General features: G+C 48.5%; 50 protein-coding genes. 19 read left to right on the top strand and 31 right to left on the bottom strand.

The window, feature by feature from the left end; all coding sequences use genetic code 11:
- From M4D81_RS28100 to M4D81_RS28080, 5 genes are all read right to left on the bottom strand, one after another.
- Window positions 1–633: hypothetical protein (locus tag M4D81_RS28100; protein ID WP_260068829.1), on the bottom strand; the 633-nt coding region annotated here is incomplete at its 3' end.
- A gap of 40 nt (window positions 634–673) precedes the next feature.
- On the bottom strand, window positions 674–2,599 hold the full coding sequence (locus M4D81_RS28095; RefSeq protein ID WP_260068828.1) for a hypothetical protein: 1,926 nt from the start codon (window positions 2,597–2,599) through the stop codon (window positions 674–676).
- Complete coding sequence (locus tag M4D81_RS28090; RefSeq protein WP_260068827.1) at window positions 2,592–3,473, bottom strand: ABC transporter ATP-binding protein; 882 nt, start codon at window positions 3,471–3,473, stop codon at window positions 2,592–2,594. Before M4D81_RS28090 ends, M4D81_RS28095 begins: the two co-directional genes overlap by 8 nt.
- A 939-nt stretch (window positions 3,474–4,412) precedes the next feature.
- Entirely contained in the window at window positions 4,413–4,595 is a 183-nt protein-coding gene (locus tag M4D81_RS28085; RefSeq protein WP_260068826.1) for a hypothetical protein, read from the bottom strand.
- Between the two features lie 76 nt (window positions 4,596–4,671).
- The gene (locus M4D81_RS28080) at window positions 4,672–5,058 is read right to left on the bottom strand and encodes a DUF4367 domain-containing protein (RefSeq protein WP_260068825.1); all 387 of its coding nucleotides are present in this window, start codon (window positions 5,056–5,058) and stop codon (window positions 4,672–4,674) included.
- A gap of 62 nt (window positions 5,059–5,120) precedes the next feature.
- On the opposite strand from M4D81_RS28080, the gene M4D81_RS28075 reads away from it, so the two are divergent.
- Both M4D81_RS28075 and M4D81_RS28070 read left to right on the top strand, forming a co-directional pair.
- The gene (locus M4D81_RS28075; RefSeq protein ID WP_260068824.1) at window positions 5,121–5,306 is read left to right on the top strand and encodes a transposase; all 186 of its coding nucleotides are present in this window, start codon (window positions 5,121–5,123) and stop codon (window positions 5,304–5,306) included.
- 24 nt (window positions 5,307–5,330) lie between these two features.
- Window positions 5,331–5,504, top strand: coding sequence for a hypothetical protein (locus tag M4D81_RS28070; protein WP_260068823.1), 174 nt, complete (start codon window positions 5,331–5,333; stop codon window positions 5,502–5,504).
- 18 nt (window positions 5,505–5,522) lie between these two features.
- Here the strand turns inward: M4D81_RS28070 and M4D81_RS28065 are convergent, their stop codons facing one another.
- Together M4D81_RS28065 and M4D81_RS28060 are read right to left on the bottom strand one after the other, a co-directional pair.
- Entirely contained in the window at window positions 5,523–5,945 is a 423-nt protein-coding gene (locus M4D81_RS28065; protein ID WP_260068822.1) for a hypothetical protein, read from the bottom strand.
- Window positions 5,929–6,510, bottom strand: coding sequence for an RNA polymerase sigma factor (locus M4D81_RS28060; protein ID WP_260068821.1), 582 nt, complete (start codon window positions 6,508–6,510; stop codon window positions 5,929–5,931). Before M4D81_RS28060 ends, M4D81_RS28065 begins: the two co-directional genes overlap by 17 nt.
- 522 nt (window positions 6,511–7,032) lie before the next feature.
- Between M4D81_RS28060 and M4D81_RS28055 the strand changes: the two genes are divergently transcribed.
- The 5 genes from M4D81_RS28055 (at window position 7,033) to M4D81_RS28035 (ending at window position 11,699) form a co-directional block, all read left to right on the top strand.
- Window positions 7,033–8,304, top strand: a complete 1,272-nt coding sequence (locus tag M4D81_RS28055) for an IS66 family transposase (RefSeq protein WP_260068820.1) — start codon at window positions 7,033–7,035, stop codon at window positions 8,302–8,304.
- 126 nt (window positions 8,305–8,430) lie between these two features.
- Window positions 8,431–9,669: a tyrosine-type recombinase/integrase gene (locus M4D81_RS28050; protein ID WP_260068819.1), complete on the top strand. Its 1,239-nt coding sequence runs from the start codon at window positions 8,431–8,433 to the stop codon at window positions 9,667–9,669.
- Between the two features lie 173 nt (window positions 9,670–9,842).
- Window positions 9,843–10,655 (top strand): tyrosine-type recombinase/integrase, encoded by an 813-nt coding sequence (locus tag M4D81_RS28045; protein ID WP_260068818.1) that lies wholly within the window; start codon window positions 9,843–9,845, stop codon window positions 10,653–10,655.
- Window positions 10,652–11,191 carry a tyrosine-type recombinase/integrase gene (locus tag M4D81_RS28040; protein WP_260068817.1) on the top strand — a complete coding sequence of 180 codons (540 nt, stop codon included), beginning with the start codon at window positions 10,652–10,654 and terminating at the stop codon, window positions 11,189–11,191. The genes M4D81_RS28045 and M4D81_RS28040 overlap by 4 nt, the downstream gene beginning before the upstream one ends.
- Entirely contained in the window at window positions 11,157–11,699 is a 543-nt protein-coding gene (locus M4D81_RS28035) for a tyrosine-type recombinase/integrase (RefSeq protein ID WP_260068816.1), read from the top strand. The genes M4D81_RS28040 and M4D81_RS28035 overlap by 35 nt, the downstream gene beginning before the upstream one ends.
- A 9-nt stretch (window positions 11,700–11,708) precedes the next feature.
- On the opposite strand, the gene M4D81_RS28030 is transcribed toward M4D81_RS28035, so the two are convergent.
- Complete coding sequence (locus tag M4D81_RS28030) at window positions 11,709–12,086, bottom strand: hypothetical protein (protein ID WP_260068815.1); 378 nt, start codon at window positions 12,084–12,086, stop codon at window positions 11,709–11,711.
- A gap of 250 nt (window positions 12,087–12,336) precedes the next feature.
- Here M4D81_RS28030 and M4D81_RS28025 point away from each other — a divergent pair, with 250 nt between their 5' ends.
- The 4 genes from M4D81_RS28025 to M4D81_RS28010 all read left to right on the top strand — a co-directional run bounded on the left by M4D81_RS28025 (window position 12,337) and on the right by M4D81_RS28010 (window position 15,587).
- Window positions 12,337–13,656 (top strand): IS1380 family transposase, encoded by a 1,320-nt coding sequence (locus tag M4D81_RS28025; RefSeq protein WP_260068814.1) that lies wholly within the window; start codon window positions 12,337–12,339, stop codon window positions 13,654–13,656.
- A gap of 86 nt (window positions 13,657–13,742) precedes the next feature.
- Window positions 13,743–14,159 carry a hypothetical protein gene (locus M4D81_RS28020; RefSeq protein ID WP_260068813.1) on the top strand — a complete coding sequence of 139 codons (417 nt, stop codon included), beginning with the start codon at window positions 13,743–13,745 and terminating at the stop codon, window positions 14,157–14,159.
- A 48-nt stretch (window positions 14,160–14,207) separates the two neighbouring features.
- On the top strand, window positions 14,208–14,960 hold the full coding sequence (locus tag M4D81_RS28015) for a transposase (RefSeq protein WP_260068812.1): 753 nt from the start codon (window positions 14,208–14,210) through the stop codon (window positions 14,958–14,960).
- A 471-nt stretch (window positions 14,961–15,431) separates the two neighbouring features.
- The gene (locus M4D81_RS28010) at window positions 15,432–15,587 is read left to right on the top strand and encodes an aspartyl-phosphate phosphatase Spo0E family protein (protein ID WP_260068811.1); all 156 of its coding nucleotides are present in this window, start codon (window positions 15,432–15,434) and stop codon (window positions 15,585–15,587) included.
- A gap of 133 nt (window positions 15,588–15,720) precedes the next feature.
- Here the strand turns inward: M4D81_RS28010 and glnA are convergent, their stop codons facing one another.
- From glnA to M4D81_RS27910, 20 genes are all read right to left on the bottom strand, one after another.
- Window positions 15,721–17,049, bottom strand: a complete 1,329-nt coding sequence (glnA, locus tag M4D81_RS28005; protein ID WP_194542052.1) for a type I glutamate--ammonia ligase — start codon at window positions 17,047–17,049, stop codon at window positions 15,721–15,723.
- A gap of 60 nt (window positions 17,050–17,109) precedes the next feature.
- Window positions 17,110–17,520: a MerR family transcriptional regulator gene (locus M4D81_RS28000; protein WP_006209652.1), complete on the bottom strand. Its 411-nt coding sequence runs from the start codon at window positions 17,518–17,520 to the stop codon at window positions 17,110–17,112.
- A gap of 82 nt (window positions 17,521–17,602) precedes the next feature.
- Window positions 17,603–18,856, bottom strand: a complete 1,254-nt coding sequence (locus M4D81_RS27995) for a methionine gamma-lyase family protein (RefSeq protein ID WP_260068810.1) — start codon at window positions 18,854–18,856, stop codon at window positions 17,603–17,605.
- 145 nt (window positions 18,857–19,001) lie between these two features.
- Window positions 19,002–20,294, bottom strand: coding sequence for a GTPase HflX (hflX, locus tag M4D81_RS27990; RefSeq protein ID WP_194542050.1), 1,293 nt, complete (start codon window positions 20,292–20,294; stop codon window positions 19,002–19,004).
- Window positions 20,295–20,415: 121 nt separating this feature from the next.
- Window positions 20,416–21,399, bottom strand: coding sequence for an AAA family ATPase (locus M4D81_RS27985; RefSeq protein ID WP_194542049.1), 984 nt, complete (start codon window positions 21,397–21,399; stop codon window positions 20,416–20,418).
- Window positions 21,400–21,481: 82 nt separating this feature from the next.
- Window positions 21,482–22,135: a YdcF family protein gene (locus tag M4D81_RS27980; protein ID WP_194542048.1), complete on the bottom strand. Its 654-nt coding sequence runs from the start codon at window positions 22,133–22,135 to the stop codon at window positions 21,482–21,484.
- Complete coding sequence (locus M4D81_RS27975; RefSeq protein ID WP_071218240.1) at window positions 22,135–22,692, bottom strand: ribonuclease FAU-1 family protein; 558 nt, start codon at window positions 22,690–22,692, stop codon at window positions 22,135–22,137. The genes M4D81_RS27980 and M4D81_RS27975 overlap by 1 nt, the downstream gene beginning before the upstream one ends.
- 99 nt (window positions 22,693–22,791) lie before the next feature.
- On the bottom strand, window positions 22,792–25,473 hold the full coding sequence (locus M4D81_RS27970; protein WP_260068809.1) for a PBP1A family penicillin-binding protein: 2,682 nt from the start codon (window positions 25,471–25,473) through the stop codon (window positions 22,792–22,794).
- Between the two features lie 186 nt (window positions 25,474–25,659).
- Window positions 25,660–25,899, bottom strand: coding sequence for an RNA chaperone Hfq (hfq, locus tag M4D81_RS27965; protein WP_071218242.1), 240 nt, complete (start codon window positions 25,897–25,899; stop codon window positions 25,660–25,662).
- Window positions 25,900–25,952: 53 nt separating this feature from the next.
- On the bottom strand, window positions 25,953–26,900 hold the full coding sequence (gene miaA, locus M4D81_RS27960; RefSeq protein ID WP_260068808.1) for a tRNA (adenosine(37)-N6)-dimethylallyltransferase MiaA: 948 nt from the start codon (window positions 26,898–26,900) through the stop codon (window positions 25,953–25,955).
- Window positions 26,890–27,669 carry a class I SAM-dependent methyltransferase gene (locus M4D81_RS27955; protein ID WP_260068807.1) on the bottom strand — a complete coding sequence of 260 codons (780 nt, stop codon included), beginning with the start codon at window positions 27,667–27,669 and terminating at the stop codon, window positions 26,890–26,892. Before M4D81_RS27955 ends, miaA begins: the two co-directional genes overlap by 11 nt.
- Window positions 27,670–27,686: 17 nt before the next feature.
- Window positions 27,687–29,672, bottom strand: coding sequence for a DNA mismatch repair endonuclease MutL (gene mutL, locus M4D81_RS27950; RefSeq protein WP_260068806.1), 1,986 nt, complete (start codon window positions 29,670–29,672; stop codon window positions 27,687–27,689).
- Between the two features lie 38 nt (window positions 29,673–29,710).
- Window positions 29,711–32,479 (bottom strand): DNA mismatch repair protein MutS, encoded by a 2,769-nt coding sequence (gene mutS, locus M4D81_RS27945; protein ID WP_260068805.1) that lies wholly within the window; start codon window positions 32,477–32,479, stop codon window positions 29,711–29,713.
- Between the two features lie 251 nt (window positions 32,480–32,730).
- Window positions 32,731–33,981: a putative amidoligase domain-containing protein gene (locus M4D81_RS27940; RefSeq protein ID WP_260068804.1), complete on the bottom strand. Its 1,251-nt coding sequence runs from the start codon at window positions 33,979–33,981 to the stop codon at window positions 32,731–32,733.
- 106 nt (window positions 33,982–34,087) lie between these two features.
- Window positions 34,088–34,654 carry an outer spore coat protein CotE gene (locus tag M4D81_RS27935; protein ID WP_071218248.1) on the bottom strand — a complete coding sequence of 189 codons (567 nt, stop codon included), beginning with the start codon at window positions 34,652–34,654 and terminating at the stop codon, window positions 34,088–34,090.
- Window positions 34,655–34,782: 128 nt separating this feature from the next.
- Window positions 34,783–35,763 carry an aromatic acid exporter family protein gene (locus M4D81_RS27930; protein ID WP_194542041.1) on the bottom strand — a complete coding sequence of 327 codons (981 nt, stop codon included), beginning with the start codon at window positions 35,761–35,763 and terminating at the stop codon, window positions 34,783–34,785.
- A gap of 136 nt (window positions 35,764–35,899) precedes the next feature.
- The gene (locus M4D81_RS27925) at window positions 35,900–36,733 is read right to left on the bottom strand and encodes an ABC transporter permease (RefSeq protein ID WP_260068803.1); all 834 of its coding nucleotides are present in this window, start codon (window positions 36,731–36,733) and stop codon (window positions 35,900–35,902) included.
- Window positions 36,734–36,738: 5 nt separating this feature from the next.
- Window positions 36,739–37,512 carry an ABC transporter ATP-binding protein gene (locus M4D81_RS27920; RefSeq protein ID WP_260068802.1) on the bottom strand — a complete coding sequence of 258 codons (774 nt, stop codon included), beginning with the start codon at window positions 37,510–37,512 and terminating at the stop codon, window positions 36,739–36,741.
- Between the two features lie 40 nt (window positions 37,513–37,552).
- Window positions 37,553–38,557 (bottom strand): ABC transporter substrate-binding protein, encoded by a 1,005-nt coding sequence (locus M4D81_RS27915; RefSeq protein WP_260068801.1) that lies wholly within the window; start codon window positions 38,555–38,557, stop codon window positions 37,553–37,555.
- 319 nt (window positions 38,558–38,876) lie between these two features.
- Window positions 38,877–40,394, bottom strand: coding sequence for a carboxypeptidase M32 (locus M4D81_RS27910; protein WP_260068800.1), 1,518 nt, complete (start codon window positions 40,392–40,394; stop codon window positions 38,877–38,879).
- A gap of 128 nt (window positions 40,395–40,522) precedes the next feature.
- Here M4D81_RS27910 and M4D81_RS27905 point away from each other — a divergent pair, with 128 nt between their 5' ends.
- From M4D81_RS27905 to M4D81_RS27885, 5 genes are all read left to right on the top strand, one after another.
- On the top strand, window positions 40,523–40,852 hold the full coding sequence (locus M4D81_RS27905) for an iron-sulfur cluster biosynthesis family protein (RefSeq protein WP_071218254.1): 330 nt from the start codon (window positions 40,523–40,525) through the stop codon (window positions 40,850–40,852).
- Between the two features lie 44 nt (window positions 40,853–40,896).
- Window positions 40,897–41,466 carry a beta-class carbonic anhydrase gene (locus M4D81_RS27900; RefSeq protein ID WP_071218255.1) on the top strand — a complete coding sequence of 190 codons (570 nt, stop codon included), beginning with the start codon at window positions 40,897–40,899 and terminating at the stop codon, window positions 41,464–41,466.
- Between the two features lie 204 nt (window positions 41,467–41,670).
- On the top strand, window positions 41,671–42,249 hold the full coding sequence (locus M4D81_RS27895; RefSeq protein ID WP_260068799.1) for a PadR family transcriptional regulator: 579 nt from the start codon (window positions 41,671–41,673) through the stop codon (window positions 42,247–42,249).
- 56 nt (window positions 42,250–42,305) lie between these two features.
- Window positions 42,306–42,746: a hypothetical protein gene (locus M4D81_RS27890; RefSeq protein WP_071218257.1), complete on the top strand. Its 441-nt coding sequence runs from the start codon at window positions 42,306–42,308 to the stop codon at window positions 42,744–42,746.
- Window positions 42,747–42,749: 3 nt separating this feature from the next.
- Window positions 42,750–43,028, top strand: coding sequence for a YxcD family protein (locus M4D81_RS27885; protein ID WP_071218258.1), 279 nt, complete (start codon window positions 42,750–42,752; stop codon window positions 43,026–43,028).
- Window positions 43,029–43,162: 134 nt separating this feature from the next.
- Here M4D81_RS27885 and M4D81_RS27880 read toward each other — a convergent pair whose 3' ends face one another.
- On the bottom strand, window positions 43,163–43,375 hold the full coding sequence (locus tag M4D81_RS27880) for a bacteriocin immunity protein (RefSeq protein WP_260068798.1): 213 nt from the start codon (window positions 43,373–43,375) through the stop codon (window positions 43,163–43,165).
- Window positions 43,376–43,452: 77 nt separating this feature from the next.
- Window positions 43,453–44,055 carry a TetR/AcrR family transcriptional regulator gene (locus M4D81_RS27875; RefSeq protein WP_260068797.1) on the bottom strand — a complete coding sequence of 201 codons (603 nt, stop codon included), beginning with the start codon at window positions 44,053–44,055 and terminating at the stop codon, window positions 43,453–43,455.
- A gap of 168 nt (window positions 44,056–44,223) precedes the next feature.
- Between M4D81_RS27875 and M4D81_RS27870 the strand changes: the two genes are divergently transcribed.
- From M4D81_RS27870 to M4D81_RS27860, 3 genes are all read left to right on the top strand, one after another.
- Window positions 44,224–44,781, top strand: a complete 558-nt coding sequence (locus tag M4D81_RS27870; RefSeq protein WP_260068796.1) for a hypothetical protein — start codon at window positions 44,224–44,226, stop codon at window positions 44,779–44,781.
- Window positions 44,782–44,918: 137 nt separating this feature from the next.
- Complete coding sequence (locus tag M4D81_RS27865) at window positions 44,919–46,757, top strand: UbiD family decarboxylase (protein WP_260068795.1); 1,839 nt, start codon at window positions 44,919–44,921, stop codon at window positions 46,755–46,757.
- Between the two features lie 120 nt (window positions 46,758–46,877).
- Entirely contained in the window at window positions 46,878–47,420 is a 543-nt protein-coding gene (locus tag M4D81_RS27860) for a GNAT family N-acetyltransferase (RefSeq protein ID WP_260068794.1), read from the top strand.
- Between the two features lie 25 nt (window positions 47,421–47,445).
- Here the strand turns inward: M4D81_RS27860 and M4D81_RS27855 are convergent, their stop codons facing one another.
- A complete protein-coding gene (locus tag M4D81_RS27855) occupies window positions 47,446–48,243 on the bottom strand; it encodes a formate/nitrite transporter family protein (protein ID WP_216531057.1) in 798 nt (265 codons plus the stop codon).
- Window positions 48,244–48,407 lie beyond the last annotated feature (164 nt).

Below are 48,407 nucleotides of genomic sequence, written 5' to 3'. Positions count from 1 at the left end.
TTGATAAAAAAGCAAGAGAGCAAAAATAATAGCTCCGAGACTACAAAAAATAAATAGTTTTCGGCTTAAAATAAAATCTGGATCCGAAGTCATATAATTTGAAAACAAATATATTTTTTTTGTTATTTCTCCTCTGCTCAGAGAATCGGTTACCCAATAAAATAAGGCTGCCCCAAGCCCGGCTACATAGGATCGGCCGATCAAACTGATCAATAGTGCTAAATGGCCAAGCCATAAAGCTGGAGGCAGTACATATAATGAAAACGATATAAATGGTACTGGAAACACCCACGCATGAATAACTAAGAAACTACCTAAGAAAAGTATACCGATCATAGCTAGACTCAACAACCATCTAGCTGCGAAATAAGCAATGCTACGATAGGGAAGTGACATAAACCATCTGCTTGTTTCCTTGCCGGTCTCTGCGGCAAATAACGGCGACATTAAGAAAACAACAACAAGTGGAAAAGTATACTCATAAATCAATCGAACATGGATTAATTGAATAGACGGTACAAATTGCCACGGTTGAAGAATGCTAACTGCGAAAACTTGAAATAGAACCAGACAAATTGCGACGATTGTTAGTGAAGACCAGAAGATCTTTACTTCTAACAAGATCCGTTTCATGAATTCCTCCTCCATTCTTTCGACCGTAAACTCCTAAACCTTATAATTGCTCGTACAAAGTTTTTAGGAGATCTAGATTCTGTTGTTCGTTATTGGTTTGAATCTGATTAATAAGTGCTCTCAGTGCTTCCTCATCCGAATCTACTGGTACAGATTTATTCACTTGTTTTAAAAGATATGCGGAAAGTGCGATTATGAAACGTTCTCTATTTTGGGATTCCATTTGTCGATTCAGTAACCCATATGTGTCGGCCCAAAATGTAGTGATCTTTTGAGCGATTTCGCCATCTGCATACAATCCGTCAAGTAAGTAAGATGGAACTTCAATAAAACCTTCGCCGGTCATCTTGATGTCACGTGATGAAGCATGGATCCAATCAACAGGAATGATCGTATCCAACTTGTTCATTTTATCTTGAGGGCGCAAGTATAATACTAAATTTTTCCCCTCTTGAAAAAGTGAGGTGATCTCCTCCACATATTGCGGATCGACTAATTCATTCGCTATCACTTTCGTACTCGTCTTTCCCGACTCTACAATCGTTTCCCGTAACGGCCCGCCCCATAAATTAAATCCTGATTCATATGAATTAACCGATTCAAATTCTATGCTCTGGACATGATTAGCCTTTGTCTGCTTGATTATACGATAGTTGCTGTACAGACTTATTGTATCTGGAAAATGGACGGTCACTCTCTTGGGTATTCCATTAACCGATAAAGGTAACGGAAACCATTCTTTGCCCATCGGCAAATTCACGTTCCACTTGTCTGCAAAGTGCATGGGAGACATTGTGCTGTTGTTCGTCAATTTATAATCAGTCGGACTTCCTTCATAATGAATCATCACCGTAGAGAAGTGTTCATTTTTCAGATCCAGTCGAACTTCCTTTCCATTTCTAGTAAAGGGAACAGGATTTTCGTTTGCCAGCACTTCAATAACGTTATAGGTTTCATTAAGCTTGAAGGCAAGGGAGTCGATTGTATTTTCTTCTGGAAACTGAATACTAGCCCGAACAAGGATATCACCATTCCACAAAGGCTTCATATCCAAATCGTAAATCAAGGTTGGCTCTTCCAATTCTAGATTCTGATTAGAACTAGCATAACGTTCTATAGCTACTCCACCAGAATCCTGAACTTTCTTCAACCACAAATGTCCTGTCATAAAACTAACTGCAACAACGCAAAGTACCAGTAACGCTGCCCGTTGGGCACGAGTTCCGGGTTCACGTCTTTTCCGCGCCATCGTTTGTACAATAAATAGGAAGAGAGCGCATGCAACTGACAGATAAAAACCACGATGCATCCAAAAGGAAAGCTCCCTTGAAAATCCAAACATGTTAATAAAATATCCCATGGATTGATAATCAAAAAGCAAAAAATTCGGGAGCAGCCGCGCAGATAAGGGTAACTGTGGAGTAAGCAATAACATACCACCATAAATATGCAGAAAGAATAACAGGAAACCAAGAAAATATCCTATTCTGTTTTTAAGCAGCCCGCCTAGTATCCATCCTAATGCTAAGCTGTAAAACATCGGGATGAGTGAAGATAATAAAAACCATGCAGGATATAAACTGGCATCGGGAAAAAACAACGCTCTTTTCCAAAGGTAGATGCACACCGGAATACATGTGAAAATGGTAAACGGAATGAGGTAGACAGCGAGGTGGGCAGAATATCTTTTAATGGAACGGTGGGGGATGCTTGCCATAAGTTGCGCTTCTCCAGCTATTTGATAGTTTCTCGCACCATAAACACCAGATAGAACAGCTAGTATCGCGAGAGCCCCCAGGTACAAAAATTCAAATTGCTGCAAATAAAAGCCAACATGGGTAGTCCATTGACTGATTGAATGTACGAGCCAAGCGTGAAATCCCCCAACCAACAATAATATCCAAAAGTAAGCACCGCGTAATAATTGCTTCCATTCCGTTTTAAAATGACCCAACCATTCATTCACTAGACTCACCTCTTGTAAAATATAAATAGGCATCCTCAAGATTTGGAATGGCAAGCTGTGCTCCCGGGTAGGGACATTGCCTCGCAATCATTCGCACTTCGAATTCGCCAGTGACCGTTTTTCTACGACTTATAAGAGAAGTTCGATTCCTGCTCCACAGATAGTCACTCTCGGGGATTATCGTTGTCCAAACTTGGTTCTCCACTTTGGAGAGAAGGTTTTTTATTGATCCGTAAAAAACGATTCTTCCACGATCCAAAATAGCAAGCGACTGACAGCTGGCTTCAATGTCAGCTACGATGTGAGTGGATAAGATGATCGTCCGATCTCGACCTAAATCTTCCAGCAATTCACGAAACCTTATACGTTCCTCAGGATCAAGACCCGCAGTGGGTTCGTCGACAATAATGATTTCGGGATTGCCAAGAAGAGCTTGCGCAATACCAATTCGTTGCTTCATTCCTCCCGAGTAAGTTTTTAATCTTTGTTTGGCTTGTTGTTGTAAATTTACTTTTTCCAGCAGATTAGTGACTGCCACTCTGCGATCTTTCGCAGACTTTATTCCTTTCAATAGGGCAATATATTGAAGAAATTCTTCACCGGTTAGTTTATCGAAAAACCGTGAAGTTTGAGGCAGGTATCCTAAGCACTGCCGAATTTGATGATCATCTCTACCTAGTAATAAAGAACCCATCTGAACTTTTCCGTTTGTCGGTGGGATAATCGTTGCCAAGATTTGCATCAATGTGCTCTTTCCTGCTCCGTTTGGTCCTAGTAATCCGAACATACCGGCACCAATCTTTAAATTCACTTCACTCAAGGCTTGTTTCTCCCCGCTGTAGACTTTATTCAACGCTTCAATCTGTATGTCCATACTTCCACCACCTGACTGTTCTTATTTACTAACTATGACGTCTAAAACATAAAAAAGTTTGGTCCCTTATTTAAATTAACTCAGCTTTCGCAGATCCAAAAGTGGCATAACAGCAGATATAGCATGGATTTGAAAGCGATAGGATATAGCTTTACAAAATAAAACAAGGAATTCATTTGCAATTGCTGTAATCTGTTGAATTACGCAAAAAATTTGAAACTGTCATGCAAATGATAGGACCAGCCCAAGTTATATAATCGTTATGACTTAAGAGATTTCCTTTCGGGAAGCGGGGAACTGGTCTGAATTCGAAGTACATATTCCATGTTCCCTTCATTTGTTGTAGTTAGTACAAATATACGCAGATACCTTTTATCTTTGCCTTCCGACATCACATTCTGTCCTTTTTCTGTAGCAGCGTTTCCTCCTTTTTGACGAATTTGGAATTGCAAATGTTTAGTACCTCTTCTTTTCCAGACATCCAGCCCCCCCCTTCCCTTCATTTGTAAACGTACCGTTCGCATGTTGTTCATGCTGTCTAATTATAACGACGCCTGAAAGAGTAAATATAACACCTTGTGAAAAAAATCTAATATAAGCGGATGTTTATATGGGTCATATAAATAACTTGTCCCATGATCCGATAGGATCATGGGACAAGTTTCATCAACGAACATGTAAAAAAAGGGTCTAATATGAAACGGTGGAGGATGTGCTGGAGGCCGTTTCAAGAATCGTACTGCCACTCTTTATTTGAACAGTCGACACCACCCTGTACGTATAGCCGGACGTCACATAGTAATCTTCCTCCATTGTATGCTGACCATTACCTGTAAAGGATTTACTCCAAGATTTCACGGTAGACCAACCACTCCCCCATTACGCTGTAATTCAATGGTCAAGGTGGAGTTATAATTCCCCATATAAACCACAAAACCGCTAGAGGAAGTCCTTTCCCGAAGCTCCAATCGAGATTGAGGCACCCATTAGAGAAATATAGTCATATAATGGCGTGATTACCGCCGACTCAGTATTTACTGAAGCTGCTTCTAAATTCACATTCATACCAAATCCGAAAAACATCATAGTAGACAATAATACTGCTGCACACTTCTTTTTCATTTTCCCGTTTCCCCCCATTTTGAATTGGCTTATAATAAACGACGTACAAGTAGAGTGTTTTGTAACAGTTATATCATTATTTTAGTAACAAAACGCTTTCAGCTATTTCAATTAGTTCCGGTTCCTCTTTCTTTAGATTTGTTGCACTTTCCATGAGAACAAACAAATTCATTCCTTCTTGCCATACTAATGTCATCATCTCGTTTTTACGAACCAGAAGCCCTTCCTGACCATGAATCCGTGTATGAAACACTTCGTCCGCTTCTTCAGTATCTACATGAATACCGCTATTTTCATTATGTTGCTGAAATAAAATAAAGCCATCGCTCTCATTCCCATATGCTATAGATTTCATATTCCGATCATTCGTTTCATTCACAATATGGTAATCTGATGGCAGTTTTGTAGGCACGTAAGCATTCTCAATTTGAAGATAATGATGACTGTTTTCCCCCTGTGTCACAATAGTTGTCGTACCCCTCGATAAAAAGTATAGTGGAAAAAGAGAGGCAGAGGTGACGGACGATGGCTAGATATAATGAAGAATTGAAGCGGAAGATGCAACTGCGAATGATGCCACCGAATAATGAGTCTGTGAGTCAGATCGCAAGAGATAGCGGCCTGTCTGAGGGGACGCTATACAAGTGGCAAAAGGAAGCCAGACCGAACGGTGCTGTCGTTCCTGGTGGCAGGTCGGAATCGGACAACTGAAGTAGTCGGGATAAGTTCTCGATTGTGCTGGAGACAGCTACTTTAAGCGAAGTAGAGCTGGCCGAGTATGAACAAGCCCGACAGAACAATCCGAGTCGCTGGTCAGGGAAGACGCGAAACTGGAGCTTGGAGGATCAGGTGTATCTCAATCCAGAGAAAATGCTAAACTCGTCAACTGCCGCGGTGCAGTTGAAATAGAGGCTATTAAATTTTCAACTAATCGCGACAACTATATTGACAAACACCGTTTTCTCCAAGTCGTATTGCTGTGAACTCTCTTTCCACTTCAACAAATAGATTTAAAATACTTGTTCTAAATGCTCCTACACTGAAAAATGTCGTCAGTAAGAGGGCAATAATAACAGGAAGAATAACTGTAAGTTTGAACGAACGGATCGGAATGAGAAGCTGGAAAAATGTTTTGATGTCAAACAGTAAAAATTGGAGTCTAATTCGCTTTGTAAAAGTTTGCTTCTGCTTTTCAGACGGTAGATAAAAAGGATCTTTGCTCAATTCCTCATTTTCTTCTATCAGCTTCTTACCTTCCACTTCCGTAAAACGAGTCATGAGCAACCTAATCTTTATTTCCTCAAATTCTTCCAAGCCTTTCTGATTCATTGTGTTATTCGTCTCTGACATTGTAACCTTCTCCTTCGGACATTATTTGGAGCGCCTTGCGTCTGGCTCTAGCAACGTACTGTCGGACATGCTGCTCAGCTATGTCTAATAATCTTCCAATCTCCTTGTCCTTCATACTCATATTATATTTAAAATACAGCAAGTTTCGATCCCTTTCAGGCAATTGTAACAAGACTTGCTCCAAAGCCTCAGACGCCTCCTGCTGGATATATTTATCTTCTGTGACGGCAGCTAGCAAGTTCGGAATTTGCTCTGCCATATCATCTGTCATACCAGTAAAAACACGCTGATTTCGCCGTTTTTCTTTTCGAATGTAATCTAAACAAGTATGCTTCAAAGTATTGACGATATAGGAAGCTAATTTGTAACTGCTTAATGACCGTAAAAAAGAAATTTTCGGAATTATTTTGATAAAGCTGTCGTGAATCAAATCATCAACAACATCGTTGTTATGTGTAAAACTATACGCTCTTTGTTTCAGTAACGGATAGAATTGTAAGTACAAGTCTAATATAAACTTCTTGTCACTCTCATCTTCCACAATCAGAAGGAAAGCAAGATTCATTATGCACGCCCCCCAAAACTTATCACCATAAACGATAGTGATATATTGACGATAGGTTTTTGCTAGTAATGGTTTCTTCAAACGATGTTATTGAATACATTTAGTATACACAATCTCATATTTACATAAAAGGAAATTTTAACTAGTGTTCTATTTCTTATATTGGCATAGCAGCTTCTTGAGATGTAACATTCATCTCAAATCACTTCTGGGGATATAACAGTGTTTGAAATTTTGGCTTACTTGCCTTAACAAAATTTTTCATTCCAAACAGGAAACAACAACCATATTGTATGGTTTGTCACTTTATTTAGCTGTGACTTAGGGACATAAAAGAAAATAACAGACCCAAACTGCCGCTGAAAACGAAACAGATTGTATCGGAGTTACAGTTCAGCCCTGTATGAAGAAACAAAATGAGAAATCGCTCGCGCTGTCGCCTGATCTCAGGTAAAATGATCCTAACGACAAACCGGAAGAAAGTGGGGGCCCCATGGGAAGAACAAGGATTACGGAAAGAGCGTGTATCGCCAACTTGAGGAAATCAGGGGGCGCCTGAACGCAGTGGAGAGCGATCTCAAGAAAGAAAAACGTGAGCATAAGGAAGATGTAGATCGGCTCAATCGTAAGATCGAGGAAAAAGACCGCGAGATCAAAGTTCTAACCGAAGACAATGAACGGCTCAAGCGGATTAACAATAATGACAGTTCTAACTCCTCCCTCCCCCCGTCCACAGATCAGAAGGGGAAACCCGCCAATACCTACAACGGCCGAAACACGAGTGGTAAAGAGCCAGGCGGCCAGCCAGGGCATAAGGGAGGAACGCTCACCAAGGCGGATGTGGAGGAACAGATCCGAAAGGGCTCCCTTACACACAAAGTCAAACATGTAGGCAAAACGTCCGAACGGTATGTGAGCAAGTACGTCATTGATGTAGAAATAACGAGTGTGGCCACGGAATTTCGTTTCTATGAGGATGCTTCTGGCAAGATAGAGATTCCGCCAGCATACTGGAGTGATGTGGTATACGGTCCAAACCTAAAGGCCATGATTGTAGACCTGTATGCAGAAGGTGTCGTCTCCAACGATCGCATCTGCGGATTCATACATGCGTTCAGCGATGGGAAGCTTGCCCTCTCTGAGGGAAGCATATACAACTTCTGCCGAGATTTTTCGGTCAAGTGTGCGCCCGCCCTCGCACAGATTGAAGAGGAGTTGCTGAATGAAAGTACCCTCAGCACGGATGCAACGGTGATAACCGTGAATGGGAAACAGGCCTATATCCGCAACCAAAGCAGCGGCACCGCGATTCTCTACAGCCCGATGGAGAAGAAGGACTTGGAAACCCTGAAGGAGACGGGGATCCTGTCACGATTTTCGGGAACGTTTATGCATGACCATGAAACCGCCATGTATCATTTTGGGACGGGTAACGGGGAGTGCAACGTCTATTTACTGAGGTACTTGCAAAAGAACACCGAAGAATCCGAAAATTCATGGAGTGGGGACCTCTCTGAACGACTCTGCGGGATGAATGAGGCGCGCAAAGACTGCTTGAAATCGGAGCGTGTGTTTTCCGAGGAGGAGTTAGCGAGCTATGACAGGGATTACGATGCGATTGTGATCCGCGGAGTAGAAGAAAACAAGCGAACCAAGGGCAAATATGCCAGAGCAGAAGAGAAGAAGCTGCTGAATCGTCTGAAGCAATATAAGGATAATCACCTTCTCTTTTTGTATGATTTCACGGTCCCCTTTGACAATTATCCGAGTAGTTTTTTATCCGAGAAGACTTAGCAAAACGTCAATGCTATCGCATTTCCGCCCTAAATCTTCTCGGATAATAAACATAGCAATGACAAGAGAGATATCCTTATATAAGCAGCCTGGACAGGCTAGCAACTATATAAGGAGATTTATTGTATGGCACAAAACAGTAACAATGCAGTCTACTGGCAGGAGCTTCGCGAAGGATTTAACCAAAGCTTGGAGTCGTTAGGCTACAGCAAGAGGAAATTAATTGACTATTCCTGGGCGTTAAACAAGATTGAGCGATGTATCCTTGATCACGGCTTACCGGGCTACTCCATTGAGACGGGAGATAGAGTTCTATCCGAAATCAAAGGGCAATATCACAAGGCAAGTCAGCGTTTGATTAGGACTGTTGTATGTCGGTTGAACGACTATTCCTTAGGAAAATTCAACATCATGCATTCGGAGATAAAGAGGGCGAAATGCCCCGAACAGTTCGCCGAAACACTCTATCAGTACACGGAGTACTTGGAGAAACTCGGACGGAGCAAGTCCACGATTAAGCAAAGCATTCATTATTGCACCCAACTGCTCCATTATATAGATTCGCAGGGCGTCAATAACCTGTCGGATGTGACAACTGTCCATATTTATGAAGCATTTATCGACAGTAAAAGCAATAAATCATGCTGGGCGACATTCTGCCGGGGTTTTTTTAAGTTTCTGCGTAAATCAAAGGTTCATGCAACAGACCTCTCCGTAGCAATCCCCATCACGAGACGCCCGCAATCATTGCCATCTACCTACTCCAAGTCAGAAATCGAGAAATTGTTGTCAAGTATCGACAGATCGACCGGGCTGGGGAAACGTAATTACGCAATCGCTTTGCTGGCCATCAGATTTGGGATGAGGGCAAGCGACATAGCCAACCTCAAGATGGTAAATATTAATTTTTGTAATAAGACATTGAGTTTCGTGCAAACAAAGACTTCTGTTCCGCAAAGGTTCGAATTATTGCCCGAGATCGAGAGCGCACTCCACTGCTATCTGACTAATGCCCGCCCCAAAAGTAGCGACCCGTCACTATTTTTAAGGGGTGTGGCACCTTTTACAGGCATTGAGGCTTCTGCCGTCTCGACTTTCGTGGGTTGTCAATTCAAAAAGGCGGGAATACCAACTGAGGGAAAAAAGCATGGTGCCCACGCCCTGCGTATGACCCTCGCAACGGATCTTATCTCAGAAAAAGTGCCCTATACTGTGGTGGGGAAAATCCTCGGCCACGAGTCGGACGGCGCGCTGAAAAACTATGTAAGGCTTGATGTCGAGTCGTTACGCTCCTGCTCTCTTGCAGCACCCATACCTACGGGACTGTTCGCAGAGAGGCTCTTAGCATACAAGGGGGAACGGTGATGGTCAGGACCTTGCGCAGCATTTTCGCTAACGAGATAGATGGCTACCTCGGTGTACTTTCGCAATGTAGGTCAGAAAAAACCTGTAGTGAAGTGCGATATACCCTTTATGATCTGGACGATTACCTAGCGAACTGCGAAACATCCGAAAAAACGCCGCAGGAGGATACCCTCGTGCGGTGGCTGTCCAGCAAAAGTATAAAGCCTCAGAGTAAGAGAAACCTGCTGACGCACGTTACAGGATTTTCAAAATACTTGGTCACGCTGGGATACCCCGTGACCATACCGGAGAAACCATTCCCTGCGAGGGATTATGTTCCCTATGTTTTCTCCGATGAGGAATTTTCTAGGATCATAGAGGCTGCCGATCATATCGGAACATTCGAACCAACCGCTTCATTCGCCGTCAGGTGCCAAACACCTCTGTTGATACGCGTCCTTTATTGCACTGGAATGTGCTCTGGTGAAGCGATCGCCTTGACCTGGAATCAAATAGACCTGGAAAACGGCATTATCTATGCCCATCAAGCGAAGAACGCAAAGAGCGGCGCCATACCTGTTGACACGTCCCTTTGCGAGTTGCTGAAATCCTACAAAATGATGGTGCAGTCAAACGGGCGTTGTCTCGAGCATGTCTTCGAAAGCTCGAACAATTCCGGAGTACCCCACCGCAAGGCTTTTTTTCGTTTCTGGTTTGGGCGGATATTGCGAGCAGCGAATATCCATTATGTCCGCAAGACACCTTATGAGCGCGGACCATGCCTGCACTGCTTCAGGCATTTGTTCACGATTCAATCCTTCTTGAAATCGGAGTCTGAGGGGAGAACATTCGAGGATAGCGTCCCTTTCGTTTCCACCTACCTAGGGCATGTCGGGTTAACAGAGACCGAGAAATATCTTAAAGCCGACTATACATTCTATACGAGATCCCACCAAAGAGTCGAGCGCCATATCGACCACCTGTTTCCGGAGGTGACATTCGAATGAGAAAAGGGACTGTAAATTTTTTGGGGCTACTGACGGAATATTTTGAGTCCTACTTGCCAACCGTCAAAGGCGTAAGCAGGAACACCATAATATCCTATCAATACGCTTTCGCCCTTTTATTTGAGTACATGGAGTTGGAGAAAGGGTTGACGGCTGATAAAGTATCTTTCGGCAATTTGGATGGGGACTCGATACTGAGGTTCCTGCAATGGCTGGAAGAAACGAGAGCTTGCAGCATAAAGACGCGCAACCAGCGCCGAGCGGCCATCATGTCATTCGCCAAATATGCAGCCAGGAAATTCTCGACCGAAACCATCTCATTTTATTCTGATATCGCCGATATCCCTCCAAAGAGGGAACCGAAGACAAACGAAATCAAGGATTTTACCAAGGACGAGATTGGTATTTTGCTGAATCTCCCGAATACAGCCAAGCGGATCGGACAAAGGGACGTCACGTTGATGAGCGTCCTTTATTCCAGCGGCGCAAGGGCCAAGAGATTTGCGATCTTACGTAAACGACGTCATGTTTGGTAAGACGACCAAGTTAAAGCTTGTCGGCAAGGGTAGAAAAGCAAGGAGCGTATCCATTCCCGGCAACTGCGCCAAAATCCTGCGAGACTATATTGTAGGTGCTAGAGGATTAGATATCTGTGGTGAGCGCGATAAGCTGCGTCATGTCTTTCCAACCCAAACACATGAGAAGATGAGTATATCCTGTGTCGAGGAAGTGGTAAAAAAATACGTTGCGATAGCGAAAAAAGCTCACCCGTCCTTGTTCCGTCAGAACAGATACTCGCCGCATAGCTTCAGGCACTCAATTGCTGTCCATATGTTAGAATGCGGGGAATCGATCGCGGTTATCCGAGCGTTCCTCGGGCACGCTTCAATCGCGACTACGATGATATATGCCTCAGTGACACCAGAGATCGCCAACAAGTATTTGAAAGATCGGGACATCGGTATCGAGACACTAAAGGATGCAACGTCCAAGAAAGAGCAGTCGGGTCTCTTGTCGTTTTTGCAGAAGTCTAAGCTTGATTAAAGCCGATAATTATCCGAGAAGTTTTAGGGCGGCTTCGAGGCCAAAGCAGCTCGGAGCTCCTAACTCCGTTATTTTTTCCTTCTCTACAGCAACCACACTTAACATTCCCTCTTCTGTTACGCCTTGTGCCCGAATCGTCTCCGCTTCAGGGGTTACATCTCCTGCTGTCTGTAGTCCCTCATCGCCAAAAGGCTGAATGGCAATGAATATGATCAGAAGCAATAGCCCACTTACGATACCAACACGCAAATATTTACGGCGTTTTGGTCTGCCGTCGCAACAGATCACCGACATGTGCACATATTTTTTCATTTCAGCCGTAAAAGTTTCATTTGGAAAGGGAACTTTTTGAGTCCGGGTGTACCAGTCTGGTTTATCCACATTCATCGGAATTCTCCTTTAATAGGTTCTGTACTTTTTTCCTTGCCCGGTGCAGTCTGGATTTTACGGTACCCGTCGCTATATTAAGGCATGCTAAAAACCCTCCCATAAAATACAAATACTGGCGTCCACTTATGAACCTGAATCCGTGAACCTCGCTACATGAAAAACCGAGAAAATAGAAGGAAATCGGCACTCCGATGTAGAAATCACAAGATAATATAGAATCTTTGAATACTACCATCGGGGTGACGTGATGAAAATCCAATTTACACAGACAAACGAAACCATTTTAACGACACACGCAGGCCTGGCTACGGTCGGCGCACTGCTTTCGCATACTAAATTAACCGATCGATTGAATCAAACCATCGTGAAAGAAAACGAAGCCCCTGCTTATACACATAGCGACGTGATGAAAAGCTATATCGGTCTGCTCTGCCATGGCAAAAGCGATTTTGATCATATTGAGCCTTTTCGTGAAGACGTTTTCCCTGTTTGCATGCAAGTGAACAAAGTACCATCCAGCCCTACGCTCCGTCAGCGGCTGGACGCTGCGGCTGCTTCGGAGCAGGTTGACTGGAACCGCATTCTTCTTGAAGAGTCCGCCGATCTGCTCCATCGCATCGTTGCTCCGCTTACGGGCATTGAAGTCGGGAACAAGGTGTTTCTGCCGTTTGATCTGGACGTCTCTCCCTTCGATAATTCCGGCACGAAAAAGGAAGGAGTATCCTACACCTACAAAGGAATGGATGGTTTCGCTCCGATGTTTGCGTACCTTGGACAAGAAGGCTACGGCGACAACACCGAACTGCGAGAAGAAAGTCAACACTGCCAGAACGGTACCGTCACGTTTCTTGAACAGAGCATCAGCTATGCACGGCGCATCACGGATCGTCCTTTGCTCGTGCGTATGGATTCTGGCAACGACAGCCTGGACAATCTGAAGGTGTGTCACCGCCATGCCGACGTGGATTACATCATCAAGGCGAATTTGCGTAAAACGCCAAAAGCAACCTGGCTCGCCATCGCGAAAGAGAAAGGCATCGCTTGCGAGCAGCGCGAAGGAAAAACAGAGTATGTCGGCGCCATTGAATTTCCTTGCACAGGATTCGACGTCAAGCTGCGCCAAGTGTTTCACGTCATTGAACGAACCATGGATCGAAATGGACAGGTGCTGCTCCTTCCCGAAATCGAGGTGAATGTGTATTGGGTTTCGTTGCGCTGCGCGCCTTGGCGCGTCATTGAACTTTACCGGGATCACGGCACCAGCGAGCAATTTCACAGCGAACTGAAAACCGATCTTGATCTGGAGCGGCTGCCTGCTGGCAAGTTCGCAACCAATGACTTGGTGTTGCATGCGGGCTTGTTTGCCTACAATCTGCTCCGCGTGATGGGACAAGAAAGTTTGTGTGAAGACGATGCGCCGATTCGCAGAAATGTAAAGCGGCGGCGTGTCCGCACGGTCATTCAGAATCTCATTTACATGGCTGCCCGATACGTTCGTCATGCAGGCCGAGTGGCGCTTAACTTCGGAAGCAACTGCCCTTGGTTTCGAACGGCTAGTACTGAATAGCTGAAAATATCCAACAGTTCCCGACTGGTGAAAAAGGGGTAATGAGAAGTAAGGGTTTACTTCGGACCCACCGGGAGGGATGCGGGATGAATACTGGACCTAAAAAGCGGCCGCTCGTACTGACAGACAAACAACGCGAGGTACTTCAAAGCCTTGTCAGGCGAAGACTAACGCCGCAACAAGTTGCGCGCGAGTTAAGCAACCTTCAGATCAGCCGCCGGATACCGCTGGACCGTCCCCAGGTTGGCGTGTGGCGCGAACGCTGGATCGATCAGGACGAACGCTTGCGCTTGGTTGAGGCCGAACAACCGGATGAGCTGGAATTGGTCATTGTCGAGATCCTCAGTGATGCGTCGCGGCCGGGGGCGCCGGCTAGGTTCACGCCGGAACAGATCGTTCAGATCGTGGCATCGCCTGTGAAGATCCAAAGGAATCTGGACGTCCGATTTCGCACTGGACGCCTCGGGAAGTCCGGGACGAAGCCATCGAACGCGGAATCGTAGAGACGATCTCCGAGCGCCAGGTCGGTCGTTTTTTAAAATCAGGCGGAGGTGAAACCGCATCGCTGCAAGCCATGGCTGAATGCCTGCCCCAAAGTTCCTGAGCGATTCGCCGAGCAGGTTTGCGCCGTTTGCCGGACCTACCAGTATGCGCCCATCCTGCATGATGTCGGCGTCCATGTCGTCTGTATCGATGAAATGACCGGCATACAGGCGCTCGAGCGGCTTCATCCTACGCTGCCGATGAAACCGGGCCTGATCGAGCGAAGGGAATTCGAATACATTCGCCATGGTACCCAGTGTCTGATTGCAAACCTGGACGTTGCGACCGGAGAGATCCTTGCACCGACCGTCGGTAACTCCCGTTCGGAGCAGGACTTTGCCCGGCATATGGAGCAACTGCTCGCTCAGGATCCGGACGGTGAATGGGTGTTTATCACGGATCAACTGGACATCCATCGCTCCGAAGGCGTGGTCCGCCTCGTCGCCAGACACTGCGGCATTCACGAAGGTGAGCTAGGCACCAAGTACAAAGAAGGGGTTCTCAAGTCGAAGGCATCTCGTTCGGCTTTCCTAACGGATCACACCCACCGCATCCGGTTCGTTTATACGCCTAAGCATTGCTCTTGGTTAAACCAAATCGAGATCTGGTTCAGTATTCTGGTGCGGCGGCTGATCCGACGAGGAAACTTCACCTCCACGCGAGATCTGAAAGAGCAGATTCTTGCGTTTATCCGTTACTTCAATAAAACCATGGCCAAACCATATCGATGGACGTACTCCGGTAAAGTCCTGCAACGCTAATTGTTTGATTATTTAAGCACTACAGTACTAGGCGAATTTACCAATCATTTGCCTGATCGACGTACGAACAGACACCAATCGCATCGATATGTTCCACTTCGACCCGTAAAAAGAAGGGGTTCTTTGTGTTTTCCAAATACGAGCAAATTGCGCTTCCTCCTGCCTTCGCAATCGACCGAACGCCAGAGGAAGAGCAAATCATGACGTGACAATGCTTCGATTTTCCATGAAATTGTAATTCTGGAGTCGCGCCATTCGGGCGATCACGGATTCAGGATGAAATCACATTCTTAAATCGACAGCATGTAACAAAAAGCACCATAAAAGAAGGTGTTTCGGGTGAATTTATCGAAAAAAATAATACCACTTCGTTCCGGTGCGGAACGGAACTGAGTTGGGATTCCGCTCAACGGTTGCGGTGCACAGCGAACGTCTTATATAGATACTCTTGTTAATAGGAGCTGTTCAACCGTGGACAAAATCGTAACAAAGATTGAAGAGCTTCGGTTGGAATTGAATAAACTATCCGTATGTAGGCGTCTTACCGATCCGGAGATTGTTAAAGCTAGTCAGCAGTCAGATCGTGCACTTAATGATTACAACAAGCTGCTAAAAGGTAATTTGTAAAATATAAATGGGACCTGCTGATGATACACTTTCAGTAGGTCCCTCATTAAGGTGGTTTTTGAATCTTATGAACTGACTAACCTCCCCCAAAAACAAAAACCCCTCACGCCTTACGGCGCAAGGGATTCCTCTATTAATACATCGTAATGTACTGATCGCGTTCCCATTGGTGAACTTGCGTGCGGTACATGTCCCATTCGATTTCTTTCAGCTCATAGAAGTGAGCCAACGCATGATCACCGAGTGCATCGGAGATGACTTCGCTGCGGATCAACTCGTTGAGCGCTTCCTTCAGGTTTGCAGGCAAGCTAGGGATGCCTTCCTCAATGCGCTCTTCTTCCGTCATCACGTAGATGTTACGGTCAATTGGAGCCGGGAGCGACAGCTCGCGCTTAACGCCGTCCAAGCCTGCTTTCAGCATGACAGCCAGAGCCAGATACGGGTTAGCCGCCGGATCCGGGTTACGCACTTCGATGCGCGTGCTGAGACCACGGGACGCAGGAATACGAATCATCGGACTGCGGTTACTTGCAGACCATGCAACGTAGCAAGGTGCTTCGTAACCAGGCACGAGACGCTTGTACGAGTTAACCGTTGGGTTGGTGATCGCGGCAAACGCGCGTGCATGCTTAAGAATACCCGCCATATAGTGCCGAGCCGTTACGCTCAAGCCAAGCTCATCACTCTCGTCGACAAACGCGTTCTCTCCGCCTTTGAAGAGCGATTGGTTACAGTGCATGCCGGAGCCGTTCACACCGAATAGCGGTTTTGGCATAAATGTTGCAATCAGTCCATGCTGACGAGCGATCGTCTTCACTACCAATTTAAACGTTTGAATCTGGTCAGCTGCTTTAATCGCATCTGCATATTTGAAATCGATTTCGTGCTGGCCGGGAGCAACCTCATGATGAGAAGCTTCGATTTCGAAGCCCATCTCTTCCAGTGTCAATACGATATCGCGGCGGCAGTTCTCGCCAAGATCCGTAGGCGCGAGGTCAAAGTATCCACCTTGGTCATTGAGCTCCATGGTCGGGTTGCCTTTTTCATCGGTTTTGAACAGGAAGAATTCAGGCTCCGGACCGACATTCATGGAAGTGAAGCCCATCTCTTCGGCTTCTTTCAGCGCTCTCTTCAGAATGCCGCGCGGATCTCCTGCAAACTGTGTGCCGTCAGGCATGTAGACATCACAGATCAGACGCGCAACGCGATCCTCGGATACCCAAGGGAAAATCATGAAGGTATCCAGGTCCGGGTACAGGTACATATCGGATTCTTCGATCCGTACATAACCTTCGATGGATGAACCGTCGAACATCATTTTATTATCAAGCGCTTTAGGCAGCTGGCTGACAGGAATTTCAACGTTTTTAATCGTTCCAAGCAAATCTGTAAATTGCAAGCGGATAAATCGAACATTTTCTTCTTTGGCAATGCGTAGAATGTCCTCTCTGGTATAACTCACTTTATCCTCTCCTTTTTAAATAAAAACTAGATTGAATGATGAATTACAGCATGGCAATCCTTATTTATTAAAAAACCGGGATAATTCCCCTTGAATCAATGAAACCTGACCCGGTCTTTTAGCGGTAATCAATTCCTGCTTCAGCAAACGTCGCAACTGGGATTCAGACATCTCACGGCGTCTGTTCTCGGTATCAGGAGTAATGACGGTAGCCTCTTCTGACTCCTTCGTGACAGGGTTCATTACTTGCTTAATGCCGGCGATATTAACACCTTTTTCAATCAAAGCCTTAATCTCTAGCAGTCGCTCCACATCATTGAAGGAAAACAGGCGTTGGTTGCCCGACGTACGGGCTGGGACAATTAAGTTATGCTGCTCATAATAGCGAATTTGTCTGGCAGATAGATCCGTAAGCTTCATAACAATGCCTATCGGAAATAACGCCATATTCCTCCGAATCTCATCACCCATATCTCATCAACCTTCCAAGTGGTCTATTCTGATCCTATTGTACATTTCCTGATCAACCACGTCAACCGCATGTAAGGATAACTCACAACAATTTACGATCTTTCATGCTTTGGAGGGCCATAAGCACACCATATTTAACATGGGAGTAGGTTAAGCCGCCTTGCATATAACCGATATAAGGTGATCGGATCGGCGCGTCCGCTGATAATTCGAGGCTTCCTCCCTGAATGAACGTACCTGCCGCCATGATTACGGGATGTTCATACCCAGGCATATCCCAAGGTTCAGGCACCACATGACTATCGACCGCCGCGGCCTGCTGAATCCCTTGAACAAAAGCGATCAGATGATCCGCACCGGTAAACGATACAGCCTGAATCAAATCGGTTCGCTCATCCTGCCAGCCCGGCTTGGTTGTGAATCCTACCGCCTCAAACATCGCAGCAGCATAAATGCTGCCCTTAACCGCTTGTCCAACCGTGGATGGTGCCAGGAATAATCCCTGATAGATGCCTCTGGTCGTTCCCAGCATAGCCCCCACTTCTCGTCCGATGCCGGGAGCGGTCAGCCGATAGGCCGCCTTATCGACATAGGCTGCTTTACCGCATATGTAGCCGCCGGTTTCAGCAATGCCGCCGCCAGGGTTTTTGATAAGCGAGCCTGCCATCAGGTCAACGCCAACCTCCGTCGGTTCCAATCGCTCCGTAAACTCGCCGTAACAATTATCAACGAAAATGATCAAATCCTGGCGTATAGACCTGATCCGGCTGACCATGTCACCAATCTGCGATACCGTGAACGAAGAACGCCAATCATACCCGCGGGAACGCTGGATACCGATCACCTTAGTTGAAGGCGTGATGGCCCTCTCTACCCGCTCCCAATCAATCTCCCCTTGTTCGGTTAGCGCAACCTCCTGATAACCGATTCCGAAATCCCGAAGGGACCCGTTGCCGTCCCCGGGTTCGCCAATCACTTTATGGAGGGTGTCATAGGGACGCCCCGAAATATACAGCAGCTCATCTCCAGGCCTTAACACACCAAACAGTGCTGTTGAGATCGTATGGGTACCGGAAGCAAAATGCGGCCTTACCAGGGCAGATTCGGCTCCAAATACGTCCGCATAGACTTCATCCAGCACTTCACGGCCGCGATCGTTGTATGCATACCCGGTGGAAGCCGCAAAATGAAAATCACTCACCTGAAACTTCTGGAAAGCATCAATCACCTTCCACTGATTAAAATCAACAATAGCGTCGATCTCCCGTATACGCTGACCGATTTTGGACTCAATCTCACTGCTCAATTCGAGTATATCTTGCGAAAATCTTGCCATGACTAACTGCTCTCTCCTCTTATACACATGATGTCTCACATCTTAACATATATTTTTGTTGCATAGAACTCATCAACGTCGAGCCGCCCTGAACACGCAATATAAGCCCCTGTACAGGGGCTTATATTGCATTTCCTACCTATGCCTAAGATCCATTCTGAACGTAATCATGAAGCAAATAACCCATTTTCTCATAATCCGCTTTATTGATCCGAACCTCATAGAGGATATCATTCTCATCAAAAGACTGCTCCAGCACGTCTCCGACACGGTATACAACCGAATTCAGATCCCCGCGGTCAGCCGGAATCCGGAACGTCACGTTCCCTCCGGACAGCTGGTCCTGAATCGCTTCGCGTACCGTTTCCAAATCCTGATCCTCATACGCGCTGATCTTTAATTGTCCATCTCCCGTCGGCAGCATTTCCAGCTGGCCCGGCTCACAAGCATCCTTTTTGTTAAACAGAACGATCTGCGGTTTATCCGCCGCCCCCAGATCCTGAAGGATGGATTGAACGACAGCCATCTGTTCGTCCCGCATAGGCGAAGAAGCATCTACCACATGAAGGATCAGATCGGCTTCGTTGGCTTCTTCCAGCGTCGCACGGAACGCCGCTACCAGATCATGAGGAAGGTTCTGTATAAATCCTACGGTATCCGTAAGGACGACTTCTTTGCCGCTCGGCAGCTCCAGCACGCGTGAAGTGGGATCCAGCGTAGCAAACAATTGATTTTCAATATATACGTCTGCTGCCGTTAAACGGTTCAACAATGTCGACTTCCCGGCATTGGTATAACCGACCAGAGCAACCTGCACGGCCCCGCTCTTCTTCCGGCGCTCCCGATGGAGCGTCCGGTGCCGGGTGACTTCATCCAGCTGCCGCTTCAGATCGCTGATTCTGTCCCGGATATGCCTGCGGTCGGTTTCAAGCTTGCTCTCCCCCGGTCCGCGTGTCCCGATCCCTGCTCCGAGCCTGGACAGATTCTTACCATGTCCCGATAACCGCGGGAGCAAATAAGTAAGCTGCGCTAACTCCACCTGGATAATCCCCTCACGGGTCTTCGCCCGCTGAGCGAAAATATCCAGTATCAATTGAGTCCGGTCGATAATTTTTACATCGAGCGTTTCTTCCAGATTCCGAACTTGCGCACCGGACAATTCCTGATCAAATATGGCCGTTGTTGCGCCCAAGCCATCAATGGCCATGCGCAGCTCTTCGACCTTTCCTTTGCCGATAAACCACTTGGAATCCGGAACTTCGCGATTCTGCGTAATGACATCCAGCACCTCCACTCCTGCGGTTTCAGCAAGCTGAACCAACTCCTGCAGCGAGTGTTCCGGGTTTATTCCCGAGCGTTTAACCGCATCCGTCACCAAACTGACCAAAACGGCTTTATCTTCGATCTCTGTCCGGGTATCATGCGTTATATTTGTCATATAGCCAACTCCTTCTAACATTACGTCTCCTAATTTAACTAACCGCTGCTGCCCGCAATAAACATTATGATCCAAAGAAAGCAGCGCTACCCCTTCATTATGTTCGAAGACAAGCTTAAAATCATTGTATTTTTCCGTTTAACTTAAAGTCCTCCGGCCGCAGGGTCATAAGCTCCAGCTTGCCGGGATTACCGGTTACGTACTGATTCAGCAGCCGAACCGATTGATTCCTTATCGATTTCTCGATGACGTTCCGTACATAACGCGCATTACTAAAGGCGTGCAGCCCGTGATCCTTCTCCATCTGCAGGTGTTCCTTGAGCTTGCTCAGCGACTGCGGCATCAAGATATAGTCCCTCTCCTTCGCCATCAGCTCCGAAATCTGTATCAATTGATCCAGATTGTAATCCGGGAAGTCCATCTGGATCGGAAAACGGGAATACAGGCCGGGATTCGAATCCATAAAAAAATCAATCTCATCGCTGTAGCCTGCCAGAATAAGAATGAACTGGTTTTTATGATCCTCCATCGCCTTGACCAGCGTATCGATCGCTTCCTTGCCAAAATCCTTCTCGCCGCCGCGCGCCAAACTGTAAGCCTCGTCGATGAACAGGATCCCTCCAAGCGCTTTTTTAACCAGCTCTCTGGTCTTTTGTGCCGTGTGACCGATATATTCACCTACGAGATCCGCCCGTTCCACTTCGACCAGATGACCCTTATTAAGCACGCCCATCTTCTGAAACAGCTTTGCCACGATACGGGCGACTGTTGTTTTCCCTGTTCCGGGATTTCCTTTAAAAATCATATGGTACACATGACCGCCGCTTAATAAGCCTGCTTCCGAACGCATCTGGGCCACTTGAAGCAAAGCATAGATTTCAAATACCAGGTCTTTGATCTGTTCAAGACCTACCAGTTGATCCAGCTCTTTCTGTATTTCCTGGAATAGACTGTGCTGGGAAACAGGGTTTGGCGAAGGGGCCGGTTCGCGTTCCGGAACCGCACTGCTGATGAGTGGAGGTTCCGCGCTGCGGAGCACGACATTAATCTGCCTGGATGGCCGTCCTTCAGATCGGCCGTTAGCGGCCGTTACACGCCCGTTCATTGCTCCTCACCTCTTTATCCAAAGGGCTGACTATCTATTCCAATGTATTCTATTTACAGCCTGCTTATTAGAAGTTTCGTCCTCATAGGACACCCATGGCGATCAACAGCCGATCGGCCGTCCATTTCGTATACGCCAGCACTTCCCTAGACTTGTGTTTGGCCATCGGCAAAACGGTAGATTCCGTCAGCGATATAGAAGGACGATCATAACCAAGGGTTGTCGCAACCTCCATCGCCCTCGTCCCGTGATAGTCATGGGTTACTATAATGGCGGTCTTCCACCCATGCTCCTCCATTATTGCTTGGCTGAAGAGCAAATTCTCGTAAGTGCTCGTAGCTTCGTTCTCCAGGAAGATTTGTTCCTCGGGTACGCCCGCGTCGACCAAGAAATTTCTCATTCCTTCGGCTTCGGTAAATGGATACCCGGGCTTATCAAGGCCGCCTGAAACGATGAAGGTATCAAAACGGCCTGCATGGTATTCAACCAGTGCATGCTCAAGCCGTTCGCGAAGCCCAGGACTTGGCTGATCTCCCCACATGGAAGCACCCAAGATGATGCCGACATCCGCCTTTTCCGACGGACTGCTGACGGCGCTTTCGATCTTCCAATATGCATAACCTGACCATAGCACTCCAAGAACAACGAGAGAGAGCAGGGTAATCATCCCTCTCCGATACCATGCTCTCTTCTTGGTGCCTGCTCGTGGCAGACTCTTATGTATTTCCTGACGCATTATTTCTTCCTCCTGAACTCTCCGTTATGAAATAACTGGTCGCGATGCTTCAGAGACATCATAAAGTAAGGGAATTCATGCGCGTCGATGGCCCGAAGCAGATTCCGTGCGGTCACCTTGGCAAGCCTGTAATCATCCCGGGTAATGTCATTCCGCCCTAAGGCATCCTCAAGCTCATCTTCATCCAGCAGGAACACTTCACCATTTTTGACGACAACAACGTCCAAATACAGATCATCAAACCAAGGCACACCCTGATCCGTTACCCCTTGTTTCTTGCAAATATCGATGTACCATTGAACAATATTTCGTTTGTCATCAAACATGGCTGTCACGATGAAATGGCTGTCCTTCGGATAATACTGCAGCCATGAATAGCCTTTGTCCGCGATTCGGTAAGTATGACGGCCATACGTCTTCCACAACGGTTCTTTCAGGCCATATATGGTATATAACGTGAGATACCCTGTAAATTGCTCACATTCCACATACCGGGAAGTGAAGTGCCGGCGGGTGATACGGCGCCAATTCGCCCGATCTCCGAATTTACGTTTCATGGAACTTTTCCTCCCCATTCGTATTCCCAGCTTACCACATTTGGGTTTCACACTCAAAACAAAGAAGCCTCCGCAATCATGCGGAGGCTTTCAAAATCATTATGGACTGTCCTGGGACTCGTCAGATCCGTCAACCGGATCCGACGGCTCCACAATGGTTCCCGGTACCGTAGGAATATTGCCCGAATCGGTGTCGGTTCCTCCGGTGCCTGTGTCGCCATTATTAGATCCATCTCCTGAGCCATCCGATCCATCGCCAGGAATTTGACCATCTTGGCCATTCCCGGCTCCGTTTCCATTGTCAGGAGGATTCGTTCCATTACCATTACCGTTACCATTCCCATTTCCGTTGCCATTGCCTGGGCCTTCACCATTCCCTTTGCCTGGCTCGCCATTGCCGTTTCCGTTCCCGTTGCCATCATTTCCAGGAGGGAACTCATTGCCTGCTCCGTTGTCACCTTCATCAACCGGAGGCGGTTCCTGGGTGTCTCCCGGATCGGGTTCCAGATCCTCAGGCGGCAATTCCTCGGACACAGCCACGATTTGTAAAAGGTTCGAAGGTTCCGACTCATCGCCGGTAGATGGATCGAAGGCCGTCACGTAATAATCGTAAGTCAATCCTTCCATCGCACTCATATCCTCTATAGCGGTTCCTCCCAAGGAATCGAGAATGCGGGTGTATTCCGATTCCGACGTTTCCTTACGGTACACGCGGTATTGAATGTTGCCGTGAACCGGATTCCAGCTCAGTGATACAGTCTGAGTCTCCCCATTATAGGAGCCCGTCAAACCGCTGACTGCAGTTAATGTCGTTTCTTCTACAGGCGGCTGTACCGGCTCGGTACTCGGGAAGCTCTTGGCTTCATATCCCTGAACTGCCTTCTCCATCACTTTGCCCCATAGGGAAGCCGAAATCGAACTGCTTCGTTTAAGCAGATGCTGCCGGTCAGGGTTGTCATAACCCATCCATACAGCTGCCGTTAACTCCGGCGTATATCCGACAAACCATACGTCGCGGTTCGAGCTGACGCCCTTATAGCCGCTCTGCGTGGTCCCGGTCTTACCGGCTACCGGACGGCTGATCCGAGCATTTCTACCCGTTCCGTCCTCTACGACGCGCTTCATCATGTCCGTCATTTGCGAAGCCGTCGAAGCGCTCATTACGCGCTTCCCTTTGCTGCCTTTATTCTCAAACACAACCTTGCCTTTGTTATCTTTAATCTGTTTGATCGCAAAAGCCTCTTTAAATTCTCCGCCATTGGCAAAGGCGCTGAAAGCTTGTGCCATCTCAAATGTGTTCGTACCTGTATCCATTCCACCGAGGGCCAGGGATAAGTTCGCATCGCCTTCGGTCATCTTGATGCCGAGACTCTGAGCAAACTCAAATCCGGCTTTTACGCCGATTTGGTTCAACAGCCATACGGCCGGAATGTTCTCGGAACGCTGAATCGCTTCCGGCATGCCAATGGTCTCCGAGTAACCGTGCAGGTTGTTCGGACAGTAATTGCTGCCAAAACATTGCTTTTTATTACTCAATCTGGAGTCCTTCGTAAACTTCCCGGATTCCAGCGCCGGTGCATACGATACAATCGGCTTCAAGGCGGATCCCGGCTGACGACGGCTGTCGGTAGCCCGACTGAACCCGCCGCGCGTATATTCCCGTCCACCAGACATGGCTACGATACCGCCGGTTTCCTGGTTTATGATGACCATAGAACCTTCAACCGGCACGTCGTCCGGACTTTCTTCAAAGTTTTCCGGATTCTTGAACTCTTCTTCCATTGCCGTCTGGGCATTCACGTCCATCGTGGTGTAAATCTGATATCCGCCGATGTTAACGTCGTCCTCGGTAAGGCCCCACTTCTCTTCGGCTTCTTCCATAACATAATCGATAAACGCTGTATATTTCTGCTGTCTTTCAGGCGGTGTATAAGCATAGTCCACTTTCTTGGCTTCCGCTGCCTCTTCGGCCGTGATATACCCCTGCTGTTCCATCAGGGTCAATACGACCGCACGACGCTCTTTGGAGAGGTCAGGATTCTTAAGCGGATTATATCGAGACGGTCCCTTCGGCATTGCCGCAAGTGTCGCCATTTCCCATAAATCCAGCTTGTTCAGATCCGACTTGCCGAAATAACGCTCGGATGCGGCTTTGATGCCGTAATAAGGTCCCCCGAAGTTAATCCGGTTTAAATACATCTCGATAATTTCCTGTTTGCTGTGCTGACGCTCAAGCGCCAGCGCGATCGACATTTCCGTCGCCTTGCGGAAGAATGTTTTGTCCCTGGTCAGGAATATATTCTTCGCCAGCTGCTGCGTGATCGTACTTCCGCCTTCGACCATGGAACGGGCCATGATATCCTTTACCGCTGCGCGGCCGATCGACCACATATCCACGCCGTTGTGCTCCATGAATCGTTTATCTTCTGTTGCAATAAATGCTTGGATCAATTTCTCCGGAATATCCTCGTACTTCACGGGATCACTCTTCTGGAGGGATAGTTCGCCCATCAGCGCGCCATTACGGTCATATACCTTGGAAGTACCGTATGCGGTCAGCTTATCCTGATTCTGCTCCAGCAGCTTTTCACCGCTGATCAGGATGAACAAATAACCTGCAAGCGCACAGAAGATCGCAATGACGGCGGTGAAAAACAACGCCCATGCGATTCGCTTTCCCTTGCCCTTTTTCTTCTTCGCATTCGGTTTCGTGGTTTTGGATGTCTTCGAGTTGTCTTTGTTTTTATTCAACCGTGACATCTGATTATCTTTTCCAGCCATTTGTCCCCCTCCTTACTCCCTTGCGGGATCAAGCCTTCTGACTATAAGTCATGCCTCGGAAAGAAAAGAACAACCTTCTCAGGTTGCTCTCTGCACTCCTTATAAGCTAAACGAATTATAAACCAAAAAGTTTCAAATTAATCAGATGACGGTATGATTCTGCTCTTTATAAAACCATTCTAAAATCTATTGATCGCTGCTGTTATCCTGCATCAGGGACACATTACGCTGCGGCATGAACGTGGAGATAGCATGCTTGTACACCATTTGCTGACGGCCGTCGCTGTCAATCACGATGGTAAAATTGTCAAAAGCTTTGATCGTTCCACGGATCTGAAAGCCGTTTGTAAGGTATACCGTGGCCGGAATGTTCTCTTTGCGCAGTTGGTTCAAGAACGTGTCTTGGATGTTAATGGACTTGTTCATTAGCCGTACCCCCAATGGTTCATTTAGATTGTTTTGAAAATATATTCAAGATTTCAGTGAAACTTTCCTGCTATTATAGCACGGATTTTTTGATAGTTTGCAGAAAAATTTCCCGAGTCGGTGACGTCTACCCACTCGATGTCCTTCATGTGGCGAAACCAAGATAACTGCCGCTTAGCGAAACGGCGTGTATCGCGCTTGAGCAGCACGACGGCCTCCTCGTAGCTGAATTCTCCGCTAAGGTATGAAACGATTTCCTTATAACCCAGCCCTTGCATGGATACAAGTCCCGGAGCGAATCCTTTGTCCATGAGCGCCGCCACCTCATCAACAAGTCCCTGGCTCAGCATAAGATCAATTCGCTCTTCAATACGGTTATATAGCATTTGCCTGTCCATTGTCAAACCGACCAAGCATAAGTCATAGGCAGATTGCTTGGTTTGGGGCGCCAGCTGGGCCGAAAGTGGGATGCCGGTCATGTGGTATACTTCCAAAGCACGAACGACCCGACGTAGGTCATTAGGGTGAAGCCGTTCGGCCGTTTCAGGATCAACCTCTGCCAATTTTTGATGAAGAGCCTCGGCTCCGTGTTCATTGGCATAGCGGAACTGCTCTTCCCTAAAAACTTCATCCGCTCCGGTCTCGCTAAACTGATAGCCGTAGCACACTGACTCCACATAAAGGCCGGTTCCGCCAACAATGAACGGAAGTTTTCCCCGCTGCGTGATCTCGGTAATGAGCCTTTGGCTTTGCTCTTGAAATTCGGCTACCGAATAGGGGTGATCGGGCTCGTGAATGTCAATGAGATGGTGGGGGACGCCTTCCATTTCTTCGACAGAAATTTTGGCTGTTCCGATATCCATTCCCCGGTATACCTGCATCGAATCGCCGGAGATAATCTCACATCCGAATTCCTTCGCAATTTCAATGCTCATTTTGGTTTTACCTACAGCTGTCGGTCCTATAAGAACGAGCAGTTTCGGTTTGGTTTCATCTATCAATGGAAATCACTCCGTACGTTATTTTCGATTTTCCCCGTTCAGGCAATGTAAAGCCAAGCCGTTCAAACTCTCCGCTGGATCGCGCTTCCTTCATGACAACGGTTTTGCGCGCGACCCTGACCGCTTCTCTCACACTTTCCATTTCCAGCGGCTCCCCGTTTGCATAATGTCTCAAAGGATGGATGGAAGCCGATTCGGCGATCGGTTGACGGAACATCGGATCAAAATAAACAATGTCTACGCTCCGGTCCGGCAGCGACTTCAAATAATCCAAGTGATGGCTGTGCCTGACCTCGATTCGCCTCATCGCCTGATCACTGGCCTCCAGATGGCTTTCATAGGTCCGAAGCCCTTCTTTCAGCAGCGCATACAAGGGAAGCGAGCTTTCCAGAGCAGTGATCCGACTGTTCGGGCCGCCTTTGCCCGAAAATACCAGGGAGTCGGCTCCAAGCCCCGCCGTACAATCCAGTACGGAATCCCCTTCCTCCATTCCGGAAGCCTCCAGCATGGGATCGGGTTTTCCGCTCAGTACGCGTTTCAATCGGACAAACCCCATACTCGGATGAAATTCCATGACCGAGCCGTCCGGTCCGCTTAGACGTACATGTCCGTTCAGTACGACCAACACGTCGTCATCTCCGAACCTGCGTGCTAATTTTCGCAATGAATGACCGCCGCGCTGGACATAGCGGCAGCCGGTTTCCCGGGCTAAACTTATCGCGCGCTCCACAATGTCCGGCGCTTCCGCTTCTCCAGTTGTTATAATCATGAAGGTCCTCCTTGCTGTTACATAACGCGCTTAAACATTTTCTCCAAATCATAAGCCGAGAACGAAACCACAATCGGTCGTCCATGCGGACATGTGTATGGCTGCCGGCAGGCGCCCAAACGCTGTATCAACGTCATCGCCTCCTGCTCCGTCAGCTTCTGATTGGCTTTGATCGAAGCCTTGCAGGAACACATGATCGACGAGGTTTCTCTCAGCTTGGCGATATCGATATTGCGTTCGCTCAGCACCCATTCAGCCATCTCTTCGATAATGGCCTTCTCGTCGCCCTTGGGGAACCAGAACGGATGGGAACGTACCAGGAAGGTATGACCGCCAAAAAACTCCATATACACGCCAACCTTCTCAAACCAGTGCAGCCGTTCCTTCACCTTTTCCGATTCCGAGGGCGTAAATTCCAGCGTAATCGGCAGCAGCAGCTCCTGGGATGCGTCTGCCGGGTTGCCAAACTGTTCGTAGTAATACTCGTAGTTAATCCGCTCATGCGCGGCATGCTGATCAATCAGGTACAGCCCGGTATCATTCTGCGCTATGAGATAAGTGCCGTGATGCTGGCCGATAAGCGTGAGCTCCGGAAATGGCGGGATCTCTGGAGCCGGTCCTGAGGCCGCCTGCAGCCACTCTTTCGTTACGGCAGGAATTCCAGCATTCCCCCTGGTCTCATTGCGGTATTCACTGCGATAAGATGAAGCTGCTGCCGTTTCCCGCATTTGCGAGGTGGCGGATGTACCTGCTGCTCCGGACCCATAAGCGCGCTTGATATCCGGCTCAGACTGGGTGAAGACCTGCCCCTCCGGCCATGTCGCTGCATGTGGCGCCTTGAGAGGCATGTTTCCGCCAGTTGAAGGCTCGCCGCTTCCGGGGATCGCAATATCCCGTTCATTGCCGCTGCCGTTCGTCGAGGCATGGCCTTGCGCAGGAGAAAATTGCAGCTGTTCCTGGATATAGGCGTTGTCGCTTTTGCCAATATTTTGTTTGGCCGGGCGTGGAATCAGGATTTCCTGCTGCAGGACCTTGCGAATTTCTTCCTCCACCAAAGCGAACAGCTCTTGCTCTTTACTGAACCGCACCTCCAGTTTGGATGGATGCACATTCACATCAATCAATGAGGGGTGCATGGACAGTTGAATGACAACAAGCGGAAACCGGTTGATTGGCAGCAGCGTATGATAACCTCTCAAAATCGCCTGCATTAAACCGTAGTTCCGAATATACCTCCCATTGATGATCAGCGACATGCCGTTACGGTTTGCCCGGGTATAATCCGGGCGGCTGATATATCCGCTTAGCGTGTAGTCCATATTCTCCGCTTCAAACGGCAGCATCGCTTTGGCCGATTGGGTACCGTATATGGCCGCAATGACCTGAAGGGCATCGCCGTTGCCCAGCGTCTGCAGCAGCGAGTTTCCATTGTGCCTGAGCGTAAAGGCAATATCCGGCCGGGAAAGGGCCAGACGATACATATAGTCGGATATGTGCCCCAGCTCGGTTTGGATCGTTTTCATATATTTCAGCCTTGCCGGCGTATTGAAGAACAATTCCTTCACGAGAAAATCCGTTCCTCGGGGTGCAGCCGTTTCTTCGTTCACGCGCAGATGACCGCCTTCGATTTCGATCACCCGTCCGCGGCCATCCTGAGCATTGGACGTAACCAGACGCACCTTGGATACGGCCGCGATGGATGGCAGGGCTTCGCCCCTGAATCCAAGGCTGGTGATTTGAAACAGATCGCGGCCTTCAGCGATTTTGCTTGTCGCATGGCGGTAAAAAGCCGTCTCGCAATCCTCCGGATCAATGCCGGCGCCGTTATCCGTTACGCGAATGCTGTCCAGTCCGCCTTCTTCGACCGTTACGTCAATCTTGGTGCTCCCGGCATCAATGGCGTTCTCGACTAGCTCCTTCACAACGGAGGCAGGCCGCTCCACCACCTCACCGGCAGCAATCTGGTTTGCAATATGCTCGTCCAAAATCCGAATAATCCCCATCGTTCCTACCTCCGTTTCATTTCATTCCCATGCTAAAATCACATATCCTTCGCTTGAAGCTTCAGGTCATTCAGGAATTGCATGGCCTGAAGCGGCGTCATATTCATCACGTCCACGCCTTTAACGGCAGCAATGAGGCTCTTGACGGCAGGATCTTGGGAAGCTTCCTGCGCCATGGAATGCTGATCCTTGCCAGGCTTAACACTCGGTTCAGGCACTTCCTCCTCGCCAAAAATGGAGAGCTGCACCACGCCGCCCTTCCGGTCGGTACCGCTCAAGCTTTCGGTATACAGCATCTTATTATCACGATGCTCATAGACAGCTTCCGGTCCGCTTCGTCTCTCATCGGAAGGAGCTGCGGCAGCTGGCTGCTCGCGCTGCATCACAATCCCTTGCTCCGATGCCACCGCGGCCAGCGAGGCCATCTCCAGGCCCTGCAGGAGCCCATAGGCGCGGTCAATGATGCTGCCGGGCAAACCTGCCAATCTCGCACAGTAAATGCCGTAGCTGCTGTCAGCCGCGCCAGGGATCAACTTGCGGAGGAAATGCACTTTGTCTCCGCTTTCCTGAACCGCCATGGAATAGTTTTTGAGACCGCCAAGGCTTTCCTGAAGATGAGCGAGCTCATGGAAATGCGTGGATACCAATGCCTTACAGCCGATATGGTCATGCACATACTCAATCACGGCTTGCGCAATCGCCATGCCTTCACTCGTTGACGTACCGCGTCCCAGCTCATCAATAATAATCAGACTGCGGGGCGTTGCTTTTTCCGTCATGACCTGAATATCCGCCATTTCCACCATAAAAGTGCTCTGGCCGCCGATCAGATCGTCTGCCGCTCCGATGCGGGTAAAGATACGGTCCACCAGCGGGATAACCGCGCGCTCTGCCGGAACAAAGCAGCCCATCTGGGCCAAAATCGATAACAAGGCAACCTGGCGCATGTATGTGCTTTTTCCAGCCATATTCGGACCGGTAATCAGCAGGATCGAGGAGCCGTCCTTGCGTAAATCCGTCCCGTTCGCGATAAACGATGAATCCTTCATGACGGCTTCCACGACAGGGTGGCGACCGCCTTCAACGATATAATCATAACCTTCGCTCAGTTCCGGCTTCACGAACCGGTATTCCGCGCTGACCGCGGCCAGGGATTGATAGACGTCAATCTCGGCAATGCGCTCTGCGAGCTTTTGGAGCCGGTTCACTTGGGTATTCAACTTGTCCCTGAGCTCGGTAAAGAGAGCGTACTCCAGATCCACCATCTTCTCCTGCGCCTCAAGGATCAATCCTTCCTTCTCCTTCAGCTCGGGCGTAACATATCGCTCTGCATTCGCCAGCGTCTGTTTGCGCTCATACCGGCCTTCCGGCAGGGACGAAAGATTGGACTTCGTCACCTCGATATAATAGCCGAACACCTTGTTGTAACCGATCTTCAGCGACTTGATCCCCGTAGCGGCGCGTTCCTTGGCTTCCAGCTCGGCGATCCAGCGTTTGCCGCTGGTGCTCGCTTCACGAAACTCATCCAGCCGCTCGTGATAGCCCGGCTTGATGATGCCTCCGTCACGCACGGATACCGGCGGTTCGTCAACAATCGCATTCTCGATCAGTTCGCACAGATCGTCGCAAATATCCGTATCCTGAGCCACCCGGCGCAGCGTCTCGGAAGCAGACTGGGCACACAGCTCTTTTAAGGAAGGAATTTGTCTTAATGACAGCTTGAGTGCGTTCAAATCCCGTCCGTTCGCGCTGCCGAACGCAATCCGGCCGACCAACCGCTCCAGATCGTATATCTCTTTAAGCGCCATTCGCAAATCTTCACGCAGTATGTACTGGTTATACAAATGCTCAACAGCCTCCAGCCGCTCTTCAATCCGGCTGCGGGACAGCAGAGGTTTATCGATTCTCCGCCGCAGGAGTCTGGCTCCCATCGAGGTTTCCGTGCGATCCAGAAGCCACAGGAGCGAACCTTTCTTCGAACGCTCACGAACCGTCTCAACCAGCTCCAGGTTGCGTCTGGTGAACGGATCCAGAACCATGTATTGTCCCGGTTCATAGGAAGCAATCTGCGTCAGCTGCCCCAGCGACCGCTTCTGCGTCTCGCTTAAATACGAGATCAGCAGGGATATGCAGGCTCTTCGCTCCTCTTCCAGGCGGGCCCAAGCCGGCTCACCGAACTGGGTGCGTACCAATGCGTCCTCCCTACGATCCCATGCCGTATAAACGATGTTGCGGCTGCCTGGAAGCGCCTGAGATGAAATGATATCAAGCAGCACTGCATCCCCAATAATCTCGGAAGGCTCATAGAGGCCAATCTCATCCCGCAGCCATTCCTCCGAAGATGGAACTGACGTCACATAAAGCTCCCCGGTTGACAGATCGCATGCAGATAAAGACATCAAGCCGCCCGTTTCCGTGACACACACCATGTAATTGTTCGACTTGTCGTGCACAACCTTGCCGTCCATGATGGTCCCCGGCGTCACGACCCGAACGATTTCCCGCCGCACCATGCCTTTGGTGACTGAAGCATCCTCCATCTGTTCGCAGATGGCGACTTTGTACCCCTTCTCAATCAACCGCTGAATATAACCCTCCGCGGAATGATAAGGGACTCCGCACATCGGTATTTTCTCTGCACCGCCGCCTTCGCGGCCGGTCAGCGTAATCTCCAATTCCTTCGATGCAAGGATCGCATCATCAAAAAACATTTCGTAAAAATCGCCTAGGCGGAAAAAAAGAAACGCATCGCGCGCTTGTTCTTTGACCTTCAAATATTGTTCAATCATCGGCGTATATTTAGCCATGACGTACCTCCATTACCTTCTAGCTTGACCTCCATTATAACAGAAATTGACCGCAAGGCATTACGGTTTAACGTGCGCGTTCAAAAAGGTCGGTTTTCAGCACCGAGAAGGTTGGATGAAGCTAGGGATTGAGGAGCGGAGCGTACGTAGTTTGTACGTGAGCACCGGAAGGCCCGGCTGAATTCAAGATTCGATGCCGAGTTGCTTCTTGATTCACTTCGTGATCAAAATCGGACTTTTTGAACAACCTCTTAAACGGGAATATTCCACAGCGGCCTGATATCTCTGCTCTCATCCCAGGCCCGCCCCGCTTCCATGTGAGCAAGCGCCAGTTCGATTTCGCGGGCAAAGTCCGAATATTCCGGCAGCGCTGATAAATCCCTGTGCCAGCCTGCGATACATTCTTTAAGCACGGACTTGTCGCCTTCGTAATAGGCGCGATGGTAACGCTCCGTATTGAATGGCCTCGCCAGCAAACGGTCGCTGTATCGAGCCGCCAGGTAGGCAACATACAGAGACACTTTCGCGACAAGCGGGGAAACGAGAAAGCTGGGAAGCGTACGGTATTCAAACCCGCCATACGGCTGCCTCCGAAAATCCCCCAGGAACCCATAACGGGGTCTGCGAGAACGCCCCTTGGGGTCTTCGAGCAGCGCCAGCGGCAGAGCCAGATAATTATCCAGCGTCTGAAGAAGAGACAGGGAGAGCGGTACTCCGCTGAAATGAATATGGCCGCCTAGCGGGAAATCACCATAAGGCAGAGCTCCTGCCCTCCATGTCAGTGAACGATCGGTAATCAGGCTCTGGGCTTGACGCAGAGCTTTTTGCATTTCAATCATTAACGCCTTCGGATTCGCTCTCGGTAACGGCCTGAGCTCGGCAATGGGGTAAATAACCTCACCCCGAAAACGAACGGCGTCACTGCCGACCGACCCGCCGTGCTCCATAAATTCGGATGCAAACACAATCTCCCCGTTATCCTTCATCAGCACAAACTCGGGATCCATCCCCATGAGCAGCGGCGCAGCCAAAGGGGATTCACCGTCTTCGTTATGCGCGTGAAAACCTGCCGCCGGCACCCCCTTCGCACTCATGACGGTTTTAATCCGGCCCGCTTTCATGCGGATGTCCTCGACTACATATCTTCGCCCGGGCCGGGCATTGATGATAACCTCTCCTTCATCCACGCCCAGCGTATACAGCGACCGCAGGGCCGCTTTCTCCAATCGCCGATGCAGGCCATCCTCATACCTCCCGTTCTCGGGGTCAGGCTCAAACATGACTTCACTGCCGCCGAGCTGATAGGAGCGGATCGAGACTGCGGACAGCTGCTCAACATGAACCGCGTACCTGGCCGTGTAATGCTTTTCCTCAACCGAGCTCAAGCCCAGAAGGGACGGTATCCCGGATCTGGACAGACGCGCTTGCGCGAGAAGCACAGCAGCTCCCTTCAAGGGTACATATTCTTTTACAGCAGCTGGTTTTACTTTAAATTGAGCCATCTCCTAGTCCCCCTGTAAAAAAAATAAAAAAGAGGGCATCCGCCCTCCGCAAAGCTGCCCTCACTGCATATGCTAAGATTAGAATCATTCCTACAGGAGGGTTATCTTACAGTTCATCCTCCAGACCTTCGTAATCAAGGTCTTCGTAATCATCGACTTCGTCTCCCAGGACGTAATCGAATTCTTTGTCCTCGTAATCGCCATGATGATGGCTGCATACTTTGACAACGACCTTGGTCTCGGCAATCAGCTCCACCGCGTACTCTCTCTCTACCCGCAGAATGACACTCGTGCCATTCGAGGATACGCTGGCCTCAACGCAGCTCGGCTCCTGTGTCGCTTCAGCCGACACTTCCACCGTGGATGCACGATGCTTCGGATCCAGATAGGAAAGAGGCACGCGTTCTACATACGATACCGTTTCTTTCGCCACATCGGTCTGTGAATTTTTGTCATAGGAATACCAGATGTTAACATCGTAAGTACCAATAACTTCAATTCCGTCTCCGGCGGCAACCGCCTCGTATTGATGGTTTATAATCCAAGCCCCCAAAATACTGGTCGGATTATTAGGCGGAGTCACGGTATGTGTTACGGTAGAGAATTTACGACCCTTGCCGCAGATCGCCTTCGTGATGATTTCTCTACATTGGTGTTTATGACTCAATGACATCTTCGAACCTCCTCCATACAATCATTCCATACATGTGTATGCAAGACATGGGCGAATGTTGAATGAAGTGGTCCAAATAAATTCATATGATGCTAAAAATATCAGATTTTTTTTTGCAAATCCCAGAGCTATACGGCCGAATCCGCGCGCTTCTGCGGTTTTTTTGCCGTGGGCGCCTTATACTTCTTTGAAATATTCAAATAGTATTCCAGCTCATGACATAGCTGCAGGATCGCGGAACGGACCTCGAATTCTTCGCGGGTCGTCGGCAGTTCCATCTCCTTGAACCTGTCCTCCAGCTCAATCAGCAATCCTTCGGACTTGCCCGTATATCCTTCGGCAACGACATCCTTGCTTAATTGATCGAATATTTCCGCCGTCAGCACACCGTGAGGAAGCCGCTCGTACACCTGGGATATTTGATGCATCATGCTCTGGATATTCTCCATCTGTTCCTTCCGCATATAAAAATAGATGTTCCAGGAGCCGTCCGGATGAATCATCTGGTTCTCCGATGCCCGCTTCGCTTCCTCAATTCCTTTCTCAATCTGCCGGTTGGCCTCAATCAGCTCTTTCCCGTCCCATATATGTTCAGGATCCCGAAGCGTAAGCGAGAAGTGACGGAAAATGACGGAGAAGAGCCCGTCCACCTTCTGGCGGATCTCCATCATCGCTCCCTCGCTGTTCGGCATATAAACCAGGTTCACAAGCATCGCCGATCCGAGACCGATGATCAACAGTTCAATTTGGGTGAGCAAAATGTCCATCCCGATCTCTTCCCCCTGGAACACCCGAAACACCACGACCGAGCTGGTTACGATGCCTTCCTTGAAGTTCGCCTTCGAAATCGCGGGAAAGGCAAGCAATATGTATAGAGCCAATACCCAATAATGAAATCCGAGAAAATAAAATAGAATACACGCCAGCACCAGACCCAGCAATGAAGCGAACAATCTGGACGATATGGAGCGCACACTCCGTTTTCGCGTGACGTCAACGCCAAGTATAGCAAGAAGACCGGCGGACGTAGCCCCCGGTATGTTCAAGGCATCTGTAATTAAGATGGCAAGCAGGCTTGCCGCAGCCGTTTTGATGACACGAAATCCCATGTGATGAAGAGCCTCCAGGCGAGTTGATGATGACTATATATGTTTCTTTTTATATGACCACATATATAAGGTATCTTCATCCTAGCTTATTTTTATGCCATAAACAACCATGCCTGGGGGCAATAGACCAAGCCCATTAACGATGAGTCAGCAATTTCCTTTCTATATATACCACCATTTGATACATAGCTGTTGCCACGACGGCGATAATGAGCAGACTCGACAGCACAAGCGTGAAATTGAATACCTGAAACCCGTACATAATCAAGTAACCGAGACCCGATTGGGCGACCAGAAATTCGCCGACGATGACGCCGACCCACGCCATGCCCACATTGACCTTGAGCGTTGATACGATCGCCGGATACGAAGCTGGCAAAATAACCCGCTGAAACACCTGGCGCTTGGTTCCGCCGAACGTCCGGACCACCTTGATCAGATTGGAATCCACCTCATGAAAACTGTTGTATACAACAAGCGTGGTCACGATGACCGTGATCGATAACGTAGTGACAACAATAGCCGTAAAACCCGCGCCAAACATCACGATAAATATCGGACCGAGCGCTACTTTCGGCATACTATTGAACACAACCATATAGGGATCCAGAACCTTGTTAAGAAACGGTGACCACCAGATGAATACGGCTAGCAGCGTGCCTACCAGCGTACCGAGCAGGAATCCGACAACCGTCTCCCCTACCGTGATCCCCAAGTGCCCCCATAACTCGCCGCTGATCATATTCCCCCATATGTTGGCAAAAATTTTGGTCGGATAACTGAAGAGCAGCACGTCTATCCATTTGAATCTGCCCGCCGCTTCCCACCAGATAAAGAATAGCAGCAGCAAGCTAAGCTGGACGGTCAGCACGCGTCTGCGCAAACTTTTCTTGCGCTTCATGTGTTTTACATAAATATCCTGGAGCCAGCCCTTCGAAGAAGAAGCAGGAGGCTCATCCCTTGATGTCATAGGCTTCACTCCTTCCCGATCGTTTGCATTTCGCCCCAGATCTCATGAAACAATTCGTTGAACCCCGGCTCCTTACGAGCATAAAAAGGCTGTACCCGACGTATGTTCTCAGGAATATTGAACATCCGGTGAACCCTTCCCGGGTTGCGGTTCAGGAGAATGACCCGATCGCTCATTGCAATGGCTTCGGACAAATCATGGGTCACCAGGATGGCGGTCTTCCCGCGCTCCTTCAAGGTGTCCACGATCAGATCCTCAAGCTGCAGCTTCGTCTGATAATCCAGTGCAGAGAAAGGTTCATCCAGCAATAGCAGGCCCGGGTCCGTCGCCAAGGTCCTTACAAGTGCAACCCGCTGTCTCATTCCGCCTGACAGCTGGGCGGGATAGAGGTTGCCGCTGTCCCCAAGGCCCATCTCCTTGAGCAAACTCTGTACGATACCGCGACTTTCCGGATTCAACCGCTCCGTCAGTTCCAAGCCGATCAAGGCGTTATCCATAATGGTGCGCCAAGGAAATAAATAGTCCTGCTGCAGCATGTACCCGACCGCCGGCGACGGCCCGTTTACCGGTTTGCCGTTCACATAAGCGGCTCCTTTGGATGGCTGCAGCAAGCCGGCAATGACAGACAAAATCGTTGTCTTGCCGCAGCCGCTAGGCCCAACCAGGCTGATGAACTCCCCCCGTTCCACCTTCAATTGAATCCCTTCCACAGCCAGAGAGGCTTCCCGATCCGTGACATATACGTGAGCGATATCGTTCAATTCAACTACCGGTACCATTGGTGCTCTCTCCCTTCGTTCTATGGATTAGGCTAATTCATCATTTGGCTTGTTTCGCTTTCTCGGCAAAGCTGTTGTTGACGATTCTTTCAGGCGCTACCCGTTCTTTCAGTTCCCCGGCCTGCTCCATCACGTCCAGCAGATTGTTCCATTCCGCCTCGTCTACGATCGGATCGGTCGCATAGCTGCCCTGCTCCTTGTAGCGTTTAACGGAGGACACCACGATGTCGCGGTCGCTATCCTTAAAATAAGGCATGATCGCATCCGCGATATCTTCGGGACTGCTCGCGTCCACCCATTGCTGTGCCTTGTAAAGAGCATTCGTAAACTTCTGCACCGTGGCATCGTTTTTGTCGATAAAGCTCTGTTTTGTCATGAATACGGTATATGGCAGTCGTCCGCTTTCTACGCCAAAGGAAGCCACCACTTTGCCACGGCCTTCTTTTTCAAAGATGGAGGCCTGCGGTTCAAAGAGCTGAACAAATTCACCGGTGCCGGAAGCATAAGCAGAGGCGATATTTGCAAAATCGATATTCTGAATCAGTTCCAGGTCCGCGTGCGGATCGATTCCTTTTTTACGGAGCGTAAACTCGCCTGCCATCTGCGGCATTCCGCCCTTACGCTGACCGAGGAATACTTTGTCCTTCAGGTTGTTCCAGTCAAAAGCGCCCGCTCCATCCCTGGCCATCAAAAATGTCCCGTCTGTCTGCGTCACCTGTCCGAAGTTAATGACCGGATCTTCAGAGCCCTGTTGATACACGTAAATCGAAGTTTCCGAGCCGACAAGTGCCACATCGATGGCTCCCGACAGCAGGGCCGTCATCGTTTTGTCTCCGCCAGGGGTCGTCTGCAGCTCGACATCAAGCCCCTCTTCCTTAAAAAATCCTTTTTCCAATGCGACATACTGCGGCGCGTAGAAGATCGAGCGCGTCACTTCGCCAATCTTGACCTTCGTAGCCGATCCGCCGCCACCGCACCCGGCAAGCGCCACTCCGCAAACAAGCAGCATGGTTAACGCCAGCCCCCACCATTTTTGACGCTTCATCGTAACCCTCCATTCCCATTGACCCTTTGTTTCTTTTCAGCATATGCATGTGCCTGCCCAAAGGTTAAACGCCTGATAGATATGCTGGGGGCTGTGTTTGATTGGCAATATGGATATTTGGAAACAATTAACATATCCCTAATCCAAGATTACTCGGAACCACGAATCATAACAAAAACGTCTATTAACGCATTTTCACAGAAGACAGACCGTGTTTAGAGGAAGTTTTTCTAGCGAGAAAAGGATGGAAGCCCTCGAAGGTGTATACTGTCTTAATACAAAAAAAACGCAGCCACTTGGGCTGCGTTTATAATGTGGATCAAAGTTTGTAAATCTCTTTATACTTCTCTTCGAGATAATCGGCCAGATAGTCCGGATTCAGTTCTTCTCCGGTGACGCGCAAGATGATCTCGGACGGCTTCTCGCTCTTTCCGTACTTGTAAACCTTGTCCGTCAGCCATTCCTTGATCGGAGCCAGGTTCCCCTCTTCGATGAGCTGGTCGAGATTCGGCAGTTCTTTGCGCATCGTGTAAAGGAACTGAGCCGCATACATATTGCCGAGGGAATACGAAGCGAAATACCCGAAATCGCCGCCGGACCAGTGAACGTCCTGCAGGACGCCCATTCCGTCATTTGGCGGCATAATGCCGAGATATTCTTTATACTTCGCGTTCCAGGTCTCCGGCAGCTCCTTCACGGCCAAACCTTCGTTAAAGAGTTTCTTCTCGATCTCATAACGAATGATGATATGCAGGTTATAAGTAAGCTCATCCGCCTCAATTCGAATGAGAGAATTCTCTACCTTGTTCGCGGCCAAATAGAAATCCTCGATGTCCACGCCCTTCAATTGTTCAGGGAAATGCTGCTGCAGATCTGCAAAATAACGGCGCCAGAACGGACGGCTGCGACCAATCATATTTTCCCACAGACGGGATTGAGATTCATGGATGCCCATCGAGGTACCACCGGAGAGCGGCGTACCCGCAAGCTCCTTATCGATATTTTGCTCGTAAAGGGCATGCCCTCCCTCATGCAAAGAGCTGAATACCGCACTTAGCACATCATCCGGAAGATACATAGTCGTGATGCGCACGTCACCCGGGTTCAAGCCTGTCGCAAATGGATGCACGCTTTCGTCCAAACGTCCCGCTTCAAAGTCGTAGCCCATTTGCTCCAGCAGGAACAAACTGAATTTCTCCTGCTGTTCTTTCGGGAACAGCTGTTTCAAGAAGTCCGTTCTTGGCTTGAATGGCGATTCCTGGATCGCATGAACCAGCGGTACCAGACGCGCTTTCAGGCGGTCGAAGATGGCATCCACCTTTTCCACCGTTAAATCCGGCTCATACATATCAAGGAGTGTATCGTATCTGGTGTTTTTCACGCCCCAATATTCAATAAACTCTTGCTTGAATGCAACGATCTTCGTTAAGTAAGGTTCGAAACCTTCAAAATCGCTGTTCTTCTTCGCCTCCTCCCACTTCGTCTCCGATTGAGCGGCGAGAATGGAGTACTCCTGGAAGCGTTCAGGCGGGATGGATTTGCTCTGATCGTACACCTTTCGCACTTCCGCAATCATGCGGCGTTTGCGATCATCCAGCTGCTGCGCCTGTTTCGGCTCCGCAAAAAATGATAACAGCTGTCCCATCTCTTCCGATATTTGCAGTTTAAACGCCTCTGTGGATAAAACCCCGATCGTTTCCGAACGGATTTCGGTTCCCTTGCGTGGAGCACCTGTCCGTAAATCCCAATGAAGTAGGCCAATAGCTTCGTAATAACTCATAATTTTGCGAACCAATCGATCAAATTGTTCCCATTGTGGTAAATGTTGTACTGCCATTCCGGCACACCTTCTTTTTTTATAATAGGATTCTTCTATACTCTATTGATGATACGTTTTACAAGGTATATAATCAACTTCCAGAAAGAATAAATAACAATATACATATAAAGGAGTGTCATGAGGCCGTGAATATTCAACTCACCCGGCAAGCCGAGCTGAAGCTGAAGGACAAGCTCGGGGACAAGCCGGGCGCAATCAGGCTGATCTATGACACGGAGGGATGCGGATGTGCCGTCAACGGCGTCCCAAGCCTGCGTATTGTAGATGAGCCGACGACGGAAGATATCGCTGTCGAGACAGGAAGCACGGTGCCGTTTATCGTAAACCGCAAGCAGGCCGTTTTTTTCGAAGAGAAGATGAGGCTGGGCGCCGATCCAGCCACTTACTCCTTCCGGCTGGACAGCAGCGGACAGAACTACGGCACCAATATCCAAGTATTAGATGCCAGAGCGTAACTACAACAATTAAATTATAGATAGATACAAAGGAGAGAAAATCGATGGAAAAACACCTTAACAGCATACTGGAACACAATCGCAGCTTTGTAGAGAATAAAGAGTACGAATCCTACCTGACAGGGCGTTTTCCTGAGAAGAAACTCGTCATTATTACTTGTATGGATACACGATTGGTTGAACTGCTCCCTAAAGCAATGAATTTCAAAAATGGCGATGTCAAAATCATTAAAAACGCCGGCGCCATCATTTCACAGCCCTTCGGAAGTGTGATGCGAAGCGTCATGGTAGCACTGTACGAACTGCACGCCGAAGAAGTCATCGTTGTGGGTCACTACGAATGCGGCATGGCTTCCTTGAACGCCGATGATATGATCCAGCATATGAGAGACCGCGGCATATCCGATGAAGTGTTATCCACACTGGAAAACTCCGGCATCCGGTTATCCAAATGGCTTCGCGGGTTCGATAACATTACGGACGGGGTAAAAAATACGGTGAGCCTGATCAAAAACCACCCGCTTCTTCCTCCAAACGTTCCCGTTCATGGCATGGTCATCGACCCTAACACCGGTGCGCTTGATCTGGTCGTAGAAGGATACGAGAACGAATAAATCAATCAAAGTCAAATGGAAGCACAAACGCGTACGCGTTTGTGCTTTTTTAGTCACAATTTTGCCAAAAGCAGAGAGAAAGCCCCCTCCCCCAGTTGTCAAACCATACAGTTTCAGTGTACACTTTTTATCAACCGGACCGATAGGCGGATGACCATCCACGCCTTAGCGTCCACGATATGCGTTTCAAAGGGAGTTATGTCCATGAATACGTTGTCATACGGCTTGTTAGGGTTACTAGCAAGAAGAGAATCATCAGGATACGATTTGATGCTTCGAATACAGCCCTTTTGGCAGGCCAAACACAGTCAAATCTATCCTCTGCTGTCCAGCATGGAGGAGAAACAGCTGTTGTCCTCGCATTGGGTTCAGCAAAGTGATAAACCGGACAAGAAAATTTATGCGATTACAGAAAAAGGCATGCAGAAGCTGCGTGAATGGATGTACCAACCGATCGCGCCTGCAGTCACCAAGGATGAACTTTCTCTTCGAACCTTTTGTCTGTGGCTGACGGAAATCGGCATCGCCGTCGATATTTTCGAGGACCGCAGAATCGGGTATCTGGAGAAAAAACGTTATTATGAGCAGATTTTAGAGGGAATTCCGGAGGATACCCGCGAGATTGGAAGCAAGGCTTTCAGCAATTATGTACTCGCTACCAAAGGGCTGATGATGGCTGAAACCGAGCTGAAATGGTGTGATTGGGTACTGGAATTACTGAGACAGCAGCAGCACACAGCAGCCTCAAAACATGGTCGCACAAATTTTGAAACCTTATCGTGACTCGTCCGTATTACTCTTTATTACTCTAAATTTACTGGGAGGTTCGACAGAACACGATGAAAAAAGTATTGACGATTCTTGTAGCGATTACACTGTTCTTTGTAGCGCTGACGCCTGATTCCGCAGATGCCAGAAGAGGTGGCGGAGGTTTCAAATCCGGGACCAAGTCATACAACAGCACTCCGAAAAAGGATACTAATAATGTTCAACAAACGAACAACCGTTCCAATACAGGGGCAGCCGCTAACACGAAAAAACCAGGATTTTTCAGCGGCGGCAGCTTGATGAAAGGACTTATGATCGGTGGTCTGGCTGGCTTGCTCTTCGGCAGCATGTTCGCCGGCATGGGCTTCATGGGCGAAATCATGGGATTGCTCATTAACCTGATCGCAATCTGGGCTTTGATTATGATCGTTATGGCTGTTGTACGCTCCGTAAAGAACCGTCGTAAACAAAACGATCCTCGCGACAACAACAATAACAACAATCGGTACTAATCCATGGTTCTAAGCATGGACGAAATCGTCAATGCGGTCTGCCTTCATCAGGCGGAACGCAGAGGCGTCAAACCAACTGATGTATCGCTTGAGCTTAGCTGGGACGAAGATACCGGATATACGGCTGAAGTATGGGTCGGCGGAAGAACGCAATATTTGATTGAGGCTAACCTCATCGAAGCTATTCTCCGCTACCTGTACTCCGAATACAATATCCGCGCTTACAGTGAGCAAGTACGACTTGAGCTGGAAGACGAGATTATCGCAATCGTTCAGCAATAATACCATCTATCGTAAAGGAGCCGCTTCGCTAACATGCGAAGCGGCTCCTTTTTTGATTGCCCAAGATAAGTTCGAACATATGATATTCCTACTCGCGTACAGCCGAGGCACCAAATGCACGATCATCAACGAGCTCATAGCACGATTGGTTTATAATTCAATGCCTTTTCAACGATTTCCTCAGGTGTCAGATCTTTTTCCGGCCAAAAAATCAAATTGCTAATGTCGGGGTGGGGAACATTCCGCTGCAGCAATTCGATCCATTCCCCCACCTCTTTCTCGCTGCCTTCCCCATTATACAGACTTGTCACCAGATCAACGATTTGCGCTTTCGTTAATTCGTTCATGTACGGCTCCTTTCTTGTCATCGATCCAGCGCCGAATAAATTCCTTCTCAGACTTATTCAACCGCTCTCCCTCGCTCTCAATGGACTTCATGTTTTTGTCCGGCTAAACCGTAAAAGAAAAGCTCCATCAAGGTTTCCATGCTGCCGTTGACATGTTCCCGGTTCCCCGAATCCCAGCGTCGCCCCAGCTCATTCATGAACATCGAGAAGTACAGCATCGTAACTTCTTCGGTTTGATCCTTATGAATATAACCTTCTTGTTTCCCCAGCGCGACAAACTTCATAAAAAAATCTTTCACCTTCTCCTCGCTGTACTGCTGGATAGTCTGACTTATGCCGCGATCCTCGGAGGTTTGGAAATTCCGAAACTCTTCCGATAAAAAGGTCAGATTTTTAGCCTCCAACAGCATGATTTCTTGGGTCTTTTCGGCAAATGAACGCCCGGAATCCAGAATGCGCTCATACACTGCCAACTGCTTGTCCGTCCAATCCATGATCATATCCATATAGAGCTGATCTTTGGTTCCAAAATAGTTATATATCGTTGCAGGTGACACGCCTGCCTGTTGGGCGATTTCGTTAACGCTAACCTTTTGGTAACCGTGCCTCGAAAAAAGCTGGAAAGCGACAGCGTAGATTTGTTCCATTTTTTTATGCTTTCTGCGTTCATAACCGTTCATGTGTTCTCCACCTCAAATGAAGTATAAACCAAGTTTTAGAGTGTTTCAATGTTTTCACTACAAAACAATTGACATTCACCTACTCGAAATTATACTCTTTTTGTAGTTCATTACTTCATTTACTACATAACTTCAAATTAAATTACGATGAAATGAGGGCGGTATGAAATGAAAGCAATAAAGATTCCTTCGTTTCTGCATGAGGTTTTCGGTGAACAGCAATCCATTGCCACGATTCTTGTCATCTTGGCGTTCGGCGGATGTCTGACCCTAGCGGTAAGCCTTGTTTTTCCGGATATCCTGCATTCTTTGCCTTTATGGCGAGGTATCCTTGCTTTATTGCTTATTTTTGATATTTTCTGCGGCTGTATCGCCAACTTCACCCGCTCGACCAGTAATTTCTATGCAGCCCGTAAAAAACAGCGGATTGTGTTCATCGCAATCCACGTTCATATTCTCCTGGTCGCCGTATTGCTGGATACCGACATGGTGTATGCGGTAGGGATATGGGCATATACCATCGCTGGAGCTGTGATCGTGAATACGCTGATCGGGAAGTCATCGCAGCATTTTATAGGAGGCTTGCTCTTGTCGATTGGTATAGGAGGTACGTTCTTGCTGTCCAACATCCAGCCCTACATGTTATTGGCCGGCACCCTGTTTATGCTGAAAGTATTGTTCAGCTTCGCTGTCGATCATTATGGGGGAGCAGAACAACGGGCATAAATCCTGCCACGCACTCTATCAAGATCCGTTTCCATTCTTCCAGTCTATATCGGGTGTCATTGACCTGTGCTGTGAGATTGTCGATAATAGTAGATAGTAGAATAAGTTCACTATCTTCAAGGGATTGGAGCTATGTAATGAAATATCATAATCTGGAAGAATGCATTATGGATCTGGAGAAACATGGGCATTTGGTTCGTATACATGAAGAGGTTGATCCTCATTTGGAAATGGCAGCCATACATATGAAGGTCTATGCTGCAGGCGGCCCGGCGCTGCTGTTTGAAAATGTAAAAGGTTCGAGGTTCCGCGCGGTCTCCAACCTGTTCGGGACGATCGAGCGCAGTAAATTCATCTTTCGGGATACCTTTGCATCCACGCAAGACGTCATTGCGCTGCGCAACGATCCGATGAAGGCGCTCAAAAATCCGTTCAAATATATCGGGACAGGATTAGCAGCTAAAACCGCGTTGCCTTTCAAAAAAACGGGGGGGCTGCCACCTGGGTTTCAGGAAATCCAAATTTCTGATATGCCGCTAATTAAACACTGGAAGGACGATGGCGGTGCTTTTGTCACGCTGCCTCAAGTCTATTCGGAAGATCCGGAGAAGCCGGGCGTCATGAATTCCAATCTGGGCATGTACCGGGTCCAGCTGACAGGCAACGAATATGAAACGAACAAGGAAGTCGGCATCCATTATCAGATCCACCGGGGCATCGGCATCCATCAAGCGAAGGCTAATAAATTGGGGCAGCCGCTTAAAGTAAGCTGTTTCATCGGGGGCCCCCCTGCCCATACGATTTCAGCGGTTATGCCGCTGCCGGAAGGCATGAGCGAGCTTACCTTTGCCGGCTTGCTGTCCGGACGCCATTTCCGGTACAGCTATGTTGACGGATACTGCATTAGCCACGATGCGGATTTCGTCATTACAGGGGAAATCTATCCGGGTGAGACCAAGCCTGAAGGCCCTTTTGGCGATCATCTGGGCTATTACAGCCTGGTCCATCCGTTTCCCGTCATGCGCGTGCACAAGGTTTACGCCAAACAGCAGGCAATCTATCCATTTACGGTAGTCGGAAGACCGCCGCAGGAAGATACGTCCTTCGGCGAACTGATTCATGAACTGACCGGCGGTGCCATCCGGCAAGAAATCCCGGGTGTCAAAGAGGTGCATGCGGTGGACGCTGCCGGGGTACACCCCCTGCTCTTTGCCATCGGCAGCGAACGGTATACCCCTTATCAACAAGTAAAACAACCGGCCGAACTTCTCACCATCTCCAACCGGATACTGGGCACGGGCCAATTAAGCCTGGCCAAGTATTTGTTCATTGCAGCTGAGGAGAAACAGCCATTAAGCACGCATCGCATCGAGGACTTCTTGACTTATATATTGGAACGCATCGATCTGCAGCGGGACATCCATTTTCAGACCAATACCACGATCGATACGCTTGATTATTCCGGGACCGGACTCAACACCGGCAGCAAGGTCGTATTTGCGGCGGTCGGGGATAAAAAAAGGGATTTGTGCCAAGCGGTGCCTGAGGCGTTAACGGATCTTCCCGGGTATGGGCCCGCAAAATGGATCATGCCCGGCATTGTCGCCATCCAGGGAACCCCTTTTACGAGTTATGCCGAAGTGGAGCAGGAAATGGCGAGCCTAAGCGATGCCATCCGCGAGCGAGGTTCGCTCCCGTCTTGTCCGATGATCATTCTGTGCGATGACAGTGAATTTATGAGTGCGACAGTGAATAATTTTCTGTGGGCAACCTTTACGCGCAGCAATCCTTCCCATGACATTCACGGTGTGAACAGCCGCTATGAGCATAAGCATTGGGGCTGTGATACGGTCATTATCGATGCCCGTACGAAGCCGCATCAGGCCCCGCCATTAATAGCGGATGAAGAGGTCGAACGCAGCATCAAGCGTTTATTTGCGGACGGAGGCAGTTTAAGTCGGATTCCGATACAATAATTGCTGGGCAATCCTAAAGCGGACTACTAACATTAAAATGAATGCAATTTAAACGGGCTGGTCCTTTTAAGGCCAGCCCGTTGTTATATAATATTTTATTTTCCACTTGGGAGGAAGAACATGTTTCCAATACTAGAGACCCAACGATTAAGACTGCGAGAGATCCAACATCGGGATGCCGGGGCTATCTACAATTGCTTCTCGAATGAAGACGTGACTCGCTATTACGGACAAGATACACTGACCACCATCGATCAGGCTCTCCAATTCGTTGAGCTCTTCGCTAACAACTACAGGGAGAAACGCGGGATTCGATGGGGCATCGAACGGAAAGATGCGCAGGGTCTCATCGGCACGATTGGGTATAACGTTTGGTCCCCGCGGCATAAGAGGGCGGAGATCGGATATGAATTACATCCTGAATTCTGGGGGCAAGGTTATGCAAGCGAAGCCGCCTCTGCCGTTATCGCATATGGTTTTAAGGAGCTTGGTCTGACGCGCATCGGTGCCGTTGTTTTTATCGAGAACCAGGCTTCTCACGCCCTCCTGACCAAACTCGGATTTGAAGCGGAAGGTGTTCTTCGCCTATATATTTATCAAAATGGCGTGGCGCACGATACGCGGGTGTACTCATTATTAAAGAACCAGTTCCATTTGCGTTAGAGATTGTGCATAAACCGCCGAAGTTTTATTCTCCCGGGGATTCCTTGGCATCCAGAAACGGTTTGTTCACAAAATAATACATAAAACCCATCAGCAGCACGCCGCCAATCAAATTGCCAATCGTTACCGGAATCAGGTTATGCAGTACGCCTTCCAATGAAATCGTGCCGGGATGATTCAGCACGAGCGCAATGGCAAAGGTGCACATATTGGCAACGCTGTGCTCGTATCCGGAAATGAAGAAGCAGAATACAAACAGCATCATGGCAAACATTTTGGCCCCGTCGCCCTTCAATGACATCGGGATAAAAAAGGCAAGGCACACGAGCCAGTTACAGAGAATAGCCCTGAAAAACAGCTGCACCGTCGGGGTGGTCATTTTGTGCTCAACCACATCAAGCAGAAAACCGTTCACGGATGAATCCATGAAAAGTCCGGTCAAAAATATCAGCAGCGCAAACGTGCACGCCCCCAAAATATTCCCCGCATAGCTGAAGACCCACAGCTTGACGACCTCCAGCCACCTTAGTTTCTTGCGCAGAGCGGCATACGTGTAGTAGAACGTGTTCCCCGTAAACAAATCCCCTCCCCCATACGCGATTAGAATGATCGCCGCGCCAAACGTAATGGCGGCCATCGGGTAAGTCAGAGGGGAATGCTCCAGATAAAAGAAGTTGCCTGTCTTAAACGCAACAATGACGCCGAAGCCGATAAACATGCTGGCGAGCATGGAGCGGGCGATGTAACGAAGATGGCTTTGTTTGAAAATCTTGTGTTTTTTAAGAGCAAGCTGCTCCACCTTGAGTAATGATTCGGTTTCCATAATTCCTCCTGAAAAAGTCGGTTCTATATAGATTACACGATTTTTCCAATAATTCATATCACCTCATCCATCATTACCCCATTCTCCCCGATGAAACATACATGGTGCGCAGAACTCGATCCACTCCGGGTATCAATTCTGATATTTCATCTTCATAGAATCGT

This window comes from Paenibacillus sp. p3-SID867, assembly GCF_025142895.1.
In the GTDB taxonomy this organism is placed as follows: Bacteria; Bacillota; Bacilli; order Paenibacillales; family Paenibacillaceae; genus Paenibacillus_AQ.
Note: the sequence above shows the minus strand (reverse complement) of the source record. Positions and strands in the feature narration are given on the sequence as shown.

Bases quoted from the DNA above. Each gene is read 5' to 3' on its own strand.
- M4D81_RS27860 (WP_260068794.1), top strand. From the start codon at position 46,878: ATGTTTCCAATACTAGAGACCCAACGATTAAGACTGCGAGAGATCCAA.
- M4D81_RS28040 (WP_260068817.1), top strand. From the start codon at position 10,652: ATGAGAAAAGGGACTGTAAATTTTTTGGGGCTACTGACGGAATATTTT.
- M4D81_RS28060 (WP_260068821.1), bottom strand. From the start codon at position 6,510: ATGAATCTTGCTTTCCTTCTGATTGTGGAAGATGAGAGTGACAAGAAG.
- M4D81_RS27930 (WP_194542041.1), bottom strand. From the start codon at position 35,763: ATGGGATTTCGTGTCATCAAAACGGCTGCGGCAAGCCTGCTTGCCATC.
- M4D81_RS27980 (WP_194542048.1), bottom strand. From the start codon at position 22,135: ATGCGTCAGGAAATACATAAGAGTCTGCCACGAGCAGGCACCAAGAAG.
- mutS (WP_260068805.1), bottom strand. From the start codon at position 32,479: ATGGCTAAATATACGCCGATGATTGAACAATATTTGAAGGTCAAAGAA.
- M4D81_RS27885 (WP_071218258.1), top strand. From the start codon at position 42,750: ATGGTTCTAAGCATGGACGAAATCGTCAATGCGGTCTGCCTTCATCAG.
- M4D81_RS27910 (WP_260068800.1), bottom strand. From the start codon at position 40,394: ATGGCAGTACAACATTTACCACAATGGGAACAATTTGATCGATTGGTT.
- M4D81_RS27900 (WP_071218255.1), top strand. From the start codon at position 40,897: ATGGAAAAACACCTTAACAGCATACTGGAACACAATCGCAGCTTTGTA.
- hflX (WP_194542050.1), bottom strand. From the start codon at position 20,294: ATGACAAATATAACGCATGATACCCGGACAGAGATCGAAGATAAAGCC.
- M4D81_RS27890 (WP_071218257.1), top strand. From the start codon at position 42,306: ATGAAAAAAGTATTGACGATTCTTGTAGCGATTACACTGTTCTTTGTA.
- M4D81_RS27915 (WP_260068801.1), bottom strand. From the start codon at position 38,557: ATGAAGCGTCAAAAATGGTGGGGGCTGGCGTTAACCATGCTGCTTGTT.
- M4D81_RS28065 (WP_260068822.1), bottom strand. From the start codon at position 5,945: ATGTCAGAGACGAATAACACAATGAATCAGAAAGGCTTGGAAGAATTT.
- M4D81_RS28075 (WP_260068824.1), top strand. From the start codon at position 5,121: ATGGCTAGATATAATGAAGAATTGAAGCGGAAGATGCAACTGCGAATG.
- M4D81_RS27985 (WP_194542049.1), bottom strand. From the start codon at position 21,399: ATGAACGGGCGTGTAACGGCCGCTAACGGCCGATCTGAAGGACGGCCA.
- M4D81_RS28085 (WP_260068826.1), bottom strand. From the start codon at position 4,595: ATGAAAAAGAAGTGTGCAGCAGTATTATTGTCTACTATGATGTTTTTC.
- M4D81_RS27940 (WP_260068804.1), bottom strand. From the start codon at position 33,981: ATGGCTCAATTTAAAGTAAAACCAGCTGCTGTAAAAGAATATGTACCC.
- M4D81_RS28090 (WP_260068827.1), bottom strand. From the start codon at position 3,473: ATGGACATACAGATTGAAGCGTTGAATAAAGTCTACAGCGGGGAGAAA.
- M4D81_RS27920 (WP_260068802.1), bottom strand. From the start codon at position 37,512: ATGGTACCGGTAGTTGAATTGAACGATATCGCTCACGTATATGTCACG.
- M4D81_RS27975 (WP_071218240.1), bottom strand. From the start codon at position 22,692: ATGAAACGTAAATTCGGAGATCGGGCGAATTGGCGCCGTATCACCCGC.
- M4D81_RS28000 (WP_006209652.1), bottom strand. From the start codon at position 17,520: ATGGGTGATGAGATTCGGAGGAATATGGCGTTATTTCCGATAGGCATT.
- M4D81_RS27870 (WP_260068796.1), top strand. From the start codon at position 44,224: ATGAAAGCAATAAAGATTCCTTCGTTTCTGCATGAGGTTTTCGGTGAA.
- M4D81_RS28025 (WP_260068814.1), top strand. From the start codon at position 12,337: ATGAAAATCCAATTTACACAGACAAACGAAACCATTTTAACGACACAC.
- M4D81_RS27995 (WP_260068810.1), bottom strand. From the start codon at position 18,856: ATGGCAAGATTTTCGCAAGATATACTCGAATTGAGCAGTGAGATTGAG.
- M4D81_RS27895 (WP_260068799.1), top strand. From the start codon at position 41,671: ATGAATACGTTGTCATACGGCTTGTTAGGGTTACTAGCAAGAAGAGAA.
- mutL (WP_260068806.1), bottom strand. From the start codon at position 29,672: ATGGGGATTATTCGGATTTTGGACGAGCATATTGCAAACCAGATTGCT.
- M4D81_RS27955 (WP_260068807.1), bottom strand. From the start codon at position 27,669: ATGATTATAACAACTGGAGAAGCGGAAGCGCCGGACATTGTGGAGCGC.
- M4D81_RS27855 (WP_216531057.1), bottom strand. From the start codon at position 48,243: ATGGAAACCGAATCATTACTCAAGGTGGAGCAGCTTGCTCTTAAAAAA.
- M4D81_RS27935 (WP_071218248.1), bottom strand. From the start codon at position 34,654: ATGTCATTGAGTCATAAACACCAATGTAGAGAAATCATCACGAAGGCG.
- M4D81_RS27880 (WP_260068798.1), bottom strand. From the start codon at position 43,375: ATGAACGAATTAACGAAAGCGCAAATCGTTGATCTGGTGACAAGTCTG.
- M4D81_RS28030 (WP_260068815.1), bottom strand. From the start codon at position 12,086: ATGAATGTGGATAAACCAGACTGGTACACCCGGACTCAAAAAGTTCCC.
- M4D81_RS28020 (WP_260068813.1), top strand. From the start codon at position 13,743: ATGAATACTGGACCTAAAAAGCGGCCGCTCGTACTGACAGACAAACAA.
- M4D81_RS28050 (WP_260068819.1), top strand. From the start codon at position 8,431: ATGGCACAAAACAGTAACAATGCAGTCTACTGGCAGGAGCTTCGCGAA.
- M4D81_RS27865 (WP_260068795.1), top strand. From the start codon at position 44,919: ATGAAATATCATAATCTGGAAGAATGCATTATGGATCTGGAGAAACAT.
- M4D81_RS27925 (WP_260068803.1), bottom strand. From the start codon at position 36,733: ATGACATCAAGGGATGAGCCTCCTGCTTCTTCTTCGAAGGGCTGGCTC.
- M4D81_RS27970 (WP_260068809.1), bottom strand. From the start codon at position 25,473: ATGGCTGGAAAAGATAATCAGATGTCACGGTTGAATAAAAACAAAGAC.
- M4D81_RS27875 (WP_260068797.1), bottom strand. From the start codon at position 44,055: ATGAACGGTTATGAACGCAGAAAGCATAAAAAAATGGAACAAATCTAC.
- hfq (WP_071218242.1), bottom strand. From the start codon at position 25,899: ATGAACAAGTCCATTAACATCCAAGACACGTTCTTGAACCAACTGCGC.